Source organism: Streptomyces sp. NPDC031670 (assembly GCF_055580545.1).
The window spans coordinates 172,026-228,070 of record NZ_JBVILC010000005.1; the positions used below are offsets into that span (position 1 = coordinate 172,026).

Consider the following 56,045-nt stretch of genomic DNA (forward strand, 5'->3'; position numbering starts at 1 on the left):
GCCTCACCGACGAGACCGAGCTCCAGCGAGCGCTCGACGACCTGACGCATCAGGCCGAGACCGCCCTCCACATCGCCCGCGTCGACCATCAGGCCTCCAAGGGTGAGCCGGGCGTTGAGCTCGGTCTCCTCGGCGTCGACCAGCCTGGCGTACTCCACGGCCCGTTCGGCGGCGGCGAGCGACTCGGGGCCGGGGCGGTGCAGCATGCCCCAGCCCGCGGCGGTGGCCAGGACCGCCGCGTGCACGGCGGACGGCGGCAGCCCGCGCACCAGCTCCTGGGCGGTGGCGATCTCGTCCCAGCCGTCGCCGCGCCCGAGGCTCTGCACCAGCTTGGACAGCTCGGTCCAGAACCAGGCGGCGCGCAGCGGGTCGCCGTGGGGGGTGCCGGGCGGGGCGTCCGCCTCCTCGGCCTCGATGATCCGCAGCGCGCGCTTGGCGATCTTCACGGCGCGTTCGCGGTCGCCGCTGAAGCGGGCCGCGACGGCGGCCTCGGCGAGCAGGTCGAGGTAGCCGAGCGGGGTGGTGGCGGGGTCGCAGGTACGGCACGAGGGGTAGGCGCCGGCGTAGTCCAGCGGGCGCAGCTCGGCGCGGACGTCGGCGGGGACCGAGTCCCACAGCTCCATCCCGCGCTCGAGCAGCCGCAGTTGCTCGGAGTAGGCGTGCCGCTTGCGGGCTTCGACGGCGGCGCGCAGCACCATGGGCAGCGCCTTGGCGGCGTCGTGCGCGGAGTACCAGTAGGTGGCCAGCCGGGTGGCGTGCTCGTCGGCGCGGACCAGCGTGGGGTCGGCCTCCAGGGCCTCGGCGTACCGGCGGTTGAGGCGGGAGCGCTCGCCGGGCAGCAGGTCGTCGCTGACGGCCTCGCGGACCAGCGAGTGCCGGAACCGGTAGCCGTCGCCGTCCTCGGTCGGCAGCAGGATGTTGGCGCCGACGGCCGCGCGCAGCGCCGCGTCGAGGGTGTCGTCGGGGAGCCGGCAGACGGCGGCGAGCAGGGGGTGCTCCACGGTGGAGCCGCCCTCGGCGAGGATGCGGACGACCAGCTGGGCGTTTTCGGAGAGCGTCTCGACCCGTACGAGCAGCAGGTCGCGCAGGGACTCGCTGAGGCCGCCGGGGGCGCAGCCCGACTCGTGGCAGACGGTCAGCTCCTCCACGAAGAAGGCGTTGCCGTCGGAGCGGGCGAAGATGTCGTCCACCAGGGCCTGGTCGGGCTCGGCGGCGAGGATCCCGGCGAGCTGGCGGCCCACCTCGCCGCGGCTGAAGCGGGACAGCTCGATGCGGCGGACCGTGCGCAGCCGGTCGAGTTCGGCGAGCAGGGGGCGCAGCGGGTGGCGGCGGTGGATGTCGTCGGCGCGGTAGGTGGCGACGACCACGAGCCGGCCGCGCCGCAGGGTGCGCAGCAGGTAGGCGAGCAGATGACGGGTGGAGGCGTCGGCCCAGTGCAGGTCCTCCAGGACCAGGACGACCGTGCGGTCGGCGGCGGTCCGCTCCAGCAGCCGTACGGTGAGCTCGAAGAGGCGGGCGGTGCCGTCCTCGCCGCTCTCCCGGCTGGCCTCGCCGAGCTCGGGCAGCAGCCGGGCCAGCTCCTCCTCCTGGCCCTCGGCCGCCGCGGCGAGCTCGTCGGGCAGCCGGCGGCGCAGGGCGCGCAGGGCGGTGGAGAAGGGGGCGAAGGGCAGTCCGTCGGCGCCGATCTCGACGCAGCCGCCGACCGCGACCACAGCGCCGGCGTCACAGGCGGCCCGGGTGAACTCCTCGATGAGCCGGGTCTTGCCGACCCCGGCCTCCCCGCCCACCAGCAACGCCTGCGGCTCGCCCGCGGTGGCGCGGGCGAGCGCATCGGTCAAGGCGGTCAGTTCTCCGGCGCGGCCGACGAACACGGGGCTGAAGGACCTGGTCTCCACAGCGCCGAGCATCGCACAGCCGTACGGTCCCGCGGCACCCGTGGTGACGATCAAGGTCATCGCTTTTCTCGCGCGGCGATCAGGCGGCGTGCGCGAAACGGTCGCGCAGATCGCGCAACTGGCCCACCCGGCCCTCCCCTTCGCGCTCCGCGTGCCGCCGGTCGCGGCGGGCCAGACGGGCCTGGCGGACCAGCCGCCGGGCGGCGGCCTCGCGGAGCAGCTCGGCCTCGTTCACCTTGTGCATCTGGTACTCGAACATCTTCGGCTCCCTGGTGCCCCTCGGAGGGGCTCTGGTTGGTGGTTCATCGCTTCTTGCGATGCCCCAACTCTCGTCTCCCAGGGGGCTTCGGGACATCGGGAGAGTGACGCATCCCGGCGGGGCGGGGGCCTTAGATCCGCGGCGGCCCACCGGCCCCGGCGAACGGGCCTAAGGCAGCGGGCTTAGAAGCGCGGTGGACGCCTTACGGATGTCCCGGGAGGCGCGCCGGTGGAAGAGTGGGCCGCACCCAGCGACCCAGGGAGCAGACATGACCCAGCCGTCCCCGCACCTGCCCTACGGCACCCCCGAGACGCCCCGGATCGCGGTCCGGGGCGAGGCCTTGCTCGAAGTCGACCCGGAGATCGCCGGGCTCTCGGTGACGGTCACCGCGCGCGGCACCGACCGGCGCACCGCCCTGGAGGACCTCACCCGCCGCAACGCGGCCGTCCTCGACCTCGTGAAGTCGTACGGGGAGGCGGTCGAGCAGGTGGAGACGGGTTCGTTCTCGGTCGGCCCCGAACTGGGCAGGCACGGCCGGGGCGAGCGCGTGCGCGCGTACCGCGGGCAGGTGCGGGTGACGGTGGAGCTCGGCGACTTCACGGCGCTCGGCGAACTGGCCGCGCGGCTGGCCGCCCTGGAGCTGACGCAGGTCGTCGGCCCCTGGTGGGCCCTGCGCCCGGCCTCCGAGGCGTACGGCAGGGCCCGCCGCCGGGCCGTCGAGCAGGCGGTGGAACGCGCCCGCGAGTACGCAGCGGCGCTCGGCAGCGAGCTGGTGGCGCTGCTGGAACTGGCCGACGAGGACGCCGAGGACGCACAGCCGTACGCGATGGCGGCCCCCGGGAGGATGCGCGCGGGCGGATACGGCGGCGGCGCCCCGGAGAGCGTCCCCGAGCTCGATCTGGCGCCTCAGCGCCAGACCGTGACCGCCACCGTGCTGGCCCGCTTCACGATGGCGCCCCCGGCGCTCTGAGGCTCAGGAGCCGGTCGAGGGCAGCGTGGCGAACAGGTCGAAGTACATGCCGACGGAGAGCAGCAGGCCGATCGCGCCGAGGACGAGACCGCCGAGCGCGACCGCCCGGACCCAGACCGGCCGCGGCTGGGCTTCGGGGGCGCCGAACGCCGGGCGGGCCAGGACGAAGGCGCCGACCAGCAGGGCGAGCAGCGCGAAGCCGCCGTTGACGGCGGCGGTGGTGTGCCAGGAGTCGCCGTAGATCTCGTGGATCTGCGCGGAGGCCGAACCGCCCTGGGCGGTCTTGATCTGGCCGAGCAGGGTCTCGCGCTCGGAGAGGACCTTGCCCGTCCAGGTGCCGGTGAGCGAGGCGAGGCCGAGCGCCGCGGAGACGACGGCGGCGGCGCCGGCCCCGATGCCCGTACGCGGGGGCGCGGCGGGCGGCGCCCCGTCGCCGGGCTCGCCGCCGTCCTCGTCCTCGGCCCCGGCGTGCCCGTCCGGGGCCCCGGACGCCTCCACGGGGGTGTCGGCAGTGGTCTCGGCGGGGGTGGTCGCGGGCTGTGCGGCAGCCGTCGCCTCGGCGTCGGCCTCGTGGTCGGTGTCGGTGGTGGTGGTGGCGGGGGTGACAGTCATGCCGGCGACGGTAGGCGGCCTTTCTGAGAGGCGTCTGAACACCGCGCCGGGTCCGCCCGGACACCCGTGCCTCAGGTCGCGGCGCGCGCCCGCCACTCGTGGGCCAGGAGCGACCACACCTCGGTGTCCTGGCGCTCGCCCCGGTAGGGGTAGTTCTCCCGCAGCACCCCGTCCCGTGTCATCCCCAGCCGCTTGGCCACGTTGACGCTGGCGGTGTTGCCGGAGGCGGCGAGCCACTCCACGCGGTGGATCCCGCGCTCGTGGACGGCCCAGTCGATCAGCACCCGGACCGCCCGGGTGACCAGCCCGCGCCCGACCGCCGACTCCTCCAGCCAGCAGCCGGCCTCGGCGGTGCCGAGCCGGGCGTCGAAGGTACGGAAGAGGACGCCGCCGACCAACGTCCCGTCCGCCCAGATGCCGTAGAGCCGCCCGGTGTCGGCCGCGGCCTTGTCGGCGTACGACTGGAGGAAGGCGCGCGCCGCGTCGAGGTCCTGGCACACCTCGGCGAGCATGATGAACCGGCCGATGAAGTCACGCCCCCGGTCGATGTGGGCGAGGTACTCCTCGGCGTGGTACGGCTCCAGGGGCCGCAGCTCGGCGCCGTCGTCCCCCAGCGATATCGCGAACATCCCGCTCCTTCACGTCTGTCGTCTCGTCACCGCGCGCGCCTAAGGCCGGCCGGCGAGTTCGTCGGCCCGCTCGGGGGCGTGCCGCGCCGAAATCGTCGCACGGCGGCACTCGGGCGGTTCGATGCTGATCCGGGGAAGCCACCGCTCCAGCCGGCCGGGCAGCCACCAGTTGGCGCCACCGAGCAGGTGCATCAGGGCCGGCACCAGCAGGGTGCGCAGGACGAACGCGTCGAGGGCGACGGCCGCCGCGAGGGCGATGCCGAACATGGCGATCACCCGGTCACCGCTGAGCACGAAGGCCAGGAAGACCGAAATCATGATCACGGCGGCCGAGTTGATCACCCGGCTGGTCTCGGCGAGGCCGACCCGGACCGCCCGCCGGTTGTCGCCGGTCTCCAGCCACTCCTCGTACATCCGGCTGACCAGGAAGACCTGGTAGTCCATGGAGAGTCCGAAGAGCACCGAGACCATGATCACGGGCAGGAAGGGCTCGATCGGGCCGGACCGGCCCAGGCCCAGGAGCTCGCTGCCCCACCCCCACTGGAAGACGGCGACGACGATGCCGAACGCGGAGGCCACCGCCATCACGTTCATCGCGGCGGCCTTGAGCGGTATGCCCAGGGAGCGGAAGGCGAGGAGCAGCAGGACGCAGCCGAGGGCGATCACCACGCCGACGAAGAGCGGCAGCTTCCCGACGATCACCCCCGCGAAGTCGTCGTAGCTCGCGGTCACCCCGCCCACCCGGACGTCGAGCGAGGTGCCCTTCCCGGCGGCCGGCAGCACCTTCTCCCGCAGCCGGTCGACGAGGGCGCTGGTGTCCTCGGACTGCGGCGCCGAGTCGGGCACCACGGTGAGCACGGCCGTGTCACCGCCGGCGTTGTACGTCACCGGGCTCACCGAGGCGACACCCTGGGCTGCCCTCAGCACGGCGGACAGCCGGTCCATGGCGAGCCGGTCGTCGGCGCCGTCGAGCTTCGCGGCGAGGGTGAGCGGCCCGTTGACGCCGGGGCCGAATCCGTCGGCGAGCAGGTCGTAGGCGGTGCGGGTGGTCGACTTCGCGGGGTTGTTGCCCTGGTCGGAGGTGCCCAGGTGGAGCGAGAGGGTGGGCAGCGCGAGCAGCAGCATCACCGCGGCGGCGACCGCGCCGAGCAGCCTGGGGCGGCGCTCGACGAACGCGGACCAGCGGGCCGCGAAGCCGGTGGGCAGCTCCGGCCGGGGCCCGTGCTCGGCGAGCCGGCGGCGCTCGCGGCGGCTGAGCGCCCGCGTCCCGATGAGGGAGAGCAGCGCGGGCAGCAGTGTCACGGACGCGGCGACGGTGAGCACGACGGTCAGCGAGGCGGCGACGGCCACCCCGTTGAGGAAGCCGAGGCGCAGGGTGAGCATGCCGAGCAGGGCGATGCAGACGGTCGCCCCCGCGAAGACCACGGCCCGCCCGGTGGTCGCCGCGGCCCGGGTCGCGGCCTCGTCGACGCGGAGCCCCCGGCGCAGGCCGCGGCGGTGCCGGGTGACGATGAACAGGGCGTAGTCGATGCCGACACCGAGCCCGATGAGCAGGCCGAGCATGGGCGCGAAGTCGGCGACGGCCATGGCGTGGCCGAGCAGCCCGATGCCCGCGTAGGCGGTCCCGACGGAGACCACGGCGGTCACGAGGGGCAGGACGCTGGCGGCGAGCGAGCCGAAGGCGAGGAAGAGCACGACGGCCGCGACGGCCACGCCGACGAGTTCGCTCAGGTGGCCGGAGCCGGACTCGGTGAGTGCGGCGGCGCTGCCGCCGACGGCGACGCGCAGGCCCTCGGCGGAGGCCGCGCGGGCGGTGTCGACGACGGCTCGGGCCTGGGACCTGGGAAGCGCGTCGGCGGTGTGGTCGAAGGTCACCAGGGCGTACGCGGTGCGCCCGTCGGCGCTGATCCGCGCGCCGCCGTCGCGGCCGTACGGGCCGGTCACGGAGGCCACCCCGGGAAGCTCGGCGACCGCGCGGAGGGTCCGGGACATGCGCTGCTGTACGTCGGGGGCGCGCACCGAGCCGGTGGCGGTGTGCCAGACGACGGTGTCGGTGTCGCCGCCACGGCCGCCGTGGAACCCCGCGTCGAGCAGGGCGGTGGCGCGGCCGGACTCGGTGCCGGGGACCTCGTAGTCGTTGGAGTACGCGGTACCGGCGACGGCCGTGGCGGCGGTGGCTCCGCCGAGGGCCAGGAGCCAGAGCAGGACGGTGAGTAGGCGGTGCCTGACACACCACCGTGCTATGGCTGCCACCGCGTGTGCTCCCTGGATGGTTCGTGGATCTGTGCCCGGGAAGCCGGTACGACTGCCTCTGCGCGGTGTCACTCTGGCAGCGAATAGTGATCGTTTGCCCGTTTCGTGGGCTTACTCACAGGGATATGAGGGATTACGTATGGGGCGGCGCGGGCAGAGGCGGTGGCGTCTCGCGTCTCACCGGGCGCCCGCGTGCGCGCCCTTCGCGCCCCGCCCGTGTCTCACTTGCGTCTCACTTGCGGCGGGTGCAGGTGACGAGCAGGTCCTCGGCCCCCTCACCGCGGAAGGCGAGGGTCAGGACGCCCCTGCGGTACCCCGCCTCGACGGCGGTGCCGATGCTCGACCAGCCGCCGGAGAGGGTGAGGAGCTCGGAGAACGACCGGGAGACCTTCTCCGGCATGCTGGTCAGCGTGAACGCCTCCTGGTCCTCGGACTCCGCGTCGCCGGCGGGCGCGTCGGTGCTCACCGAGAGGACGGCGCCGTCCAGCATCCACTGACCGGACATTCCACCCCATTGAGTGACAGACCAGTGCCCATCGGGATTGACCGTCAGGACGCCCTGGTGGCTCCGGTTCGAGCGGTAGGCCCACTCGCCCTTCACGAACGCCTTCAGCGCCTGTCTGCGGGGCCCCTCGGCCGCCCCCGCGCCGGTGCAGGCCGCCACCGCGCTGGCCGCCGTCCCCAGCGCCAGATAACGCAGCGCCGTACGCCGCCCCAGCACTCTTACCGCTTCTCGCCCGTCCACGCTCGGCACCCTATAGACGTTCCGGGGCCGAGGTCACCCGGCGGGAAGGTTTGGTTCCGCGTCGCGGCGGAACATGCCTCGGCCCCCGTACCACCTGGATACGGGGGCCGAGCCGGTCACGTCCTACGGACGCGGGAGAACGCGCGGGGACTCGGGGTCAGCCCTCGACGCCCAGCTTCTCCAGGATGAGCTCCTTGACGCGGGCCGCGTCCGCCTGGCCGCGCGTGGTCTTCATGACCGCGCCGACCAGTGCGCCGACGGCCTGCACCTTGCCGCCGCGGATCTTGTCCGCGATGGCCGCGTTGCCCGCGATGGCCTCGTCCACGGCCGCGCCGAGCGCGCCCTCGTCCGAGACGACCTTCAGACCGCGCTTCTCGACGACCGTGTCCGGGTCGCCCTCGCCCGCGAGGACGCCCTCGATGACCTGGCGCGCCAGCTTGTCGTTGAGGTCGCCGGAGGCCACCAGCGCCGCCACCCGGGCCACCTGGGCCGGGGTCACGGGCAGCTCGTCCAGGGCGACGCCCTGCTCGTTGGCGTTACGGGCCAGCTCGCCCATCCACCACTTGCGGGCCGCCGCGGCGTCCGCGCCCGCCTCGATCGTGGCGACGATCGGGTCGACCGCGCCCGCGTTGAGGATGGACTGCATGTCGTGCTCGGTGACGCCCCACTCCTCGCGCAGCCGGTTGCGGCGCACGCGCGGCAGCTCGGGCAGCCCCTTGCGCAGCTCCTCGACCCACTCACGGGCCGGGGCGACGGGCACGAGGTCCGGCTCCGGGAAGTACCGGTAGTCCTCGGCGTTGTCCTTGATGCGGCCCGAGGTGGTGGAGCCGTCGTCCTCGTGGAAGTGACGGGTCTCCTGCACGATGGTGCCGCCGGAGGACAGCACCGCGGCGTGGCGCTGGATCTCGAAGCGGGCCGCGCGCTCGACCGAACGCAGCGAGTTGACGTTCTTCGTCTCGCTGCGGGTGCCGAACGTCGTCGTCCCGTTCGGGCGCAGCGACAGGTTCACGTCGCAGCGCATCTGGCCCTTGTCCATCCGGGCCTCGGAGACGCCGAGCGCCCTGATGAGCTCGCGCAGCTCGGCGACGTACGCCTTGGCGACCTCGGGGGCCCGCTCGCCCGCGCCCTCGATCGGCTTGGTGACGATCTCGATGAGCGGGATGCCGGCCCGGTTGTAGTCGAGCAGCGAGTGCGAGGCGCCGTGGATGCGGCCGGTGGCACCGCCGACGTGGGTCGACTTGCCGGTGTCCTCCTCCATGTGGGCGCGCTCGATCTCCACACGGAAGATCTCGCCGTCCTCCAGCTGGACGTCCAGATAGCCGTTGAAGGCGATCGGCTCGTCGTACTGCGAGGTCTGGAAGTTCTTCGGCATGTCCGGATAGAAGTAGTTCTTCCGGGCGAAACGGCACCACTCGGCGATCTCGCAGTTGAGCGCGAGGCCGATCTTGACGGCCGACTCGACGCCGATCGCGTTGACGACCGGGAGCGAGCCGGGCAGGCCGAGGCAGGTGGGGCAGGTCTGCGAGTTGGGCTCGGCGCCCAGCTCGGTAGAACAGCCGCAGAACATCTTGGTCTTCGTACCGAGCTCGACATGGACCTCCAGGCCCATGACGGGGTCGTACGACGCGAGGGCGTCCTCGTACGAGACCAGATCAGTGACGGTCACGGTGAAAAACTTCCCTCTCAGCCCAGCAGGACGTCGTCGTCACCGATGCGCTTGAGCTCGCGCAGCAGGATGGCGACGCCGGTGGCGATGGCGGCGGCGGAGACGACGGCGTCGAGCAGCTTCAGCGTGTCGTTCTCGATGCGGGCCTTCTTGGCCTGCTTGACGACGCTGATCGCGCCGAAGGCGGTGGTGCCGATGGACAGGTACGTGCCGGCCTTGGACTTCTTGAATCCCTTGGCCTTGGTCAGTGCACTCACAGCGACGGAGCCTCCTCGAGCAGCGGGTGGCCCCACTTTTCCACGAAGGCGGCCTCGACGGCGGCACCCACCTTGTACAGGCGGTCGTCCTTCAGGGCGGGGGCGATGATCTGCAGCCCGACCGGCAGGCCGTCCTCCGGCGCGAGGCCGCAGGGCAGCGACATGGCGGCGTTGCCCGCCATGTTGGTCGGGATGGTGCACAGGTCGGCGAGGTACATCGCCATCGGGTCGTCGGCGCGCTCGCCGATCGGGAAGGCGGTGGTGGGCGTGGTCGGCGAGACGATCACGTCGACCTGCTCGAAGGCCTTCTCGAAGTCGCGCGTGATGAGCGTGCGGACCTTCTGGGCGCTGCCGTAGTACGCGTCGTAGTAGCCGGAGCTCAGCGCGTACGTACCGAGGATGACGCGGCGCTTGACCTCGTCGCCGAAGCCCGCCTCGCGGGTGAGCGCGGTGACGTCCTCGGCCGACCTCGTGCCGTCGTCGCCGACCCGCAGGCCGTAGCGCATGGCGTCGAAGCGGGCCAGGTTGGAGGAGCACTCGCTCGGCGCGATCAGGTAGTACGCGGAAAGCGCCAGGTCGAAGGAGGGGCAGTCCAGTTCGACGATCTCCGCGCCGAGCGACTTCAGCAGCTCGACCGACTCGTTGAACCGCTGGACGACACCGGCCTGGTAGTGCTCACCGGAGAACTGCTTGACGACGCCGACGCGCATCCCGGCCACCGAGCCGTTGCGGGCGGCCTCGACGACCGGCGGGACCGGCGCGTCGATGGAGGTCGAGTCGAGCGGGTCGTGCCCGGCGATGACCTCGTGCAGCAGCGCCGCGTCCAGGACCGTACGGGCGCAGGGCCCGCCCTGGTCGAGGGAGGACGAGAACGCCACCATGCCGTAGCGGGAGACCGCGCCGTAGGTCGGCTTGACGCCGACGGTGCCGGTGACGGCGGCGGGCTGGCGGATCGAGCCGCCGGTGTCCGTGCCGATGGCGAGCGGGGCCTCGTAGGAGGCGAGGGCGGCGGAGGAGCCGCCGCCGGAGCCGCCCGGGATACGGGTGAGGTCCCACGGGTTGCCGGTCGGCCCGTACGCGCTGTTCTCCGTCGACGACCCCATGGCGAACTCGTCCATGTTGGTCTTGCCGAGGATGACGACGTCGGCGGCCTTGAGGCGCTTGGTGAGCGTCGCGTCGTACGGCGGGATCCAGCCTTCGAGGATCTTGGAGCCGACCGTGGTCGGGATGCCCTCGGTGGTGAAGATGTCCTTCAGGGCGAGGGGCACGCCGGCCAGCGGGCCGAGCTTCTCGCCCCGGGCGCGCTTGTCGTCGACGGCGCGGGCCTGCGCGAGCGCGCCCTCGCGGTCGACGTGCAGGAAAGCGTGCACCTTCTCGTCGACGGCCTCGATCCGGGCCAGATGGGCCTCGGTGACCTCGACGGCCGTGAGCTCGCCGGACGCGATCCGCGCGGCGATCTCGGCGGCGGTGAGCTTGATGATGTCCGTCATGTGATTAGTCCTCCCCCAGGATCTGCGGCACCTTGAAACGCTGCTGCTCCTGGGCCGGGGCGCCGGAGAGCGCCTGCGCGGGGGTGAGCGACGGACGGACCTCGTCCGCGCGCATGACATTGGTCAGCGGCAGCGGGTGGGAGGTCGGGGGCACGTCTTGGTCGGCGACCTCGGAGACGCGGGCGACCGCGCCGATGATGTCGTCGAGCTGTCCGGCGAAGTGGTCGAGCTCTTCGCCCTTCAGCTCCAGACGCGCCAGCCGGGCGAGGTGGGCGACCTCCTCGCGCGTAATGCCAGGCATGCAGCGATCCTCAGGGGTGAGTGTGGGTGGTGTGGGGCCGGGGCCGGTGGTCCCGTGCCCGCCGGCCGCCCGGAGGGGGCGGGTCGCGCGGCGTCCGGTGCGTGCGATCGCAGGGCGCCGGAGCGTCCTCGTGACAGGGCCACGTGGACGATTCGGCGACGCGGCGAGCGTACGTGCCGGGCACCGCGCGACAGACGGGCACGGGGCCACCGGCCCCAATCCTATGGGGCCGGGTCGCCACACGACTAAACGGTTTGCGCGAGGGCCGCTGATCAGGGGCCGAGGGGGCGTGATCCCGCGGTGGGACGGGGCGGGCCGCCCGGTCCCGGGCCGCGGGGGCCGGGGTCCGCGGCGGCTTCCCGGGGCGGTCGGGGCCTCCGGCGGCGCGGCACTCCGGGCGGCCACGCTCGTCCGGGCGGCCCCGCCCGAAATGCCGTGCCCCGCACCGCCGTCGCGGCCTTACGGTGCCGTCGGGCGCGGCCGGACGGCCGGCCGCGTCACTGGACCGCGGTGCCGGACGGCTGTTCGGCCGCGGCGGCGAGCCTGGCCGCCGCCTCCAGGTCGGCGGGGCGCTGCCAGCCGTTGGAGCCCCTGGCGAGCAGCCACGCGGTGGCCTCGGCGGGCGGCATCGCGGGGGCGACCAGCCAGCCCTGGACCGCGTCGCACCCCAGGTCGCGCAGCCGCTCCCAGGTCTCGTCGTCCTCGACGCCCTCGGCGACGACGAGCAGACCCAGGGAGTGGGCGAGGTCGAGGGTGCAGCGGACGATCTCGGCGTCCTCGTTGTCCACGGCGAGCCGGGCCACGAAGGACCGGTCGATCTTGAGCTCGCTGACGGGCAGCCGGCGCAGGTGCACCAGCGACGAGTACCCCGTGCCGAAGTCGTCGAGCGACATCTTCACGCCGTGCCCGGTGAGCCCCGCCAGGGTGTCGGCGGCGCGCTGCGGGTCCTCCAGCAGGACGTGCTCGGTTATCTCCAGCTGGAGGGCGCCCGCCGGGACGCCGTGCCGGGCCAGCCGGGCCGCGACCGCCCCCGCGAACCCCGGGGTGTGCACATCGCGCGGCGACACGTTCACGGCGACCGGGACCGTGAGCCCCTGCGCCCGCCACCGGGCGACCTGGGCGAGCGCCGTCTCCAGGACGTACTCGGTCAGGTGCGGCATCAGCCCCGAGGACTCCGCGATGGCGATGAACTCGTCGGGAGGGACCCGGCCGCGCTCCGGGTGCACCCAGCGCACCAGGGCCTCCAGCCCGGACACCTGGCCGTCGAAGCGGACCTTGGGCTGGTAGTGGAGCTCCACGTCGCCCGCGTCTAGCGCCCGCCGGAGATCGCCCAACAGACCGAGCCGATCGGGGGTGTTGGAGTCCCGCTTGGACTCGTACACCTCCACGCCCGTACGGTCCCGCTTGGCCTGGTACATCGCCACGTCCGCCCGGCGCAGCAGCCCCTCGGCGTCCAGCGCGTGGTCAGGGTAGACCGCGACGCCCGCGCTGGCCTCCAGGACCAGGGTGAGCCCGTCGAGGTCGAGCGGGGAGGAGAGCTCGGCGACCAGGCCGCGGGCTATCCGCATGGTGCTGGTGGCGGAGTCCGCCACGGGCAGCAGCACGGCGAACTCGTCTCCGCCCAGCCGGGCCGCCTCGGCGCCGCGCGGCAGGGCGAGCCGCAGCCGCTCGGCTATCTGCAGGAGCAGCCGGTCGCCGGCGAGGTGGCCCAGGGTGTCGTTGACCGAGCGGAAGCGGTCCATGTCGATCAGGACGAGGGCGGCCCGGTTGCCGGGGCCCTCGGCCTCCTCCAGGGCGGCCCAGGTGCGCTCCAGGAGCCACAGGCGGTTGGGCAGACCGGTGAGCGGGTCGCGCAGCTGCTCCTCGGCGCGGGCGCGGGCGATCCACAGGGTGGAGTCGAGGGCGATCAGCGGCACCGCGAACAGCGGCAGCAGGATCGGCAGGGCCATCGCGACCACGCAGATCAGCGGGGCGATGCCGAGCAGGGCGACGGCCACCAGGCCCTGGCGCAGCAGGGCCGTGCGGGCGACCGTGGGCAGACCGCCGCCGCGCGGCGCCAGCGCGTACCAGAGGAGTATCCGGGTGACCGCCAGGTATGTCGCGGCGGCGAGAACGACGACGGGGGCCGAGGAGACCGTCCACTCGGTGGGCCACCAGGGTGAACGGACGCTGGGGTGGTGGCCGAAGACGGCGAGCACCAGCGCCGCCGCGCCGATGCCGAGGACATCGACGGCGCCGTGCAGCACGCCATGGCGCCAGCGGTGCCGGCGGGCGGCCCCGACCAGCACCACGACCGCCATGGAGACGAGCCCGGCGGGCACCCAGCCGTACAGCAGCAGTACGGCGAGGGTGAGAGCGGCGCCGGAGCCGGTGCCGCCCCACCAGCGGTCGCGCCCGAGCGCGACCAGGTGGCCCACGATGATGCCGGTGAGCACGGCCAGCGCCCAGCCCCGGGTGGAGCCGGGGAAGAGGGCGTCGCCCGTGTCGAGGGCCCGGTAGAACCCCAGGGCCAGGGCGAGGGCGGCGGTCCCGAGGACGCCGACGGTCAGCCTGGAGGAGAATCCCGCGAACCCGCGCAGCCGTACGGCCGGGGCGGCGCTCTCGGTCGGTTTCATTCCCGTCCCTCTCACAGCCGGCGGTGCCGATGCCACGCGATGGCCCCGTTGTCATGCCACCACGACCGGGAGCTCCCCCAAGCTCCGTTTCAGCCGTGCACGACTGGCGCTCATCCCAACAGTAGGCCGCGGAGGGCTCCGACGGGCAGCGGTCTACATCTCTTGCCCGAATGCGAACTGACCACCAGGAGCCGTCTGCTATGAGCCGAACGGGTGATGGCGGGCCGTCCGGGAGGAGCCCTCCACTCCTGTTATTCCCCTTCCTGTGCGCTCGGCACAGCCGCTTCGCGAGCAGCCTCGGGACCCTGTTCCAGCAGCACAGCGAACCCGTCCTCGTCCAGAACCGGAACCTTCAGCTGCATCGCCTTGTCGTACTTCGAACCAGGGCTGTCGCCGACGACGACGAACGACGTCTTCTTGGAAACGGAACCCGTGACCTTCGCTCCGCGGCTCTGGAGCGCTTCTTTCGCGCCATCTCTGGTGTACTGCTCAAGCGTTCCGGTCACGACCACCGTGAGCCCCTCCAGGGGACGCGGTCCCTCGTCCTCGCCGGAGCGCTCGTCCTCCATCCGGACGCCCGCGGCCTTCCACTTGCGCAGGATCTCGCGGTGCCACTCCTCCTCGAACCACTGCTTGAGGGAGGCCGCGATGATCCCGCCGACGCCCTCGACCGCCGCCAGCTCCTCCTGGGTGGCCTGTTCGATGCGCTCGATGGAGCGGAACTCCCGGGCGAGCGCCTCGGCGGCCACCGGGCCGACATGACGGATCGACAGGCCGGTGAGGATCCGGGCCAGCGGGCGCTCCTTGGCGGCGGCGATGTTCTCCAGCATCGACACCGCGTTCTTGCGCGGCTCACCGTTCATGTTGGCGAAGACCAGGGCGGTCTTCTCCTCACCGGTTCTGGGATCGCGCTTGGGCAGCCCGCTGTCCTGGTCCAGGACGTACGCCCGGATGGGCAGCAGCCGCTCCATCGTCAGGTCGAAGAGGTCGCCCTCGTCGAGCAGCGGCGGCTCGGCCGGCTCCAGCGGCTTGGTGAGGGCCGTGGCGGCGACGTACCCGAAGTTCTCGATGTCCAGGCTCTTGCGGCCCGCCAGGTAGAACAGCCGCTCGCGCAACTGGGCGGGGCACGACCGCGCGTTGGGGCAGCGCAGGTCGATGTCGCCCTCCTTCATGGGGCGCAGCGCGGTGCCGCACTCCGGGCACTCGGCGGGCATCACGAACTCCCGCTCGGTGCCGTCCCGCAGGTCCGTGACGGGCCCCAGGATCTCCGGGATGACGTCACCGGCCTTGCGCAGCACCACCGTGTCCCCGATGAGGACGCCCTTGGCCTTGACCACGTCCTGGTTGTGCAGGGTGGCGAACTCGACCTCGGAGCCCGCCACCGTCACCGGCTCCACCTGCGCGTACGGCGTGACGCGGCCGGTGCGGCCGACACCGACGCGGATGTTGAGGAGCTTGGTGTTGACCTCCTCCGGCGCGTACTTCCAGGCGATCGCCCAGCGCGGGGCGCGCGCGGTGGAGCCCAGGCGGCCCTGGAGGGGGATCTCGTCGAGCTTGACGACCACGCCGTCGATCTCGTGCTCCACCGAGTGGCGGTTCTCCCCGAAGTACGCGATGAAGTCCCGCACCTCGTCCATGGAGCCGACCACCTTGTTGTGCTGGGCGGTGGGCAGGCCCCACTCGCGCAGCAGCTCGTACGCCTGCGAGAGGCGGTCGATGGTGAAGCCCTCGCGCGCGCCGATGCCGTGCACCACCATGTGGAGCGGGCGGGTGGCGGTGACCTTGGGGTCCTTCTGGCGCAGCGAACCGGCCGCCGCGTTGCGCGGGTTGGCGAACGGCTTGTCGCCCGCCTCCACCAGGCGTGCGTTCAGCCCCTCGAACGCCTCCATCGGGAAGTAGACCTCGCCCCGGATCTCCACCAGGTCCGGGACGCGGTCGCCCTTGAGGCGGTCGGGGATGTCCGCGATGGTGCGGACGTTGGGCGTGATGTCCTCGCCGGTGCGGCCGTCGCCTCGGGTGGCGGCGCGGGTCAGCCGCCCGTGCTCGTACGTCAGGTTGACCGCGAGGCCGTCGACCTTCAGCTCGCACAGGTAGTGGTAGCGGGCGGTGCCGACGTCCTTGGCGACGCGGTCGGCCCAGGCGGCCAGCTCCTCGTCGTCGAACGCGTTGTCCAGCGACAGCATCCGTTCGCGGTGCTCGACCGCGGTGAAGTCCGTCTCGTACGCCCCCGCCACCTTCTGGGTCGGGGAGTCCGGGGTGCGCAGCTCCGGGTACTCCTCCTCCAGGACCTCGAGACCGCGCAGCAGCTTGTCGAACTCGCCGTCACTGATGACCGGCTGGTCCTTCACGTAGTACCGGAACCGGTGCTCCTCGACCTGCTCGGCGAGGAGCGCGTGCTTCTCCCGTGCTTCCGCGGGCACCACGTCGTTCTGTTCGCCAGCCACTGTCATGTCCTCCCGTTTCCCGTCTTCCCCGTCACTCAGGGTTGTCCGCGAGCGATCTCGCCGCCCGGACGCAGTGGGCGAGCGCCGCGCGGGCATACGCCGGCGAGGCGCCCGCCAGCCCGCACGCCGGGGTGATCACGACGGACTCGGCGAGAGTCCCCGGATGCAGCCCCAGCCTGCGCCACAACGTCCTGACACCCATGACGCTACCGGCAGGGTCCGACAATGGGCCGTCGGTGCCGCCGACCACTCCGGCGAACAGCCGGGTGCCGCCCTCCACCGCCTCACCGATCACCTCGTCGTCACGCTCGGTGAGCAGGGAGAAATCGAACGAGACGGCTGCGGCACCGGCCCGGCGCAGCAGGGCGAACGGCACGTCGGGGGCACAGGAGTGGACCGCGACCGGGCCGTCGTGGACCGCGATCACCTCGCGCAGCGTCGACTCGACGACCTGCCGGTCGACGGCCCGGTGGGTGCGGTAGCCGCTGGCGGTCCTGATCTGCCCACGCAGGACGGCGGTGAGGGAGGGCTCGTCGAGCTGGAGCAGGATCCGCGCGCCCGGCACCCGGCGGCGCACGTCCGCCAGATGGCCGCGCAGGCCCTCCGCGAGCGACCCGGCCAGGTCGCGGCAGGCGCCGGGGTCGCCGAGCGCGGCCTCGCCGCCGCGCAGCTCCAGGGCGGCGGCGAGCGTCCACGGCCCGACCGCCTGGACCTTGAGCGGACCCTCGTACCCCTGGGTGAACTCCTCCAGGGCGTCCAGGTCCTCGCCCAGCCAGGAGTGGGCCCGGCGGGTGTCGCGGCCCGGCCGGTCGCCGAGCCGCCAGCCGCTGGGCTCCACGCGCGCGTACATCTCGACGAGCAGTCCGGCGGTGCGCCCGATCATGTCGGCGCCGGGGCCGCGGGCGGGGAGCTCCGGCAGGAACGGGAAGTCGCCCGCGGAGCCCTCGGCGCCGATGAGGGAGCCGGTGACGGTCTTGGCGGCCTCGCGCGCGTCGCCGCCGGGCAGGGAGCCGACGCCGGTGGCGGCGCCCCAGGGGAAGTCGCTGGCGGTGTCGCTCATCGGCCCGGCCGCACCGTCAGGTCGTTGACCTCGGCGTCGCGCGGCAGGTCGAGCGCCATCACGATCGTGGTCGCCACCGACTCGGGGTCGATGTACTTCGCCGGGTCGTACTCCCTGCCCTCCTGCGAGTGCACCTTGGCCTGCATGGGGCTGGCGGTGCGCCCCGGGTAGACGGAGGTGACGCGCACCCCGCCCGCGTGCTCCTCCTGGCGCAGCGAGTCGGCGAGCGCCTTGAGGCCGTGCTTGGAGGCGGCGTAAGCGCCCCACTCGGCGTGGGCGTTGAGCCCGGCGCCGGAGTTGACGAACAGGACGTGCCCGCGGGCCGCGCGCAGGTGCGGGAGGAAGAGACGGGTGAGCTCGGCGGGCGAGATCAGGTTCGCGTTGAGCTGCTGGTGCCAGGTCCTGGGGCGGAGCTCGGCGACCGGGCCGAGGTCGACGACGCCCGCGATGTGCAGGAGGGAGTCGAGGTGGTCCGGCATCGGCTGCATGCCGAGCGACTTGGAGATGCGGTCCGGGTCGGCGAGGTCGGCGACGAGCGTGCGGGCGCCGGGGAAGAGGGCCGCGAGTTCCTTGGCGCGTCCGGCGTCGCGGGCGAGCAGGACGAGTTCGTCGCCCCGGTCGTGCAGCCGTCGCGCGACCGCCGCGCCGATGCCGGAGCCTGCCCCAGTGATCAGGTGTGTAGCCATACCCGCCATGCTCGCACTACCGCACCCCTGCCGACTCCTCCAGGTAGGCGAGGGCCCCGACACCGTCCTCCGCGAAGAAGACCAGCTCAGTGAGGGGCATCGGCAGGAAGCCCTCGTCCTCCATGCGGCGGAACTGCTCCTTGAGGCCGTCGTAGAACCCCGCGGTGTTCAGCAGCACCACCGGCTTGGTGTGCTTGCCGTGCTTCTTCAGCTCCAGGATCTCGGTGGCCTCGTCGAGTGTCCCGGTGCCGCCGACCATGATCACGACGGCGTCGGCCTTCTCCAGCAGCAGCGCCTTGCGCTCGGCGAGGTCCCGGGCGAAGAGCATCTCGTCGGCGTTCTCGCGGGCCGAGACGGCGAGGAAGTCGACGGAGACCCCGACCAGCCGTCCGCCCGCCTCCTGCACGCCGTCCGCGACGACCTTCATCAGTCCGCGGTCCGAGCCGCCCCACACCAGTGTGTGGCCGCCCTTGCCGAGCAGCTCGGCGAAGTCGCGGGCGGGGCCAGTGTAGCGGTCGTCGAGGTCGGCGGCGGAGAGGAAGACGCAGATGTTCATGGCTCAACCGTACGTCGGGAGACCTCGGCCACTCGAACGGGTGAACAGTGACCCGAACGGCGAATCGGGGGAACAAGCGCCGGGCGACGGGCCGTTGAGCGGGCATGACGACGACGATGCACACGATTCTCGCCGAGCCCACCGGCGCCGCGACGCCCCCGCCGGGCCCGCCGCCGCCCTTCGACCCGGACCACCTCGTCACGGCCGAGGCCGCCGGGGAGGGCGCGCTGCGCGTCCGCGTGCTGTGGGACGGGCAGGTGCTCGCCGACAGCACCCGCCCGCTGCTGGTGCGCGAGGACGGTCTGCCCGTCCGCTACTACCTGCCGCCCGAGGACGTCCGGACGGACCTGCTGAGCCCGTCCCCCACCCGAACCACCTGTCCGTACAAGGGAGTCGCGGCCTACTGGTCGCTGCCGGACGCGCCGGACATAGCCTGGGCGTACCACGAGCCGCTGGCGGCGGTGGCGCTGATCAAGGACCATCTGTGCTTCATAGGCACGGTGACCGAAACGCCCCAGGACGCCCCGGCCTAGCCCCGGCGCGGCCCGTGCCGACCCGGCTCGGTTTCGTCCGTGCCGCCCCCGCCCGTGCCGTCCCCGCTCAGGCCGGTGCCCCGGCGCGGCGGGCGGTGGTGGCGATCGTCGCCGAGCCCACCACCCGCGTGCCGTCGTACAGCACGATCGCCTGGCCGGGTGCGACGCCGCGCACCGGCTCGGCGAAGCTCACCACCAGCTCGTCGCCCAGCAACTCGGCCGTCACCGGCGTCTCGCCGCCGTGGGCGCGCAGCTGCGCGGTGTACGTGCCGGGGCCGGCCGGGGCCCGGCCGCACCAGCGGGGCTTGATCGCGGTCAGACCGGTGACGTCCAGGGCCTCGACGGGGCCGACGGTGACGGTGTTGTTCACCGGGGAGATGTCCAGGACGTAGCGGGGCTTGCCGTCGGCGGCCGGGTGGCCGATGCGCAGACCCTTGCGCTGGCCGATGGTGAAGCCGTACGCACCCTCGTGGCTGCCGACCTTGGTGCCGGACTCGTCGACGATGTCGCCCTCGGCCCTGCCCAGCCGCTTGGCCAGGAAGCCCTGGGTGTCGCCGTCGGCGATGAAGCAGATGTCGTGGCTGTCCGGCTTCTTGGCGACGGCCAGGCCCCGGCGCTCGGCCTCGGCGCGGATCTCGTCCTTGGTGGTGAGGGTGTCCCCGAGCGGGAACATCGCGTGGGCGAGCTGCTTCTCGTCCAGGACGCCGAGGACGTAGGACTGGTCCTTGGCCATGTCGCTGGCGCGGTGCAGCTCGCGGCTGCCGTCCTCGTTGAGGACGACCGTGGCGTAGTGGCCGGTGCACACGGCGTCGAAGCCCAGGGCCAGGGCCTTGTCGAGCAGCGCGGCGAACTTGATCTTCTCGTTGCAGCGCAGACACGGATTGGGGGTGCGACCCGCCTCGTACTCGGCGACGAAGTCCTCGACCACGTCCTCGCGGAAACGCTCCGCGAGGTCCCAGACATAGAAGGGAATGCCGATGACATCAGCGGCGCGACGGGCGTCGCGGGAGTCCTCGATCGTGCAGCAGCCCCGCGCGCCGGTGCGGAAGGACTGCGGGTTCGCGGACAGGGCGAGGTGGACGCCGGTGACGTCGTGGCCCGCCTCGGCGGCCCGGGCGGCGGCGACGGCCGAGTCGACGCCTCCGGACATGGCGGCGAGCACACGGAGGGGGCGCGGGGGTGTCTTCGTCATAGCACCCACCAGGGTACGTGCCGCGTGGGGCGGACGGCTCGCGAGTATCCCGGCGCGGGGTCCGGGGCGGCCCGCGCCCCGCGCCCCCGGCCGGACGGCGGCCCGGCCGCCTCCGTCAGCTCAGCCCCGCCGACCTGGCCCGTTCCACCGCCGGACCGATGGCCGCCGCCACGGCCTGGACGTCGGCTTCGGTGGAGGTGTGGCCCAGGGAGAAGCGCAGGGTGCCCCGGGCCAGGTCGGGAGGTGTGCCCGTGGCGAGCAGGACATGACTGGGCTGGGCCACGCCCGCCGTGCAGGCCGAGCCGGTGGAGCACTCGATGCCCTGGGCGTCCAGGAGCAGCAGCAGGGAGTCGCCCTCGCAGCCGGGGAAGGTGAAGTGCGCGTTCGCGGGGAGACGGCCCCCGGGGGCCGGGTCGCCGCCGAGGATCGCCTGCGGGACCGCCTCGCGGACCGCTTCGACCAGCCGGTCGCGCAGCCCGCCGACCTCGCGCGCGAAGTCGGCGCGGCGCTCGGCGGCCAGCCGCCCCGCCACGGCGAACGCGGCGATGGCGGGGACGTCGAGCGTGCCGGAGCGGACATGGCGCTCCTGGCCGCCGCCGTGCAGTACGGGAACGGGGGTGTACTCACGGCCGAGGAGCAGCGCCCCGATGCCGTACGGGCCGCCGATCTTGTGGCCCGAGACGGTCATCGCGGCGAGGCCGGAGGCGGCGAAGTCGACGTCGAGCTGGCCCACCGCCTGGACCGCGTCGGCGTGCAGGGGCACGTCGAACTCCCGGGCCACGGCGGCGAGTTCGGCCACCGGCAGGACCGTGCCGATCTCGTTGTTGGCCCACATCACGGTGGCCAGGGCCACGTCGGAGGGGTTGCGCGCGATCGCGTCGCGCAGGGAGTCGGGGTGCACCCGCCCGTAGCGGTCGACGGGGAGGTACTCGACGGTCGCGCCCTCGTGCTCGGCGAGCCAGTGCACCGCGTCGAGCACGGCATGGTGCTCGACGGGGCTGGCCAGGACCCGGACCCTGCGCGGGTCTGCGTCGCGGCGGGCCCAGTACAGGCCCTTGACGGCGAGGTTGTCGGCCTCGGTGCCGCCGGCCGTGAAGACGACTTCGCTGGGCCGGGCGCCGAGTGCCTCGGCGAGCTCCTCTCGGGCCTCCTCGGCGGTACGGCGGGCCCGGCGGCCGGCGGCGTGCAGCGAGGACGCGTTGCCGGTGGCGGTGAGCTGGGCGGTCATCGCCTGGACCGCCTCCGGGAGCATCGGAGTGGTCGCGGCGTGGTCGAGGTAAGCCATGGTGGGCCCGATTCTACGAGCCACCGGGACGGGCCTCAGGCGCCGAGCCCCCAGGAGACGGTCCCGTCGGCCATGACCAGGGCCGCGAGCACCACGAGATCGGCGAGGCCGAGGGCGAGTCCGAGCCAGGCGCGGCCCCGCCGGACGGTGCCGTACCGCAGGGCGAGACCGGCGAGCACGACGGCCATCGGGCCGAGTACGACGTTCATGACCAGCAGTCCGAGCAGTCCGAGGACGAAGGAGGCGACGGCCATGCCGTCGGCGTCCTTGTCACGGACACGGCGGCGGTTCAGGACGAGATCCATGGTCAGGCCCTTCGGTGCGACGAGATGCGTTCACGTACGGCGAAGACGATCAGCCAGAGCCCGATGGCGCCGGCGACGGCCAGGGTGACCGGGAGCGGAAGGTGCGCCGCTGAGCCCAGCACGACCCCCAGCAGGAGGAGGGCTGCGACGAGGAAAAGCATGGGTGCCTCTCAAGTCGGTTTCGGAGTACGACTGTTAACTGACTACCCAGTCTAGCCTTTTCAAAATCAGCGAACGGTTGTTTACTGAGTGGAATGAGCCACACTCTCGGGATCCGCCAGGCCCAGAAGCAGAAGACGCGTCAGGCGCTCCTGGACGCCGCCCTCGTTCTGCTGGAGCACCAGAGCCTCAGCAGCCTGGGGCTTCGTGAGGTCACCCGGGCCGTGGGGGTCTCCCCCGCCGCCTTCTACCGGCACTTCAAGGACATGGCCGACCTCGGGGTGGCGCTGGTCGAGGGGGCGCTCGGGAGTCTGCACGAGACGATCCGGGCGGTGATGGTGACCACCGGGGAGAGCGAGGAGCGCATCGACCGCGCGGTGTCGCTGATCGCCGCGCATGTGCGGGCGCATCCGGCGCATGTCCGCTTCATCGCGCGCGAGCGGCACGGCGGGGTGGCGCCGGTGCGCGCGGCCATCGGCGTGCAGCTCCGGCGGTTCGGCGAGGAGGTGGCGGCGGCGCTGGGGACGGATCCGGAGTCGGCGGGGTGGAGCCGGGGGGATCTGCGGATGCTGGCCGGGGTGTACGTCGATCACATGGTGATGACGGCCTCCGCGATCCTGGAGGCGGGGGCGGGGGCCGCGTGCGACGGGGAGGAGGCGGTCACGCTCGCCGAGGAGGCGGTCATCGCGACCGCGCGGCGGCAGTTGCGGCTGGTGACGCTGGGGCGTCGGCACTGGCTGGACTGAGGTGGGCTGCGTCTACGTCTACGTCTGCGGGCCTGTGGGGGTCGCTCGCGCGGTTCCCCGCGCCCCCGAGGGAGTCCGGCCACAGCCGGAGAACCCGGCTCGGCCCCGGACCACCGGGGCGCGGGGAACTGCGCGACCAGCCATGGACAACCCGCACCCAAACCCCGCGCCCCAGCGGCGCGAGCTAGCGCTGGGCCCTCGCCAGTTGGCGGGACTGGGCCACCAGGCGGTCCGTGCTGTCCCAGACCTCGGCGTCCTCCTCCAGGAAGCCGCCCGCCAGGTTGCGTGTGGTGATGGAGACCCGCAGCGGGCCCGGGGCCGGGCGGCAGCGGATGTGGACGGTGAGCTCGACCGTGGGGGTCCAGCCCGTCAGGCCCATCTCGAACGCGGTGGGAGGCAGTGCGTCGACCGCGAGCAGCAGCGAGTACGGATCGGCGTCGCGGCCGTCGGCCAGGCCGAACCAGCCGCGCATCTCGCCCTTGCCGGAGGGAGCGCCGACCGCCCAGCCGAGCGTGGTCGGGTCCAGCTTCAGCATCAGCCGGTCGGTGATGGCCGAGCTGCCGGGGATCGGCGCGGGGCCGTCGGCCGGGCCGAGGCAGTGCTCGATCGGCGGGATCACCGGCGGCTTGGCGGTGGTGCGTACGTCGTCCGGGAGCGCGTCCAGGTCGCCGTACGAGGCGAGGACGCGGATGCGCTCGACCTCGGCGCCGTTCTCGTCGTACTGGAAGAGCGAGGCCTGGCCGGTGGAGAGCGTACGGCCGGTGCGCACGCGCTGGGTGCGCACGACGGCCGGGCCCGGGGCCGAGGGCGTGAGGTAGTGGGCCGTCACGCTGAACGGGTCCGCGTGCGGGAGCGCCTGACCGAGTGTGCGGCCGAGGAGGGCGAGGAGGTAGCCGCCGTTCACGGCGTGGATGATCGTCCATCCGGCCGAGAGATGGGCGTCGTAGACGCCGTCTTCGTCCGCGCGCGGGGTGACGGCGGTGTCCCGGTCGAACTCGCTGTCCCCGATCGTTGCCTGTGCCATGCGGACACGGTACACGGGTACGTTACTGAGCGGTAGCTTTTTTTCTCATCGGGCGGCCGCCGCGCCTCTCCTCTCCTACTCTTCCGCCGTCGCGCTCCTCCTGTTCCACGCCCTCGGTGCGCGCCAGTGGTAGTGCATCGCCGCCAGACGCAGCAGGAACGCGGCGACCACGGCGAAGCCGCTGGTCAGGGCGTTCAGGGTGTCGAAGCGGATGCACAGGGCCACGATCGTGGCGCCCACGATCGCCGGCACCGCGTAGAGATCGCGGTCCCAGCGGAGCAGCGAGGGGACCTCGTTGGCCAGGACATCGCGCAGCACACCGCCGCCGACCGCCGTGGCCAGGCCCAGGGCGGCGGAGGAGGTGAGGCCGAGCCCGTAGTCGTACGCCTTCGTCGTGCCCGTGACACAGAACAGCCCGAGGCCCGCCGCGTCGAAGACGTTGACGGCGCGCTGGGTGCGCTCGACCTGGGGGTGGAGGAAGAAGACCAGCACGGCGGCGAGCAGCGGGGTGATGAAGTAGCCGAGATCGCTGAATGCGGCGGGCGGCACCGCGCCGATGATCAGATCCCGGAACAGCCCTCCGCCCAGCGCGGTGACCTCGGCCAGGACCGCGATGCCGAACACGTCGAAGTTCTTGCGCACGGCGAGCAGCGCGCCGGAGATCGCGAAGACGAAGATCCCGACGAGGTCCAGGGAATGCTGGACGGAAGGGGTGAACAGTTCGTGGAGCACCCGACATTTTTACCCCGCCGCGTTTCACCGCCCGAACGTGCCGGGTGCTCCACTCGTCCACCGGGCCCGTTGGGCTACCGGGCCGGCTCGCCTACCAGGCCGGCTTGCCCGTCGTGTAGATCCACTTCTGGAAGAGGTCGTCCAGCTGCTGTCCGGAGATCTTCTCGGCCAGCGCGACGAACTGGGCGGTGTCCGCGTTGCCGTACCGGTGCAGCTTCGTCCAGGCCGGCAGCAGCTTGAAGAATGCCGTGTCGCCGATGCGCTCGCGCAGCGCCTGGAGCGTCAGCGCCCCGCGCCGGTAGACGGCCCCCGCGAACATCGTGTCGCGCTGCGGGTCCGCGACCTCCCGCTGCCAGAACGGGTCGGTGGCCGGCACCCGGTTGTAGTAGGCGCGGGCCAGGTCGTGGGCGGTGCCGCGCCCCTTGTGCTCCTCCCACAGCCACTGCGCGTAGCTGGCGAAGCCCTCGTTGAGCCAGATGTCCTTCCACTGCGCCACCGAGACCGAGTCCCCGAACCACTGGTGGGCGAGCTCGTGGACGATCGTGGTCTCGTTGCGCACCGCCGAGTACGCGGGCTTGGACTGCACTTCGAGCGAGAAGCCCGCCTGCGGCATGTCGTCGACGATCGCGCCCGTCTCCTCGAACGGGTACGGGCCGAAGACCTGGGACCAGTAGTCGGTGGCCTCGGCGGTGACGGCGTACACGTCGACCTGGTTCTGGCCCTTGAGGACGGGGTCGATGGCCACGTAGATCGGCGTCCCGGCCGGGGTCCTGCCGGTCGTCACGTCGAACTTGCCGATGGTCGCCGTGGCCAGGTAGGTCGCCATCGGCCGGTTCTCGCGCCAGTGGAAGTACGAGCGGTCGCCCCGGTCGTACGAGGAGAGCAGGCGGCCGTTGGAGACGCCGGTCAGGCCCTTGGGCGCGTCGATGCGGATGTCGTAGGTGGCCTTGTCGGAGGGGTGGTCGCTGGAGGGGAACCAGGTGGAGGCGGCGTTCGGCTCGCAGGCCACGAAGACGCCGTCCTTGGTCTTCATCCAGCCGTAGTCGGAGCCGAAGACGATGGGACCGTTGAGCGCGACGGGCACTCCGCCGTAGCCGACGGAGACCTCGAACTCGCTGCCTTTCCGCAGCTTGTGACGGGGCGTCACCACAATCTCGTCGCCGTCGCGGGTGAAGTCAGCCGGTCTGCCGTTCACCCGTATCGCGTCGACCGTGAGCTTCTGGAGGTCGAGGTGGAAGCTGGTGAGTGTCTGGGTGGCGCGGGCGGTGATCGTCGTATGCCCGTCGAGCCGGCCGGAATCCGGTTGGTAGCTGACACCGAGGTCGTAGTGGAGAGCGTCGAAGCCGCCGTTGCCGAGGTCGGGAAAGTAGGGGTCGCCGATCCCGGCGGCGCCGGGCGAGCCGCCGCCGGGTGCGGCGGCGATGGTGAAGGCCGAGGCCGCCGCGGTGGCCAGGGCGAGCAGCCGTGAGGTACGACGTGCCGAACGGGAGAGTGCCATGGGTCTGCCCTTCGAACGCGTTTCCGTGCGTACGGACAGGCAGACTCTGCACTCTCCCGTTTCGGCGTGAACATGACTTTACCGAACCGTCATGCGTTACTTGTCGGTTGACTCCTGAACGGGGGCATCCGGTCCGGCCGCGCCGCCGGGAGTCTCCGTGGACCCGGCGGTCTCGGCGGGCCCGGCAGCCTCGGTGGCCGACGCGGCCTCAGGGGTCGCGGTGGCCTTCGCGGTCGCCGCGGCCTCAGGGGTCGCGGTGGCCTTCGTGGTTGCCGGGGCCTCAGGGGTCGCCGCGGCTTCAGCCGCAGCCGGCTCAGTCGGCTCCGTCGCGGTCTGAGCGGCCTCGTCCTTCGTTCCCGACAGCTCGACCGACTCCCGTGCCTGCGGCAGCACCGCCTCGCCCGGGACCTGGTCCGGGGCGTTCTCCGGGTGGTGGCAGGCCACCTGGTGGCCGGTCTTGAGGGCGATCAGCGGCGGCTCCTGCGTCTTGCAGACCTCCGTCGCCTTCCAGCAGCGGGTGTGGAAGCGGCAGCCGCTCGGCGGCGAGATGGGCGAGGGCACATCTCCCTTGAGCAGGATGCGCTCGCTCTTGACGCCCTTGCGCTTGGGGTCCGGCACCGGCACCGCGGAGAGCAGCGCCTTGGTGTACGGGTGCATGGGGGCGGCGTACAGCGACTTGCGGTCGGCGAGCTCCACGATCTTGCCGAGGTACATCACCGCGATCCGGTCCGAGACGTGCCGGATGACCGACAGGTCGTGGGCGATGATCACGTACGTGAGGCCCAGCTCGCTCTGGAGGTCGTCCAGGAGGTTGACCACCTGTGCCTGGATCGACACGTCGAGCGCCGAGACCGGCTCGTCCGCCACGACCAGCTTCGGGTTGAGCGCGAGCGCGCGGGCGATGCCGATGCGCTGGCGCTGGCCGCCGGAGAACTCGTGCGGATAGCGGTTGTAGTGCTCGGGGTTGAGGCCCACCAGCGCCATCAGCCGCTGGACCTCCTTCTTCACCCCGCCCTCGGGCGTGACGCCCTGGAGCCGGAAGGGGGTGGAGACGATCCCGCCGATGGTGTGGCGCGGGTTCAGCGAGCCGTACGGGTCCTGGAAGATCATCTGCATGTCGCGCCGGAGCGGACGCATCTTCCCGGCCGACATGTGCGTGATGTCGTGGCCCTCGAACTCGACCTTGCCGCCGGTCGGTTCGAGCAGCCGGGTCACCAGCCGGCCCATCGTCGACTTGCCGCAGCCCGACTCGCCCACCACGCCGAGGGTCTCACCCGGCATGACGTCGAAGGAGACGCCGTCGACCGCCTTGACCGCGCCGGTCTGCCGCCCGAGCAGCCCCTTCTTGATGGGGAAGTGCTTGGTGAGCCCCTCCACCCGCAGGAGCGGCTCGGGCGAGGTGGCCGACTGCTCCGGGATCGCCTTCTCGGTGCCCTCGGTGCCCGGGGCGGGCTTCTTCTCGCTCTCGCTCACAGCTTCGGCGCAATCTCTTCGGTCCAGATACGGGTCCGCTCCTCCTGCGACATGTGGCAGGCCGAGAAGTGCCCTTCGGCGTCGTCCCACTGCTTGAGCTCGGGACGCACGGTGCGCGTGACGTTGTCCTTGGGGAGGTCCGCGTACGGGCAGCGCGGGTTGAAGGCGCAGCCGGACGGCACGTTGATCAGCGACGGCGGCGAGCCCTTGACGGGGATCAGCCGGTCGGTCTCCTCGCGGTCGATGCGGGGCATCGACCCCAGCAGACCCCAGGTGTAGGGGTGCTGGGGCTCGTAGAAGACCTTCTCGGCGGGGCCGCGCTCGATGCACCGGCCGCCGTACATCACCAGGAGGTCGTCCGCCATCTCGGCGACCACCCCGAGGTCGTGCGTGATCATGATGACCGCGGAGCCGAACTCCTTCTGCAGGTCCCGGATGAGGTCCAGGATCTGCGCCTGCACGGTGACGTCCAGGGCGGTGGTCGGCTCGTCCGCGATCAGCAGCTCCGGGTTGTTGACCAGCGCCATCGCGATCATCGCGCGCTGGCGCATACCGCCGGAGAACTCGTGCGGGTAGGAGTCCACGCGCTTGCCGGGCTCGGGGATGCCGACCCGGTCGAGCATCTCGATGGCGCGGGTCTTCGCGGCCTTCTTGGAGACCTCGTTGTGGACCCGGTAGGCCTCCACGATCTGCGCGCCGACCGTGTAGTACGGGTGCATCGCCGAGAGCGGGTCCTGGAAGATCATGGCCATCTTCCGGCCGCGCAGCCGCCGTACGTGGTCGGGGTCGGCGCCGATCAGCTCCTCGCCGTCCAGCCAGACCTCGCCGGAGATCTGGGCGTTGGCGCTGCGGTGCAGCCCCATCACGCCGAGCGAGGTCACCGACTTGCCGGAGCCGGACTCGCCCACGATGCCGAGGGTCTTGCCGGGCTTGATGTCGAAGCTGACCCCGTCGACGGACTTGACCAGGCCATCGTCGGTGTTGAAGTGGATGCGCAGGTCCCGTACGGAGAGGAAGGCCTCCCCGGCGTCGGCGGGGCGCTCGGCCACCGGCTCGCCGACGGCCGCGCCGGTCTTGTTCAGGTCGCTCACGAGAGCCTCACCCTGGGGTCGATCGCGGCGTACACCAGGTCCACCAGCAGATTGCAGAGAACGATGAAGAAGGCGGCGACCAGGGTCACGCCCATCACGACCGGGAGGTCGTTGTTGCGGACGCCGTCGACCGCGTAGAAGCCGAGGCCCGGGAAGGAGAAGACCTGCTCGGTGATGACCGCGCCGCCGATCAGCAGACCGAAGTCCATGCCGAAGATGGTGACGATCGGGGTGAGCGCGGCACGCAGGCCGTGCTTGCCGATGACGGTCCGCTCCCGCAGGCCCTTGGCACGGGCGGTGCGGATGTAGTCCTCCCCCATGGTCTCCAGCATTCCGGCCCGGGTGAGCCGGGCGTAGAGCGCGGAGTAGAGGAAGGCGAGGCTGCACCAGGGGATGAGCAGGTTCCAGGCCCACTCGGCCGGATTGTCCATGAACGGCACATAGTGCACGCCGGACCAGATGGGCCATTGGACCGTGAACAGTCCCTGGCCCAGCATCCCGGTGAAGAAGATCGGGAGGGACACGCCCGCGAGGGCGATGGCCATGAAGAAGCGGTCCATGAACGATCCCCGCTTGAGGGCGGAGACGACACCGACCGCCACACCGGAGGTCAGCCAGATGACGGCCGCACCGATGGCGAGCGAGAAGGTGACCGGGATGCGGTCGGTCAGCTGCGGCCAGACCTCGACGTGGTTCTTGAACGAGTAGCCGAAGCAGGGGGCGTTGCAGACCGAGGCGTCGGGACCGAACTGGTAGGTCGCGCCGACGAAGATCTGCTTGATGAAGTGCCAGTACTGCTCGTAGAGCGGTTGATCGAACCCGAGGTTCTTCTTCACCGCGGCGATCGCACCGGCATTGGCGTCCTTGCCCACGTACTGGGCGGCCAACTGGTCCATCGTCTGGCCGGCCAGCCGGGGCACCAGGAAGTAAATCGCGAAGGTGACCGCGCTGACGATCAGCAGCAGGACCACCGCGCCGAAAGCGCGTCGGATGATGTACGCAGCCACAGCTGTCCGGCAACCGGTGCCCGCCAGGCCGGGGGTCTTCCCGACCCGGCGGGCACCGGAGCCTTCACCTGCCTTTCAAAGAACTCGGGGGCTCAGCCGCTTTACTTGGAGGAACCCATCAGCAGGTAGTCGTACATACCGAGGTACGCCTGGGTGACCGTGACGTTCGTCGCGGACGTCGGGCGGAACAGCAGGTTCTTGCGGTAGATCAGCGGAACGGCGGAGGCGTTCTCGGCGACCATCTTGTCGATGTCGCCCCAGGCCTTCTCACGGGCGGTCTTGTCCGTGTTGGAGATGGCGTCGTTCAGCGCCTTGTTGATCGCCGGGTCGTTCAGTTCCTGGACGTTGTTGCCACCGGACGGCTTGATGGCCGAACCGTTGATGATCTGGTCCAGGAAGCCGAAGCCGGTCGGCCAGTCGGCACCCCACGCGGTCATGATCATGCCGAGCTTGTGGTCGTGCACGTACTGCGGGTTGCCGGCGAAGTTCTGGAAGTACTTGCCCGCGGGGAAGGACTTGATCTCCGCGTTGATGTTGAGCTTCTTCAGCGACGCCTGGACCGCGGTGGCCATGGCCATCTCGGACGGGCGGTCGGAGCGGGCCGTCAGGTTCGTGGAGAACCCGTTCGGCTGGTTGCACTGCTTGAGCTCGTCCTTGGCCTTGGCCTCGTCGCCCTTGTCACCAGGGGTCTCGTACAGGTTGAACTTGGCGTAGCCGTTGACCGACGGCGGCAGCAGCGTCGAGGCGACGTCACCCTTGGGCGCGCCACCCGCGGCGGCCTGGATCGACGCCTTGTCGATGCCCCACTGCACGGCCTTGCGGCAGTGGATGTTGTCGAACGGGGCGACGTTCACGTTCAGACCGATGTACGAGGTCGCGCCGGCGTACGAACCGTCCGTCTGCGACTTGTACTTCGGGCTGGTGAGGACCTTCGGCTGGGTCTGCGGGGAGACACCGGTGCCGGCCGCGTCGGCGGTCAGGTTGTCGGCGAGCAGGTCGTTGTCGACCGTGACCGCGTTGACCTTGAACCGGATGCTGATCTTGTCCGGCAGGGCCGGGCGGTTCGGGTCGGTCTTCGGGTCCCACTGCGGGTTGCGGACGAGGGTCGCGCCCTTGCCCTCCTCGTAGGACTCGAACTTGTACGGGCCGGAGGAGATGATGTGCTGGACGTAGGTCGCGCCCTTGTCCTTGTCCCTCGGCACCGGCGCCGTCTGCGAGAACGTCGCCAGGTAGTCGAAGTCCGCGAAGGCGTCCTTCAGCTTGAAGACGATGGTGGAGTCGTCCGGGGTCTCGATGGACGCGATGCCCTTGGGGTCCTTGTTCTTGTACGGACCCTCGTACTTGTCGCCACCCTCCAGGTGGGACTTGAAGTACGTCGGGCCGTTGGACAGGGCCTCGGGGGCGAAGTTCGAGCGCTCGACGGCGTACTTGACGTCCTTCGAGGTGATCGGCGTGCCGTCCTCGAACTTCAGGCCCTTCTTCAGGGTGTACGTCCAGGTCTTCGCGTCGGCGCTGGGCTTGCCGAGCGACTCCGCGAGGTCCGGGACCACGGTCAGGCCGTCCTTGCCGGCGGCCGGCTTGAACGTGGTGAGCGTACGGCCGTACAGGCGGGAGAAGTTCTGCACCCAGCCGTAGTACGTGTTGCCCGGGTCCATCGAGTCCGGGACGTCCGACATGGCGTAGGTGGCGGTGCCACCCTTCTTGTCGGACTTGTTCACGATCTGGCTGAGCGCGGCGTCGGTGACCGACTTACCGCCGCCGCTGCCCTTGTCGTCCTTGGAGTCGTTGCACGCGGTGGCCCCCAGTGTCAGCGCCACGGCGGTAGCGATCAGAACGGTCGCTTTTCTCGTCTTCACCTGAGGAATGCCCCCTCTATGGATGGTTGCGGCAGATGTGTCGTTGTGTGGCAGGTGCCGCGTGCTTACTTGCCTCGCGGGTCGAGGGCGTCTCGCAGCCCGTCGCCCAGCAGGTTGAACGCCAGGACCGTGATGAAGATGGCCAGGCCCGGCACGATCATGTACTGCGGGTCCGCCTCGTAGAGGTCGGTCGCGGTGGAGAGCATTCCGCCCCACGATGCCTGCGGCGGCGAGATGCCGACGCCGAGGAAGCTGAGTCCGGCCTCGAACAGGATGTTCGTGGGGATCAGGAGCGTGGCGTAGACCAGGATCGGAGCCACCAGGTTCGGCAGCAGCTCCCTGATCAGGATGAACGGACCGCGGGCGCCGAGGCTCTTGGCCGCCTCGACGAACTCGCGTTCGCGCAGGCTGAGCGTCTGGGCCCGGACGATACGGCCCATGTAGGGCCAGCTGAAGAAGCCGATCACGAAGATCAGCACGCTGATCCTCAGTGGCAGCCCGGTCAGTCCGAACGCCCCGTCCTGGAGCGACGCGGAGATCGAGATGGCGAAGAGCAGGAGCGGGAACGCCAGGAAGACGTCCATCGCACGGCTGATCAGGGTGTCCGCCCAGCCGCCGTAGAACCCTGCCGTGACGCCCATGATCACGCCGATGACGACCGAGAGCAGCGTGGCGCCGCCCGCGACGAGCAGCGACACCCAGGAGCCCTCGATGATGCGGGACAGGATGTCGCGCCCGTACTGCGGGTCGACACCCAGCGGGTGCTCCCAGCTCATGCCGCCCCAGGCTCCCTTGGGAGCCAGCAGGGCCGGGTCGATCAGGTCCTGGTGGAACTCGTTCGGGTCGAGCCCGAACGCCCACTGGATCGGCTTGGAGAGAACGGCGAGCAGGACGAGCAGGACGACGACGACGCCACCGGCGACCGCGAGTTTGTCGCGCTTGAAGCGCGTCCAGGCGATCTGTCCGAGTGAACGGCCCTCGATCTGGCTCTGCTTGGCCCCCGTGAGTACTGCCTCCGGCGGCACCTCGGCAGCCGATCCGGTGGTCTCGAGCGGTGCGGTCACAGTGCCTCTGACCCCTCCCGGCCGGCGGATGGCCGGCCCGTACCAGCCGCTGTGGCGGCTTGTTCCATCAGGTGGTGCGGTGATCTGCGACGGGCCGAACCGGCCCTTGTTAGCCGGGAGTCTTCAACGCGTTCGCGATCACCCGCCAGACCTGACGGTGAATGGTTGCCTAAACGTGATGCGGTCAGATGACTTCCGTTATGCGGACGGTGTGATCGTCTGAGCGGACCAGTCGTGTACTAACCGACCAGATCGGTCATGTCGCCCAACTGCCCTGATGAACTGGCGAATTGGGTGGACCAGTGGGCGGCAACCGGGACAGGCGCGACTGTTGGGTACGTGTGGGGCGTGTGCGGCTTGTGCGACTTGTGGGTGGCGTCAGTAGGCGCGCGGGGCGGCCGGCGGATAGCCGTACCCGCCGGCGGGGGCCGCCGGGGCGGAGTGCGCCTCGCGGTCGTAGAAGGCCCGGCCCCGGGCGCGCAGCCACATCCCGACCGGGTCGTACTCGTCGGAGAGGGCGACGGTGGAGACCGGCAGCCCCTCGGGGACGGCGGCGACCGACTGCTGCATCATCGCGCGCACCGCGTCGACGGACCGCGGCCCGGTGTCGTAGAGGTCGAGGCCGATGGCCAGGTACGGGGTGCCGAGCGCGGGCTGCACCCAGGCGCGGCGCAGCGCCCGCACGGCGGGGGTGCGGTGCGCGTGCTGTGCGAGCAGGGCGTAGAACTGCGGGATCTCCACGGCCGGTTCGGTGATCCGCAGCGGACCGGCCGGCATCCGGTCCAGGCCGGTGGCGATCCGGCGCAGATCCGGCCACGGGATGCCGACCCCGCCGCCCGGGGCGTGCGGGTTGAGCCAGATCCCGTACCGGTCGGGGTAGAGGGCGCGGGCGATGTCCCGGCCGGTGACCACCTCGTGGGCCCGGTTCCAGCCACTGGCGGAGAGCTCCTGGGCGGAGGTCACACAGGGGGCGTACGCGACCCCGTCGACCTCCATGTTCCCGTACTGCGCGTCGGGGGCGCCGGGGCCGCCGTGCCACAGCAGCATCCACAGCCGGCCGGAGGAGGGGTCGGCGAGGGCGTGCAGCAGCGCCTCGTACGCGTCGTAGCGTCCGGGGGCCACCTGGCGCAGCATGTGCTCGACCTGCCCGGCCGCCGCGGTGCCTGACGCACTCACCCTGGGTCCCGCCCCTCTTCGTTCCCCCGCGCCGCCGGCGCACAGGCGGGCGGCCGTGGGGGGTCTACGGATTATGGAACCAGCTTATGCGGGAGGACCGCGGAGCGGCCCGCGCGCGGGCGGACCGGTGCCGGGGTGCTAGGGCGTGGGCCGGGTGTAGAAGGGGCGCACCCGTTCCCGCATCCAGTCCCCCACCGGGTCCTGGGCGACGTCGAGCAGCACCAGGTTCACCGGCCAGCCGACCGGGACCCGGCCCAGCGCCCGGCCGAGCGCCTCCATGGGGGCGTTGCGCCCGGCTCCGTCCCAGGTGGCGAACTCCACGCCGATGAAGAGGGTCGGCTCGTCCCCCTCGATGGAGGCGAGCGCGCGGCGGGCGGTGCGCACCACGCCGATGGCCTCGAACTCGGCGGAGGCGGCGGTCAGGAAGTCCACCGGGTCCTCCTGCCAGTCGGGCTCGAAGAGCCGTACCCGGGCGCCGGAGGCGGGGCCGTCCAGGGCGGTGCGCCCGGTACGGCAGAGCTCGGCCACGGCGGGCGGCGGCAGCGGCACACCGACCGCGCCCTCCGGGTTCAGCGCGATGCCCAGCTGCGGCGGCAGCCCCCGGGCGAATTCGACGGCCGGCGCGATAGCGAACGACATGTGCGGGCCCACGCACTGGAGGAACTGCTGCTCGGAGCTGTAAACCGGGACGTACGGCGCGCCGTCGATCTCCATGGTGGGCAGATCGAGATCCCGGCTGTCCTGGCCGCCGCCGTTGGGCAGCGGCACCCAGACGGGGTTGCGGCCCATGACCTCTATCAGGCGCGGGCCCGCCGTCGGGTTGCCCAGGGCCGCCGCCAGAGCCTCCTCCAGCTCGTTGCCCGGCCAGCCGCCGCCGCCCTGCGGGAGCGGGTGCGGGAAGTTCATATGCCGTCCTTCGTCTTCGCGTGACTGCGGGTGTCAGTGGGGTCAGCGGGTGTTCGCGGGTGCCGTGCGGGCCGTACGGCGCCGGTCGCGCGGTCCCCGCGCCGAAACTCTAGTCCCGGCCGGGCGGCTCCCCGAAAGCGATCCGGTCCACCGCCCCGGCCGCGTCCCTGTCCAGCAGCACCGCCGACGCCACGCCCCTGGGGAGGTGGCCCGCCGCGACCGCCGCTATCAGGCGCGGCACCGCCCGGGAGTGCCGGGCGAAGGCGTACGCGGACACCTTGCGCCCGCGGGCCGCCTGCCCCGCCAGCGCCACCTCCGGGGGGACGTCGAGCAGCACCAGATGGAGGCGGCGCCCGCCCCGGGCCGCCCGGCGCGCCAGTGACCAGCGCACCCAGGCGTGGGTGCCGCAGTCGTGCACGACCAGGCCCTCTCCCGCGCGCAGCGCCCGGTGCGTCCGCAGGAAGTGGGCGACGCGGGCCACCGGGCGGTACAGCGCGTACGGCACCCCGGGCAGCCGGGCCTCCCAGGCCCTGCGGGTGTCCTGCGAGTCGATGCCGAGGCCGGGCGCGGCCTGGCGCAGCAGGGTGGTCTTGCCGCTGCCCGGCAGCCCGGAGACCACCACCACGTCCCCCGCGGCGAACCGAAGCGTGCGCGGGGTGCGTCCGGCGCGCCCGCGCAGGTCCCGCACCACGGGCGCCGCACCGGGCGCCGTGGCGCCGGGCGCCGTGGCGCGCTGCGCGGGCACCGCCGGGCCGGCCTTCGCCGCCGTGTGCCTGTGCACCGTCATCGGTCCTCCCCTGCCGGGTCGTGCGACCCTTCCCCAATGTGCGTAAAGAGATGGTAATGAGGCCTGAGCGATATGCCGTTCCGCGGAGCCGTGCAATGATGTGCCCGCCAACTGCATACCGGCCGCTTGAATCCACGCGGGAGAGTCCCCGGCAGTTCCCCCAAGGCCCCGGAAGGCCTGGTGGATCGCGGGGCGCCGAAGGAGCAAGTCCCTCCCTTGAATCTCTCAGGCCCCGTACCGCGTGGATGAGGCAGATCTGAAAAGCGGGCCGCGCGTCCCCGGACGGCGCGGCCCCACCCAAGGTGCAAGCCGGGTCTCCCGGCGAACCTCTCAGGTTCCGATGACAGATGGGGAGGATCGTCCTCGCCGTCATGCCCTGGGAGCCACACCCTCATGAGCAACCCCCGTCTCACCGCCCTTGACGCGACGCACCGTTCGCTGGGCGCGACCATGACCGACTTCGCCGGCTGGGACATGCCGCTGCGCTACGGCAGCGAGCGCGACGAGCACAACGCCGTCCGCACCAGGGCCGGTCTCTTCGACCTCTCCCACATGGGTGAGATCACCGTCACCGGCCCGGAGGCCGTCAAGGCCCTGGACTACGCGCTCGTCGGCAACATCGGCACCATCGGCGTGGGCCGCGCCCGCTACACGATGATCTGCCAGGAGGACGGCGGCATCGTCGACGACCTGATCGTCTACCGCCTCGGCGAGAGCGAGTACATGGTCGTCGCCAACGCGGGCAACGCCCAGGTCGTCCTGGACGCGGTCACCGAGCGCGCGGCCGGCTTCGACGCCGAGGTCCGCGACGACCGCGACAACTACGCGCTGCTCGCCGTCCAGGGCCCGAAGTCCCCCGGCATCCTGCAGTCGCTCACCGACGCCGACCTGGACGGCCTGAAGTACTACGCGGGCCTGCCCGGCACGGTGGCCGGCGTCCCGGCGCTGATCGCCCGTACGGGCTACACCGGTGAGGACGGCTTCGAGCTCTTCGTGGCCCCGGCCGACGCCGAGAAGCTGTGGCAGGCGCTCACCGAGGCGGGCGAGGACGCGGGCCTGGTGCCGTGCGGTCTGTCCTGCCGCGACACGCTGCGCCTGGAGGCGGGCATGCCGCTGTACGGGCACGAGCTGACCACCGCGCTGACCCCGTTCGACGCGGGGCTCGGCCGGGTCGTGAAGTTCGAGAAGGAGGGCGACTTCGTGGGGCGCGCGGCCCTGGAGGCCGCCGCCGAGCGCGCCGCCGCCAAGGCGCCGCGCAAGCTGGTGGGTCTGGTGGCCGAGGGCCGCCGGGTGCCGCGCGCCGGCTTCTCCGTGGTGGCCGGCGGCGAGACCGTCGGCGAGGTCACCTCGGGCGCCCCGTCGCCCACGCTGGGCAAGCCGATTGCCATGGCGTACGTGGACGCCGAGCACGCCGCACCGGGCACCTCCGGCGTCGGCGTGGACATTCGCGGTACGCATGAGCCGTACGAGGTCGTGGCGCTGCCGTTCTACAAGCGCCAGAAGTGACCCCTCGCACACGCACCGCATGACTTTTCCGTTCACCACCACTCCCCCTCGTACAGGAGAATTCTGGTCATGAGCAACCCCCAGCAGCTGCGCTACAGCAAGGAGCACGAGTGGCTGTCGGACGCCGAGGGCGGCGTCTCGACGGTCGGCATCACGGAGCACGCGGCCAACGCGCTCGGTGACGTGGTGTTCGTCCAGCTCCCGGCGGTCGGTGACACGGTGACCGCGGGCGAGACCTGCGGTGAGCTGGAGTCGACCAAGTCGGTCAGCGACCTCTACTCCCCCGTGACGGGCGAGGTCACCGAGGCCAACCAGGACGTCGTCGACGACCCGTCGCTGGTCAACACCGCCCCCTTCGAGGGCGGCTGGCTGTTCAAGGTGCGCGTCGCCGAGGAGCCGGGCGACCTGCTCTCCGCCGACGAGTACACCGCGTTCGCAGGCAGCTGACCACGGCGTAAGGACTGATCTTCCGATGTCGCTTCTGAACACCCCTCTTCACGAGCTCGACCCGGACGTCGCCGCGGCCGTCGACGCCGAGCTGAACCGTCAGCAGTCCACCCTCGAAATGATCGCCTCGGAGAACTTCGCTCCGGTCGCGGTCATGGAGGCCCAGGGCACGGTCCTCACCAACAAGTACGCCGAGGGCTACCCCGGACGCCGCTACTACGGCGGCTGCGAGCACGTGGACGTGACCGAGCAGATCGCGATCGACCGGGTCAAGGACCTGTTCGGCGCGGAGTACGCCAACGTCCAGCCGCACTCCGGTGCCTCCGCCAACCAGGCCGCCCTCTTCGCGATCGCCCAGCCCGGCGACACGATCCTCGGCCTGGACCTGGCGCACGGCGGCCACCTCACCCACGGCATGCGCCTGAACTTCTCCGGCAAGCAGTTCAACGTGGTCCCGTACCACGTCGACGAGGCCGGTCTTGTCGACATGGCCGAGGTCGAGCGGCTGGCCAAGGAGCACCGCCCCAAGGTGATCATCGCGGGCTGGTCGGCGTACCCGCGCCGGCTGGACTTCGCCGAGTTCCGCCGTATCGCGGACGAGGTCGAGGCCCTCCTGTGGGTCGACATGGCGCACTTCGCCGGCCTGGTCGCGGCCGGGCTGCACCCGAACCCGGTGCCGTTCGCGGACGTGGTCACCTCCACCACGCACAAGACGCTCGGCGGCCCGCGCGGCGGCATCATCCTGGCCCGGAACAAGGACTTCGCGAAGAAGCTGAACTCCGCGGTCTTCCCCGGCTTCCAGGGCGGCCCCCTGGAGCACGTGATCGCGGCCAAGGCGGTGTCCTTCAAGGTCGCGGCCTCCGAGGAGTTCAAGGAGCGCCAGCAGCGCACCCTGGACGGCGCCCGCATCCTGGCCGAGCGCCTGGTCCAGGACGACGTCACCGCGCACGGCGTCTCGGTCCTGTCCGGCGGCACGGACGTGCACCTGGTCCTGGTGGACCTGCGCAACTCCGAGCTCGACGGCCAGCAGGCCGAGGACCGCCTCCACGAGGTCGGCATCACGGTCAACCGCAACGCCATCCCGAACGACCCGCGCCCCCCGATGGTCACCTCGGGCCTGCGGATCGGCACGCCGGCGCTGGCGACCCGCGGCTTCGGCGCGGACGACTTCCGTGAGGTGGCCGACATCATCGCCGAGACCCTCAAGCCGGACTTCGACAAGGACGCGCTGGCCGCCCGGGTCTCCGCCCTGGCCGCGAAGCACCCCCTGTACCCCGGCCTGAAGTAGTTTCGTACCCTTTTGTTCGTACGAACCTTCGGGGCACCGCGCACACTGGACGCACACTGGACAGTGAGAGCGGTGCCCCGAACCCTTGCACCGCCCGTTCCACCTGCTCGCTCTGCACCACCCGGCAGACAACGGCGTCTACCCCACCAAGGAGTCCTTCCGTGGCCATCTCGGTCTTCGACCTGTTCTCGATCGGCATCGGCCCGTCCAGCTCCCACACGGTCGGCCCGATGCGCGCGGCCCGTATGTTCGCGCGCCGTCTGAAGAACGAGGGCCTGCTGGCCCACACCGCCTCGATACGGGCCGAGCTCTACGGCTCGCTGGGCGCCACCGGCCACGGCCACGGCACCCCTAAGGCGGTCCTGCTGGGCCTGGAGGGCAACTCGCCGCGCACGGTCGACGTGGAGCGCGCCGACGACGAGGTGGAGCGGATCAAGTCCAGCGGGCGGATCAACCTGCTCGGCGCCCACGAGATCCCCTTCGACTTCGACGAGGACCTGATCCTGCACCGCCGCAAGGCGCTGCCGTACCACGCCAACGGCATGACGGTCTTCGCCCACGACGGCGAGGGCGCCCTGCTCCTGGATAAGACGTACTACTCGGTCGGCGGCGGGTTCGTCGTCGACGAGGATGCCGTCGCGGGCGAGAACCCGATCGTCCCCGACGACACCGTCCTGAAGTACCCCTTCCGCACCGGCGACGAGCTGCTGCGCCTCGCGAACGAGACGGGTCTGTCGATCTCCGCCATGATGCTGGAGAACGAGAAGGCCTGGCGCACCGAGGACGAGATCCGCGCCGGGCTGCTGGAGATCTGGCGTGTGATGCAGGCGTGCGTCTCGCGCGGCATGTCCCGCGAGGGCATCCTGCCGGGCGGCCTCAAGGTCCGCCGCCGCGCCGCCACCACCGCCCGCCAGCTGCGCGCCGAGGGCAACCCGGACGCGCACGCGATGGAGTGGGCGACGCTGTACGCGATGGCGGTGAACGAGGAGAACGCGGCGGGCGGCCGGGTCGTCACCGCCCCCACCAACGGCGCCGCGGGCATCATCCCGGCCGTGCTGCACTACTACATGAACTTCGTGCCCGGCGCGGACGACGAGGGCGTGGTCCGCTTCCTGCTGGCCGCGGGCGCGATCGGCATGCTCTTCAAGGAGAACGCCTCGATCTCCGGCGCCGAGGTCGGCTGCCAGGGCGAGGTCGGCTCGGCCTGCTCGATGGCAGCGGGCGCCCTGGCCGAGGTCCTCGGCGGCACCCCCGAGCAGGTGGAGAACGCCGCGGAGATCGGCATGGAGCACAACCTGGGCCTGACCTGCGACCCGGTCGGCGGCCTGGTCCAGATCCCGTGCATCGAGCGCAACGGCATGGCGGCCGTGAAGGCCGTGACGGCGGCGAAGATGGCGATGCGCGGCGACGGCAGCCACAAGGTCTCCCTGGACAAGGTCATCAAGACCATGAAGGAGACGGGCGCCGACATGTCGGTGAAGTACAAGGAGACCGCGCGCGGCGGTCTGGCCGTCAACATCATCGAGTGCTGACGGCTGTGCCGGCCGGCCCGTGTGGAGACGGGCCGGCCGGCGGGCTCGGGGTCACTTGTCCAGGGACGCCCAGAACTCCTCGAAGGACAGCTTGCCGTCGCCGTTGGCGTCCTTGGCCCTGATGATGGCCTGGGCCACGGTCTCGGTGACGTGGAAGTCGCCCAGCTGGGCCATGACCTGCTTGTACTCGGTCGCCGTCACCTCGCCGTCGCCGTCGACGTCGAGCCGCGCGAACGCCTTGCGGGCCTCTTCGATGTCCGCCACTGGGTCCACCCCTATCTTGGTGCGTTTTTGACGGGGGTCAGACTAACGGGCCCACCGCCCCTCCCCGTACGGCGGTGGCCGCCGCCGGATCGTCACGGGGCCGCGGAGAAGGCAGGGACATGAGACAGGAACTGGGCGGCATACTGGCCGCCGCCGCGCGCGGGCACTTCCCGCCCGCCGACGGGACGACGACCGTCGTTCCCCAGCCGAACCCGCGGGACGCGGGCGTGCTGGCGTTCACCGCGCACTCGGTGGTCTTCCTGGACGAGGACCCGCAGTGGGTGCGGGACACGCTCGCGGCCACCGACGCCATCCGCTCGGCGCCTCGATGAACCCGGGCTTCCTGGCCGCCCTGATGGCCCGTACCGGCCGCCGGATGAACTGCGTCGACCTCCTCACCTGCGCCCCCGCCCTGCCCGGTGAGCCGCCGCTCGCGCTGACCGAGCTGCACGACCCGGACCACCCCCGGGTGGCGCGGGCCCACAAGTTCCGCGACGAGGTCCGGGTGTGGGCGGCGGACGGCGGGGTGCTGGTGCTCGGGCGGGGCGTGGCCGGGCGCTGGGAGGCGGCGATCGAGGTGGACGAGGGCGCCCGGGGGCGCGGGCTGGGCGTACGGCTCGCGCTGGCGGCCCGGCATCTGGCTCCCGAGCCGGTCCTCTGGGCCCAGCAGTCCCCGGGCAACGCCCGCAGCGTACGGACCTTCCAGGCGGCGGGGTACCGGCCCGTCGGCTCGGAGGCGCTGCTGGTGGCGCACTGAACCCCGGGCCGGGAGCAGCGGGCGTCGGGCAGCGGGCAGCGGGCAGCGGGCGCGCCAAACCTCGCGCACGGCATGTCGAGGCATCGAGATCCGGCCAAAAGCCCGGGACCCTCTTCCCTACGCTCCGCCACCGGGCGATAACTTCGTGCTGTCGCCGCCACACCGGGAGCACAGGGCTCCCAGGGACTCGCGGCGCTGGGGCGATTCAGGAGTGACTGCCACCACTGAAGCAACCACCACCTTCACCTTCCAGCCGTTCACCCGGAGCTGCCGGCTCATCTGGGACGAGGGCGACCACGTCCTCATCGGGGTGAGCCCGGGAAACAGCTATTTCAGCGCCGAGCGCATCGCCGGTCTCCTCCGCTGGGCCCGTGCCCGCTTCGACCGGGTCGACCTCGTCTACGCCGACCGCCATGTGGACCGGATGTTCACGACGCTCGGCTACGACGACGAGCACGCGCGCCGACGGGCCGCCAAGGAGCTGAAGGCGGTCCGCAGAAGGATCGTGCGGGGCGTCGAGGAGGCCGGCCCCGGCGGGCTCCCGGTCGGCGTCCACGCCCTCTCGGAGTTCGAGGGGAACCCGGTGTACGACCTGCTCCACCGCCGGGTGCGGCACTTCCTCGCGACCGACCACGAGTTCCGCACCGGCTGCGAGGAGATGGCCGCCGCTTTCCTGGCCGGCAAGGCGGGCGGCCGGGTGAGCCAGGCGCGGACCGCCGCCTGTCTCGACTACATCGCCGCCGAGCTCCCGTTCTTCCTCGACACCCCGGGCATCCTCCAGGTCCCCTCCTCGGTGTCCTGCTACCACGCGCCGATCCCCCTCACCGAACTCCTCTACGCCAGGGGCGGCGGTCTGCGCGCCTCCCGCAACCAGGCGTACGCGGTCGTGCGCCCGCGGCCCTCGGGCCCGGAAGGAGCCGCCGCGTGAGCGCCACCGGCACGGAGACCACCACCCGTCCGCTGCCGGGCTTCCCGTTCGGCCGGCGCGGCGATGTGCTCCCCGAGGAGTGCGCCGCCCTGCGCGCCGAGGCGCCGGTGGCCCGGGTGCGCACCCTGACCGGGGACACCGCCTGGCTGGTGAGCAGCCACGCGCTGGCCAGAAGCGTCCTGGAGGACGACCGGTTCAGCCTCAAGGACACCGCGTCCCCGGGCGCCCCCCGCCAGTACGCGCTGACGATCCCGCCGGAGGTCGTCAACAACATGGGGAACATCACCAGTGCGGGGCTGCGCGGCGCCGTGCTGAAGGCGCTCAACCCGCGCGCCGACGGTCTGCGCCGGTGGCTGCGCGAGCGGGCGGACGAGTTCGTCGACGGCCTGCTCGCCGAGGGGCCGCCCGCGGACTTCCGGGCGGGGTTCGCCGACCCCTTCTCGGCGGCCCTGCACTGCAGGGTGATCGGGGTGCCGTTCGCGGACTGGCGGCGGCTGATGAGCGGTCTGGACATCGCGTTCATGACCAGCCCGCACCCCTTCGAGGGCTCCCGCCTCAACTGGTACAAGGACCTCGGCTACATGGTCGACCGGCTCAACGCGCCCGAGGACCGGCGCGCGGGGCTGCTGGGCCGTCTCGCCGAGCTGCGGACGGAGGAGGAGTCGGCGCACCTCACCGACGAGATGCTGGCGACGGTCGCGGTCTCGCTCTTCGGCGCGGGCGCGGTCTCCACCTCCGCGTTCCTGGTCCTGGCGGTGCTCGCGCTGCTCCAGCACCCGGAGCTGATCGCGTATCTGCGGGCGCGCCCGGACCGGATGGGCCGGGCGGTGGAGGAGCTGCTGCGCTGGAACCTGTCCATCGGCGACGGGCTGCCGCGGCTGGCCACCGAGGACGTCCGGGTCGGTGACGTCCTGGTCAGGAAGGGTGAGCTGGTGCTCGTCCTGGTCGAGGGCGCCAACTTCGACCCGGCGGTCTTCACCGACCCCGAACGGCTCGACCTGGACCGCGAGGTCAACCCGCACCTCTCCTTCGGCGCGGGCCGCCACTTCTGCCCGGCCACGGGGCTGGGCCGGGCCCACGCGGAGATCGCGCTCGGTGTGCTGGTGGAACGGCTGCCGGGGCTGCGCCTCGCGGTTCCGGCCGAGCAGTTGGTGTGGCGGACCGGTTTCATCAAGCGCCTGCCGGAACGGCTCCCGGTGCTCTGGTGAGACACGGCCGCCCCCGGGATCACCTCCCGGGGGCGGCCGTCGGTCCGTGCGGAACGCACCGGCTCAGCGGAAGATGCCGGTGTGGCCGAGCGAGTACCGGCCCGGCTGCGGGTAGACCGCGAGGCCGTGCGGGCCCGAGCCGACCGGGATACGGGCGATCTCCCGCCCGGTGGTGGTGTCGATGGCGTACACCTCGGCGTCGTAACGGCCCGACAGCCACAGGACCTTGCCGTCCGCCGAGACCCCGCCCATGTCGGGGCTGCCGCCCTCGGGCAGACGCCACTTCTTCGTCAGCCTGTTCTGCGCGAAGTCGAAGATGGAGATCGTGCCCTCCCCCCGGTTGGAGATGTACATCTCCTTGGAGTCGCGGCTGACGTAGAGGCCGTGGCAGCCCTTGCCGGTGGGCAGCAGCGTCGGTGTGCTGAACCGGTCGCCGTCCATGACCCACATGCCGTGCGCCATCATGTCGGCGACGTAGAAGGTCTTCCCGTCCGGGGACATCTTCACGTCCTGCGGCATCGCCCCCTCGAACGGCAGCTTCTGGTGCGCGATGACCTGCATCTTCTCCGTGTCGACCTTGAGCAGTTCGCCGGAGAACTCACAGGAGACGATGAAGTAGCGCCCGTCCATGGAGAAGTCGGCGTGGTTGACGCCCGCGCAGTGGACCGGGACGGTCTTGACCCGGTTCATGTTCACCGGTTCGCGGAACACCAGCTCGCGGTCCATCGACGCCATCACGACCGCGTACTTGCCGTTGGGCGTGAAGTAGAGGTTGTACGGGTCGGAGACCTGGACCGTGCGGCCCGCCTTGCCGGTCGCCGGGTCGATGGCGGTGAGGCTGTCCCCCAGGTCGTTGTTGACCCACAGGGTCTTCATGTCCCAGGAGGGCACCACGTGCTGGGGCTGGTGCCCGACCGGGATGGTCTCGATCACCTTGTACGTCTTGGGGTCGATCACCGAGACCGTGTTGGAGTTGGTGTTGGGCACGTAGACGCGTTCGAGGAAGTTCTTCACGGCCGGCTGGAGGGCGTTCGGGCGGTCCGCGGCGTAGGCGTCCTTGGGGTCCAGGACCGGCGGCATCCCGGGCAGGCCCTGGGGGACGGCCCGCTTCGGCACGGGCTGAGCGGCGCCCTTGGTGCCCAGGGCCTCGTTCCCGCCCTTGTCCGCGGACGAGGAGCAGCCGGCGAGCGCGGCGAGCAGGAGGCCGCACAGCAGCGCGGCGGTCCTCTTGGTGGGGGTCGGCATCAGGTCAGCAACTCCGTGGTGGTCACCGCGCGCAGTCCGCGGCGGTCGAGGTCGGCGAGGAGGACCGGCAGCGCGGCGACCGTGTCCGCGTAGCCGAAGTGCAGGCTCACCACGGATCCGTTGCGGATCCGCGCGGTGACGTTCCGCGTCACGGCCGCGGCGCCGGGCGAGGTGAAGTCGAGCGAGTCGACGTCGTAACTGAGCACGTGCGGGTATCCCGCGCGCCGGGCCAGTCTCTGAACGAGCGGCGTCGCGTACTGGGTACGGGAGGGCCGGAACCAGGTCCCGATGGAGCCGGTGAGCCGGCGCAGCCGGTCCGCGCAGCCGGTGATCTCGGCGTACGCCTCCGGCTCCGCCAGCGCGGAGATGTCGATGTGGCGCTGGGTGTGGTTGCCGAGGTCGTGGCCGCCGTCGAGGATGCGGCGGGCCATTCGGGGGTGCTCGTCGAGCCAGCTGCCGACGGCCAGGACGGTGACCTTGGCGCCGGCCCGTTCGGCCTCGGTGAGCACGGCGGTGGCCTGTCCGGGGTCGCCCTGGCCGTGGAAGGTGAGCGCGACCTTCGGCCGGTCGCGCGGGCCGTGGGTGACCTCGGCGGGCTGGGCAGGGAAGGCGCGGGGGGCCGGGGCCGCGCGGACGGTGCCGGGGCGGGCGGAGGCGGGGGACGCGGGGGGCGTCGCGGCGGCGGGCGGCCCGGCGCCGCCCTCGTCGTGCGTACAGCCGGCCGCGAAGGCCCCCGCGGCGGCGGCCCCCGCCCCGGCTCGCAGTGCGCTGCGGCGGTCGACCCCGCGGGGAGATGGATTGAGCACATCGACATTTAAGTACGCCGAAGGGCGGAAGGTAATGATTGACCCATTTCAGGGCCTTTACGGGTCGCTGTAGACACGCCACTCACTGAGCGGGCGAGTTCGATGAATCACTCAGCGATCCCCATACTTATTCAGCATTTGGAAGGTGAGTGCTCTAGCTCACCTACGATTCATAGCTAAACTGTCAGAGTATGGGGAAGTTTGTCCGAGTAGGGACTTTTGGCGTGAAGGCCCCCCGTCTGCCATAGTCGAAGACACGACCCCTCATTGACCCGAGTTCGGTCGTCCAGTCGCCGTGGATCACACCCCCTCCGGTCCGCGGCGGCGCTCCGCAGAAGCCCCCGCAGGCAGGCCGTATCCGGCAGGCACGGGGGCTTCGGCGCGTTCGGGGACACCTGACGGGCGGGCGTCAGCGGTCGGCGACCCGCATCTCGAACCAGGTGGTCTTGCCGCGCGGCAGCAGATCCACGCCCCAGCGGTCGGAGAGCTTGTCGACGAGGAAGAGGCCGCGCCCGCTGGTGTCCATCTCGTGGACCGGCATCAGACAGGGCAGCCCGCGCGAGGGGTCGCGCACCTCGATCCTGATCCAGCCCCGGCGCCGCAGCATCCGCAGCCCGAAGGCGCGGGCACCGGTGTGGCGCACGGCGTTGCCGACCAGTTCGGAGACGAGCAGGATCGCGTGCTCGGCGAGGGCCGGGGAGAGCGCCCACTGACGCAGTATCACGCACTGGGTGAGCCGGCGCGCGGTCGCCGCGGACTCGGGCCGGGACGGCAGCCGCACTTCCTCGTCCGTCGGGTTGCCGAACAACTCCAGTGCCTTGAGCGCCTGTTCGTCCTCGACGGCAGGCGACCACCGAGCCGCGGTCGCGCCGCCGCGCTGCCGCGGTTGTTCCACACCCTCCAGCCCCGCCATCCCCCCATCATGGCCGCCCGAAGCCGCCTCCGGGGCCGTTCCTGGGGAAAACGGCTCCCGGAACCAGAGGTTCCGGGAAGCTCGTTCAGCATCCGCCGACGGCGTCGGATCGCTCCCGTACCGCCCGCGAGCTGCGATGACGGGCCGCGATCGAATGATCACCAAGCGTTCGGCGACTGGCGTACTTAAGGCTGTCTTAAGGCCAGACTAATCCACCCGGAGGGTGTACGGCGGGCCGGCCGACCCGGGAGACGGTCAGAGGAACTTGGCCTTGCCGGGGCCCTCCTCGACGAAGCTGCGCATCCCGCGCTCACGGTCCTCGGTCGCGAACAGCCCGGCGAACCAGTTGCGTTCGACGGTGAGGCCGGTCTCGATGTCCGTCTCCAGACCCGCGTCGACACACTCCTTGGCGGCGCGCAGCGCGAGCGCCGGGCCCTGAGCCAGCTTCGCCGCCCAGGCGTGCGCCTCCTCGTACACCCGGTCCGCGGCGACCACCCGGTCCACCAGGCCCAGCGCCAGGGCCTCGTCCGCCTTGACCATCCGGCCGGTGAAGATGAGGTCCTTGGCCCGGGAGGGGCCGATCAGCCGGGACAGCCGCTGGGTGCCGCCCGCGCCCGGGATCAGCCCGAGCAGGATCTCGGGCTGGCCCAGCTTGGCGTTGTCGGCGGCGATACGCAGGTCGGCGCAGAGCGCCAGCTCGCAGCCGCCGCCGAGCGCGTACCCGGTGACGGCGGCGACGACGGGCTTGGGGATGCGCGCGACGGCCGTGAACGACTCCTGGAGGGCGCGGGAGCGGACCACCATGGCGGCGTGGTCCATCGCCTGCATCTCCTTGATGTCCGCGCCCGCCGCGAACACCTTCTCGCCGCCGTAGATCACCACGGCGCGTACGTCGTCGCGGCGGCCCGCCTCCTCGGCGAGCTCGCGCAGCCGGTCCTGGATCGCGATGTCCAGGGCGTTCATCGGGGGGCGGTCCAGGCGGAGGGTGCCGACGCCTTCGGAGACTTCGAGGGTCACAGTCATGGCAGCAGGTTAGTGGCCGTTAACGGCGACGGACCCGGTGCCGTTGGTCACAGCACCGGGTCCGTCGTGGTGGAGCGAGGGGGGATTACTTCGTCCACTCCGCCCAGGACATGTTCCAGCCGTTGAGGCCGTTGTCCGGCTGGATCTGCTTGTCCTTGGAGTTCTTCACGATGACCACGTCACCGATGAGCGAGCGGTCGTAGAACCAGGCCGCCGGGGTGGAGGAGTCGCCCGCGCCGCGCGCGTCGCGCAGACCCACGCAGCCGTGGCTGGTGTTGGTGTTGCCGAACACCGACGGGTCGCCCCAGTAGTTGCCGTGGATGAAGGTGCCCGAGCTGGACAGGCGCATCGCGTGCGGCACGTCCTTGATGTCGTACTCGCCGCCGAAGCCCACGGTGGCGCCGTTCATCCGGGTCACCTGGTACTTCTCACTGATCACCATCTGGCCGTTGTACGTGGTGTTCGCCGGGGAGCCCGCGCTGATCGGGATGGTGCGCAGGACCTTGTCGTCGCGCACGACCGTCATGGTGTGGGCGGCGGCGTCCACCGTGGAGACCTGCGAGCGGCCGACGGTGAACTTCACCGTACGGGTCTGCTTGCCGTAGACGCCGGGGCGGCCCTCGACGCCGTCGAGGTTGAACTTGACGGTGACCTTGGTGCCCGCCGCCCAGTACTTCTCGGGGCGGAAGTCCAGGCGGTCGTTGCCGAACCAGTGGCCCTCGACCGGCACCGACGGCTCGGCCGTCACCTTGATGGCCTTCTCGACGGCCTGCGGGTTGGTGATGCCGCGGCTGAAGTTGATGGACACCGGCATGCCGACGCCGACGGTGTCGCCGTCCTCGGGGGCGTAGGTGCCGATGAAGGTGTTCTTGGGGACGAGCGTGGTGAACGTGGTGTCCTTGGCGGACTCGCGGCCGTCCTCGTCCTTGGCGACGGCGTGCACCTTGTACTTGGTGGCGGAGGCGAGGTGCTGGTCCGGGGTCCAGGCGCTGCCGTCGGCGGAGATCTTCCCGGCGACCGCGTTGCCCTTGGTGTCCGCGACCGCCACGGCGGTCAGCTTGCCCTGGGAGGCGGAGACCTTCAGCGCGCCGCTGGTCGCCACGTCGGCGGAGCCGTCCTTGGGCGCCACGGTCACGACCGCGGCCGAGGCCTTGGTGTCCTCGGCGGCCTTGCCGGCACCGGCCTTGCCCTTGTTGTCCCCGCCGCCGGAGTCGTCGCCACCGCACGCCGAGACCAGCAGGAGCAGCGCCCCCAGCAGCAGAGCCAGCAGACCGGGCGTGCCGCGCCGCCGTGCCGCCCCTCTGGTCGGAGCCCCCGATATGTGCTGCCCGTTCACGCCAGTTCTCTCCCCTCGCACGGCCGGGATCACGCCACGGCCCGTACTGAAAAACACCCCCGCGCGCGTCCTCGCGCGCACACGATTGCCTAGGTAATCACACCGGACGCACACGCGACGCCACGCGTATGTCACCGTTCAGTCCCAATGGTCCTGTGCGTTCGCTGTGGCGACATCTCGACGTCACCGGGGGTGTGTACGGGCCGGAGCCGGCCGGCGGGAGAGGGGCCGGGGCGCCGGGCCGGCCGGGCACGGAGGGTCAGAGCGCCGAGCCCGCCCTCCACTTCGTCCAGCCCAGGTTCCAGCCACCGAGGCCGTTGTCGGGCGCGACCGTCCGGTCCCGGGAGTTGACGACCTCCACCACGTCCCCGATGAGCGTGCGGTCGAAGAACCAGCCCGCCGGGGTGTCGGGACTGCCGCCCTTCACATCGCGCAGGCCCACACAGCCGTGGCTGGTGTTGCTGGAGCCGAAGGTGCCGGAGGGGGCCCAGTAGTTGCCGTGCAGGAAGGTGCCGGAGGCGGTCAGCCGGATGGCGTGCGGCACGTCCGGGATGTCGTACTCCCCGCCGAAGCCGACCGTACGGCTGTTCATCCGCGTCACGTCGAACATGTCGGTGACCACCATCTTGCCGTTGTACGTGGGGTTCTTGGGCGACCCGGCCGAGACCGGGACCGTGCTGACCAACTCGCCGCCGCGGCGCACCTCCATGGTGTGCGTCTCGGCGTCCACCAGGGACTCCTGGTCGCGCCCGATGGTGAAGCCGATCCGCTTCTCCTGGACGCCGTACACCCCCGGGGCGCCGGGGACGTCGCGCAGCCGCATGTCCACGGTGACCCTGGTGCCCGGCCTCCAGTACTCCCGGGGCCGGAAGTCCAGCCGCTCCCTGCCGAACCAGTGGCCCACCACCTGCACCGGCGGGCGGGCGGTGACCCTGATGGCCCGTTCCACGGCCGCCCGGTCCGCGATCGGCTGGTTGAAGGTGAACGAGACGATCATGCCGACCCCGACCGTGGAGCGATTCTCCGGTTTGAAGTAGCCGATGAACCGGTGCTCGGGCACCAGCGTGGTGAAGCTGGTGTGCCGTGCCTGGCGGCGGCCGTGGCCGTCCAGCGCCACCGCGTCCACGGTGTACTTGGCGGCCAGCTCCAGCCGGCCCGCCGCCTGTCCGGTCGGCGCCCAGGAGAGCCCGTCGTCGCTGATACGGCCCGGCACCTCCTCGGGCTGCGCGTCCTCGGCCTTCATCACCCGGACCCGTTCCAGGCGCCCGCCGGGCACCCGCACCTCGATCCTCCCGTCCGCCTTGACGCCCTTGGCCCCGTCGTCCGGGGTCACCCGGATCACGTCGCGGGGCGAGGGCGCCTTGCCCGCCACGACGTCCTTGACCCCGTCGACGCCGCCGATATCGAGGTGGTCGCCGCTGCACCCGGCCGCCCCGGCCACCAGCGCGACTGCCAGTCCCACCCATGCCAGGGCGGTCGCGGTGCTCGCCCCTGCCCGCTTCAGTACGAATCTCACGACCGGTCAACGATCGCGCCCGCCCCGGGGAAACGTGAGTACGAGCCGGGTAACGGGAAGAACACCTGCGAGAACACGCGTGGAGGGCCGCGGCCGGGACGCCGCGCCCCTCCGGGCGCCGAGCCGCGGGAGGCCGAGGGGTGTCGAGCGCAGCCGAGCAGGAGGCGGAGCGGGGGGTGGGGCGACCGGCTCCGCACGACGAAGGGCACCGGGAAGCGAACGGGTACCGCGAGCGCCGGCCGGCCCCGACCGGTCCGCCGCCACCGGTCTGGCCCGGCACGCCGACCCCGCTGGGGGCCCGGTTCCGGGTGGGGCCGGACGGGGTGGCGGGCACCAACTTCGCGCTCTGGGCGGGCGGGGCGGAGGCGGTGGAGCTGTGTCTGTTCGACGCGGCGGGCACCGAGACCCGGCTCCCCCTGACCGAGCTCACCCATGAGATCTGGCACGGCTTCGTACCGGGCGTGCGGCCGGGCCGGCGGTACGGCTACCGGGTGCACGGCCGCTGGGACCCCTGGACCGGGGCCCGCTGGAACCCCTCGAAGCTGCTGCTCGACCCGTACGCGCGCGCGGTCGACGCGGCGGAGGGCAACGACTACGGCGCGCTGCCGCCACAGGTGTACGGGCACGTGCGGGACTGGCCGCAGCAGCAGGTGGCCGACACGGTCCGCGACGAACGGGACTCGGCGCCGTACGTCCCCAAGGGCGTCGTCGTCCATGACGACGACGACTGGGCCGACGACCGGCGCCCGAAGACGCCGTGGGCGGACTCCGTCATCTACGAGCTGCACGTGCGCGGCTTCACCCAGCGGCACCCGGGCGTCCCCGAGGAGCTGCGCGGGACGTACGCGGGTCTGGCGCACCCGGCGGCGCTCGACCACCTCACCGGCCTCGGGGTGACGGCGGTGGAGCTGCTGCCGGTGCACCAGTTCGCCCACGAGGACCATCTGCTGCGCCGCGGCCTGCGCAACTACTGGGGCTACAACTCGATCGGCTACTTCGCGCCGCACGCCGCCTACTCGGCGTCCGGCACGGCCGGCCAGCAGGTCGGCGAGTTCAAGCGGATGGTGCGGGCGCTGCACGCGGCGGGCATCGAGGTCATCCTCGACGTCGTCTACAACCACACCGCCGAGGCGGGCGAGCGCGGGCCGACCCTGTCGCTGCGCGGGATCGACAACAGGGGCTACTACCGCCTCCAGTCGGACGCGCGCCGGTACGCGGACTACACGGGCTGCGGCAACACCCTGCACGTGGTGCAGCCCCAGGTGCTGCGGCTGATCACGGACTCGCTGCGGTACTGGGTGACGGAGATGGGGGTGGACGGCTTCCGCTTCGACCTCGCGGCGGCGCTCGCCCGTTCGATGCACGACGTCGACATGCTCTCCCCGTTCCTGGCCGTCATCGCCCAGGACCCGGTGCTGCGCCGGGTGAAGCTGATCGCGGAGCCGTGGGACGTGGGGCGCGGCGGGTACCAGGTCGGGTCCTTCCCGCCGCTGTGGGCGGAGTGGAACGACCGCTACCGGGACGCGGTGCGGGACTTCTGGCGGGGCGCGCTGCCGGACGTACGCGATCTGGGCTACCGCCTGTCGGGGTCGAGCGACCTGTACGCCTGGGGCGGTCGCCGCCCGTACGCCTCGGTCAACTTCGTCACGGCGCACGACGGTTTCACCCTGCGCGACCTGGTGTCGTACGAGCGCAAGCACAACGAGGCGAACGGGGAGGGCAACCGGGACGGCACCGACGACAACCGGTCCTGGAACTGCGGGGTGGAGGGCGAGACGGACGACCCGGCGGTCAACGCGCTGCGCCGCCGCCAGCTCCGCAACCTCCTGACGACCCTGCTGGTCTCCACGGGGGTGCCGATGCTGGTGGCCGGGGACGAGATGGGGCGGACGCAGGGGGGCAACAACAACGCGTACTGCCAGGACGGGGAGGTGGGGTGGGTCGACTGGTCGCTGCTGGAGGAGCCGGGCCCACGCGGTCTGCTCGCCCTGGCCCGCCGCCTCCTCGCGCTGCGCCACCGCCACCCCGTGCTGCGCCGGCGCGCGTTCTTCTCGGGCCGGGCGCAGCGCGCGGACGGGCTGCGGGACCTGGCGTGGTTCACCGCGGGCGGGAAGGAGATGACGGAGCGGGACTGGTACGCGCCGACGGCCACGCTCGGGCTGTATCTGTCGGGCCGCGACATCCCCGGCCGCGACGCCCGGGGCGCGCCGGTGGTGGACGACAGCTTCCTGATCGTCCTGCACGCGGGCAGCCGCCCGACGGGGTTCGTGGTGCCGGGTCCCCCGTGGGGCGAGGGGTACGAGGTCCTGGTGGACACCGCGGCGGAGGAGCAGGCGCGGACGCCGGGGCGGGCGCACCGGGGCGGGGCGGAGGTGGTGGTGGGGGCGCGGTCGGTGCAGGTGCTGCGCGTGACGAGCTGAGGGTGTCCGCCCCGGCGGGCCGGGGGAGGCGGCTCAGCCCAGGATGCCGCGGTCGTAGCCGACGGCCACCGCCGCCGCCCGGTCCTTGACGTCGAGCTTGGCGTACACATGCGTCAGATGGGTCTTGACCGTCGCCTCGCTGATGAACAGCACCCGGGCGATCTCCCGGTTGGAGGTGCCCTGCGCCACCAGCCGCAGGACCTCGCGTTCGCGGGCGGACAGCGCCTCGTCGGGGCGCGCGGGGGTGCGGACCCGGGAGACCAGGCGGGACGCGACCGCCGGGGACAGGACCGTGCGGCCCGCCGCCGCGGCCCGTACCGCCGTGAACAGCTCCTCACGCGGCGCGTCCTTCAGCAGATAGCCCGTCGCGCCCGCCTCGATCGCGGGGAGCGTGTCCGAGTCCGTGTCGTAGGTGGTGAGGACGAGGACCTTGGCCCGCAGCCCGCGCCGCGTCAGCTCCGCGATCGCCGCCACTCCCCCGCCGCCCGGCATCCGCAGGTCCATCAGGACCACGTCCGGGTCCAGGCGCTCCGCCAGCTCCACCCCCCGGACGCCGTCGGGTGCCTCGCCGAGGACCTCGAAGCCCGGCGCGGAGGCGAACATGCCGCGCAGACCGTCCCGTACCACGGGATGGTCGTCGCAGATCAGCAGCGTGATCGGGGTCTCTTCAGCCATGGCGGACCAACGGTACGCCCGCCGACACCGCGGTGCCATGGCCGGGCTCGCTCTCCACCGTCACCGTGCCCGCGATCCGCTCGGCGCGGGTCCGCATCCCGTCGAGGCCGAAGCCGCCCGTGCCGGAGCGCGGCGGCAGGGCCGCGGGGTCGAAGCCGCGGCCGTCGTCGCGTACGTCGAGGGACACCTCGTCGCCCATGTAGGAGAGCGTCACGCCCACCCGGCCCGCCCGCGCGTGCCGCCCCGCGTTCGCCAGCGCCTCCTGGGCGATCCTCAGCAGGGTCGCCTCGATCTCCTCGTGCAGTGGCTCGGCCGTGCCGGTGACCGTGAACTCGGCCCGTACGCCCTGGCGTTCACCCCACTCCACCACCGTCTTCTTCAGCGCCTCGGGCAGTCCGTCGTGCTCCAGGGCCACGGGGCTGAGGTTCTGCACCGAGCGGCGCGCCTCGCCGAGGCTGGCGCGGGCGAGGGCCTGCGCGCTGGCCAGGTGTTCCCGTACCGCCGCCGGGTCCTGAGTGGCCGTCACCACCTGGAGCTGGGCGATGATCCCGGTCAGTCCCTGGGCGATGGTGTCGTGGATCTCGGCGGCCAGCCGGCGCCGCTCGTCGGCCACGCCCGCCTCGCGGGCCTGGACGAGGAGCTGGGCGTGGAGCGCCGCGTTCTCGTCGAGCGCCTGCTGGAGGCGGGAGTTGGCCCGCTCCAGCTCGGCGATGGTGACGGCCTGGACCCGGGCCCGCTCGTCCTCCTGGGCGGCCAGATGGTTGAAGACCGTGAACAGGACGACGTTGACGGCGAACAGCGCCGCGAAGACCACCCAGCCGGTGCCGCCGCGCGGCGGCAGGCCGCCGGCCTGCGAGCCCGCCATGGTGACGGCGGTGGCGCACAGGCCGACCCGCACCCAGCGGCGCGGCAGCAGCAGATCGGCCCCGAAGTAGCCGACGACCGCGTAGAAGGCGAAGAACGGGTTGAGCCAGGTGAGCGCGAAGCAGATCCCCCAGCGCACGAGGTAGTGGCAGGCGCTCGCGGCGGACGGGGCGGGGTGGCGCGGCCGGGCCCGGTCCCAGCCGATCTGGAGGACCAGGGCCACGCCGACCAGCACGGCCGCGGCCCATCGCTCCCGGGGACTCATGATCGAGCCGGCGGTGGCGGTCGAGGCCAGCGTGGCGAAGCCGAGCAGCCCGAACGGGCCCCAGCGGTGGAACAGCGCCCACCGCTCGTCGACCCGGGCCCGTACCGCGCTGCTCGCCATCGTCTCCGCCTCCCCGTCGTCCGTCGGCCCAGTGTCGTACACCCGCGGCTGTTCGGCCCGGGCCGCGCTCCGGCCCTCGCACCCGTCCACGGCGCCGTCGCTCCCGCCCTCGCTCCCGCCCTCACTCCCAGCGGAACCAGCGGACCGCGGCTCCGCAGAGCACCGCCGTCCACAGGGTGAGGACGCCCAGCTGCGTCCAGCCCGGCCAGTCGCCCGCCCCCGCCCGCGTCAGCGCCTGGGCCGCCGCCCCGAAGGGGAGGCTCTCCACGACGCGGGCAAGCACGTCCGGCATGGCCCGTACCGGCAGCCACAGCCCGGCGGTGAACATCATCGGGAAGAACAGCGCGGCACCGGCGGAGTTGGCCGCCTTCGCGGTCCGGGACAGCGCCGAGACCAGGGCGCCCAGGGAGAGCGCCGCCACCACCGACAGGGCGAGCGCGAGCAGGTATCCGAAGGCCTGGCGCGGCAGCGGTACGCCGAAGGCGAGCCGGCCCACCGCGAGCGAGAGCAGTACCGAGACCAGCGCGGCGGCGCCGTGCAGCGCCATCTGGCCGGCGAGCAGGGCGGCGGGCCGGACGGGTGTGGTGGACATCCGGCGCAGGATCCCGCGCTCGCGGTAGCCGGTGAGCACCGGCGGCATCGCCTGGAGTCCGGCCATCACCATCGCGAGGAGCACGCTGACCGGTACGTAGACGTCCACGGTCCGCAGCCCGCCCAGCGAGTCGGAGGGTTCGCGGAAGGAGGGGATGGAGCCGAGCGCGGTGAGGAGCAGGGTGGGGAACGCCATGATCCAGAAGATGCCGGCGGGTTCGCGGCGGAAGAGGCGCAGTTCGGCCCGCAGGACGGCGGCGGCCGGGGAGGGGGAGGCGGTCACGGCGGCGGGTGTGGTGATCGACATGGGTCACATGGCCTTTCCGTGCGGGGCGTCGGCGTTCTCGGTGCTCGTGGTCAGGCCCAGGAACGCGTCGTCCAGCGTCGCCTCGGTGATCCGGAGCTGGTGGGCGGTGATCCGGTGGCGGGCCAGCAGGGTCAGTACCGCGTTGACCGTGTCGTCGCTGCCGTGGACGGTGATCCGCGCGCCCTGCCGCTCCACCCCGCGGACCGGGGGCAGCGCGCGGAGCAGGTCCTCGTCGAGCGGGGCGGAGGGGGTGAACGAGACGGCCGTGGCGCCGCCCGCCCGGCCGATCAGCCCGGACGGGGTGTCCAGGGCGACCACCCGGCCCCGGTCGATGACCGCGATCCGGTCGCAGAGGCGCTGGGCCTCCTCCATGAAGTGGGTGACCAGCAGGACGGTGACCCCGCCGCGGCGGATGTCCTCGATGAGCTCCCAGGTGTCGCGGCGGGCGCGCGGGTCGAGGCCCGTGGTCAGCTCGTCCAGTACGACCACCCGGGGTCTGCCGATGAGCGCGAGCGCGATGAACAGGCGCTGCTTCTGGCCACCGGAGAGCTTGGCGAACCGCACCCCCAACCGGTCGCCGAGGCCCAGGCGTTCGGCCAGCGGGCGCCAGTCGGCCGGTGCCGGGTAGAACGCGGCGTACAGGTCGAGCGCCTCGCGGACGGTGAGCTTGGGCTGGAGCTCGCTCTCCTGGAGCTGGGCGCCGAGAATGCGGGTGACCTCGGCGTGGTCGGCGACGGGGTCGAACCCGGCGACCCGGACCGT

51 protein-coding genes, 1 pseudogene and 1 riboswitch (2 of these 53 cut by a window edge) are annotated in these 56,045 nt (G+C 72.0%); of the genes and pseudogenes, 11 read left to right on the plus strand and 41 right to left on the minus strand.

Annotation, left to right across the window (positions count from 1 at the left end; genetic code table 11):
• Both ACZ5ID_RS12320 and ACZ5ID_RS12325 read right to left on the minus strand, forming a co-directional pair.
• A protein-coding gene (locus ACZ5ID_RS12320) for a helix-turn-helix transcriptional regulator (protein ID WP_468896522.1) crosses the window boundary here: on the minus strand, positions 1–1,955 show its 5' portion. Its footprint begins 1,153 nt before the window's first position; only the first 1,955 of its 3,108 coding nucleotides appear in the window; the start codon lies at positions 1,953–1,955; its stop codon lies beyond the left edge, outside the window.
• A 19-nt stretch (positions 1,956–1,974) separates the two neighbouring features.
• Positions 1,975–2,154 carry a hypothetical protein gene (locus ACZ5ID_RS12325; RefSeq protein ID WP_468896525.1) on the minus strand — a complete coding sequence of 60 codons (180 nt, stop codon included), beginning with the start codon at positions 2,152–2,154 and terminating at the stop codon, positions 1,975–1,977.
• 268 nt (positions 2,155–2,422) lie between these two features.
• Here ACZ5ID_RS12325 and ACZ5ID_RS12330 point away from each other — a divergent pair, with 268 nt between their 5' ends.
• On the plus strand, positions 2,423–3,124 hold the full coding sequence (locus ACZ5ID_RS12330; protein WP_468896528.1) for an SIMPL domain-containing protein: 702 nt from the start codon (positions 2,423–2,425) through the stop codon (positions 3,122–3,124).
• A 3-nt stretch (positions 3,125–3,127) separates the two neighbouring features.
• Here ACZ5ID_RS12330 and ACZ5ID_RS12335 read toward each other — a convergent pair whose 3' ends face one another.
• The 13 genes from ACZ5ID_RS12335 to ACZ5ID_RS12395 form a co-directional block, all read right to left on the minus strand.
• Positions 3,128–3,736 carry a hypothetical protein gene (locus ACZ5ID_RS12335; protein WP_468896531.1) on the minus strand — a complete coding sequence of 203 codons (609 nt, stop codon included), beginning with the start codon at positions 3,734–3,736 and terminating at the stop codon, positions 3,128–3,130.
• Positions 3,737–3,807: 71 nt separating this feature from the next.
• Complete coding sequence (locus ACZ5ID_RS12340; protein WP_468896534.1) at positions 3,808–4,365, minus strand: GNAT family N-acetyltransferase; 558 nt, start codon at positions 4,363–4,365, stop codon at positions 3,808–3,810.
• A gap of 39 nt (positions 4,366–4,404) precedes the next feature.
• Positions 4,405–6,618, minus strand: coding sequence for an MMPL family transporter (locus ACZ5ID_RS12345; RefSeq protein WP_468896537.1), 2,214 nt, complete (start codon positions 6,616–6,618; stop codon positions 4,405–4,407).
• 232 nt (positions 6,619–6,850) lie between these two features.
• Positions 6,851–7,363: a hypothetical protein gene (locus ACZ5ID_RS12350; protein WP_468896540.1), complete on the minus strand. Its 513-nt coding sequence runs from the start codon at positions 7,361–7,363 to the stop codon at positions 6,851–6,853.
• A gap of 157 nt (positions 7,364–7,520) precedes the next feature.
• On the minus strand, positions 7,521–9,029 hold the full coding sequence (gene gatB / locus ACZ5ID_RS12355; protein ID WP_468896543.1) for an Asp-tRNA(Asn)/Glu-tRNA(Gln) amidotransferase subunit GatB: 1,509 nt from the start codon (positions 9,027–9,029) through the stop codon (positions 7,521–7,523).
• 17 nt (positions 9,030–9,046) lie between these two features.
• A complete protein-coding gene (locus tag ACZ5ID_RS12360; RefSeq protein ID WP_468896545.1) occupies positions 9,047–9,286 on the minus strand; it encodes a hypothetical protein in 240 nt (79 codons plus the stop codon).
• Positions 9,283–10,776 carry an Asp-tRNA(Asn)/Glu-tRNA(Gln) amidotransferase subunit GatA gene (gene gatA / locus ACZ5ID_RS12365; RefSeq protein WP_468896548.1) on the minus strand — a complete coding sequence of 498 codons (1,494 nt, stop codon included), beginning with the start codon at positions 10,774–10,776 and terminating at the stop codon, positions 9,283–9,285. Before gatA ends, ACZ5ID_RS12360 begins: the two co-directional genes overlap by 4 nt.
• Before the next feature lie 4 nt (positions 10,777–10,780).
• Positions 10,781–11,077: an Asp-tRNA(Asn)/Glu-tRNA(Gln) amidotransferase subunit GatC gene (gene gatC, locus ACZ5ID_RS12370; protein ID WP_003966094.1), complete on the minus strand. Its 297-nt coding sequence runs from the start codon at positions 11,075–11,077 to the stop codon at positions 10,781–10,783.
• Positions 11,078–11,574: 497 nt separating this feature from the next.
• Positions 11,575–13,692 carry a putative bifunctional diguanylate cyclase/phosphodiesterase gene (locus ACZ5ID_RS12375; protein ID WP_468896552.1) on the minus strand — a complete coding sequence of 706 codons (2,118 nt, stop codon included), beginning with the start codon at positions 13,690–13,692 and terminating at the stop codon, positions 11,575–11,577.
• Positions 13,693–13,943: 251 nt separating this feature from the next.
• Positions 13,944–16,142, minus strand: coding sequence for an NAD-dependent DNA ligase LigA (gene ligA, locus ACZ5ID_RS12380; protein ID WP_468896555.1), 2,199 nt, complete (start codon positions 16,140–16,142; stop codon positions 13,944–13,946).
• 25 nt (positions 16,143–16,167) lie between these two features.
• On the minus strand, positions 16,168–17,196 hold the full coding sequence (locus ACZ5ID_RS12385; RefSeq protein WP_468896558.1) for a methionine synthase: 1,029 nt from the start codon (positions 17,194–17,196) through the stop codon (positions 16,168–16,170).
• Positions 17,193–17,882: an SDR family oxidoreductase gene (locus ACZ5ID_RS12390; RefSeq protein WP_468896561.1), complete on the minus strand. Its 690-nt coding sequence runs from the start codon at positions 17,880–17,882 to the stop codon at positions 17,193–17,195. Before ACZ5ID_RS12390 ends, ACZ5ID_RS12385 begins: the two co-directional genes overlap by 4 nt.
• A 16-nt stretch (positions 17,883–17,898) precedes the next feature.
• Positions 17,899–18,438: an LOG family protein gene (locus tag ACZ5ID_RS12395; protein ID WP_468896564.1), complete on the minus strand. Its 540-nt coding sequence runs from the start codon at positions 18,436–18,438 to the stop codon at positions 17,899–17,901.
• Between the two features lie 104 nt (positions 18,439–18,542).
• On the opposite strand from ACZ5ID_RS12395, the gene ACZ5ID_RS12400 reads away from it, so the two are divergent.
• Positions 18,543–18,971, plus strand: a complete 429-nt coding sequence (locus tag ACZ5ID_RS12400; protein ID WP_468896567.1) for a DUF427 domain-containing protein — start codon at positions 18,543–18,545, stop codon at positions 18,969–18,971.
• Between the two features lie 67 nt (positions 18,972–19,038).
• Here the strand turns inward: ACZ5ID_RS12400 and mnmA are convergent, their stop codons facing one another.
• The 4 genes from mnmA to ACZ5ID_RS12420 all read right to left on the minus strand — a co-directional run bounded on the left by mnmA (position 19,039) and on the right by ACZ5ID_RS12420 (position 21,914).
• Complete coding sequence (mnmA, locus tag ACZ5ID_RS12405; protein WP_468896570.1) at positions 19,039–20,163, minus strand: tRNA 2-thiouridine(34) synthase MnmA; 1,125 nt, start codon at positions 20,161–20,163, stop codon at positions 19,039–19,041.
• A 115-nt stretch (positions 20,164–20,278) separates the two neighbouring features.
• Positions 20,279–21,448, minus strand: a complete 1,170-nt coding sequence (locus ACZ5ID_RS12410; protein WP_468896572.1) for a cysteine desulfurase family protein — start codon at positions 21,446–21,448, stop codon at positions 20,279–20,281.
• Positions 21,449–21,483: 35 nt separating this feature from the next.
• Entirely contained in the window at positions 21,484–21,753 is a 270-nt protein-coding gene (locus ACZ5ID_RS12415; protein WP_468896575.1) for a DUF4190 domain-containing protein, read from the minus strand.
• A 2-nt stretch (positions 21,754–21,755) separates the two neighbouring features.
• Positions 21,756–21,914: a hypothetical protein gene (locus ACZ5ID_RS12420; protein ID WP_329401865.1), complete on the minus strand. Its 159-nt coding sequence runs from the start codon at positions 21,912–21,914 to the stop codon at positions 21,756–21,758.
• 93 nt (positions 21,915–22,007) lie between these two features.
• Between ACZ5ID_RS12420 and ACZ5ID_RS12425 the strand changes: the two genes are divergently transcribed.
• The gene (locus ACZ5ID_RS12425) at positions 22,008–22,658 is read left to right on the plus strand and encodes a TetR family transcriptional regulator (RefSeq protein ID WP_406551282.1); all 651 of its coding nucleotides are present in this window, start codon (positions 22,008–22,010) and stop codon (positions 22,656–22,658) included.
• A 184-nt stretch (positions 22,659–22,842) separates the two neighbouring features.
• Here ACZ5ID_RS12425 and ACZ5ID_RS12430 read toward each other — a convergent pair whose 3' ends face one another.
• The 11 genes from ACZ5ID_RS12430 to ACZ5ID_RS12480 form a co-directional block, all read right to left on the minus strand.
• Positions 22,843–23,682 (minus strand): thioesterase family protein, encoded by an 840-nt coding sequence (locus ACZ5ID_RS12430; RefSeq protein WP_468896579.1) that lies wholly within the window; start codon positions 23,680–23,682, stop codon positions 22,843–22,845.
• Positions 23,683–23,757: 75 nt separating this feature from the next.
• Entirely contained in the window at positions 23,758–24,414 is a 657-nt protein-coding gene (locus ACZ5ID_RS12435) for a trimeric intracellular cation channel family protein (protein ID WP_468896581.1), read from the minus strand.
• 91 nt (positions 24,415–24,505) lie between these two features.
• Entirely contained in the window at positions 24,506–25,912 is a 1,407-nt protein-coding gene (locus ACZ5ID_RS12440; RefSeq protein ID WP_468896584.1) for a M1 family metallopeptidase, read from the minus strand.
• A 96-nt stretch (positions 25,913–26,008) separates the two neighbouring features.
• The gene (locus ACZ5ID_RS12445) at positions 26,009–27,385 is read right to left on the minus strand and encodes an ABC transporter ATP-binding protein (protein WP_468896587.1); all 1,377 of its coding nucleotides are present in this window, start codon (positions 27,383–27,385) and stop codon (positions 26,009–26,011) included.
• Entirely contained in the window at positions 27,382–28,476 is a 1,095-nt protein-coding gene (locus tag ACZ5ID_RS12450; protein WP_468896590.1) for an ABC transporter ATP-binding protein, read from the minus strand. The genes ACZ5ID_RS12445 and ACZ5ID_RS12450 overlap by 4 nt, the downstream gene beginning before the upstream one ends.
• Complete coding sequence (locus ACZ5ID_RS12455; RefSeq protein WP_468896593.1) at positions 28,473–29,483, minus strand: ABC transporter permease; 1,011 nt, start codon at positions 29,481–29,483, stop codon at positions 28,473–28,475. The genes ACZ5ID_RS12450 and ACZ5ID_RS12455 overlap by 4 nt, the downstream gene beginning before the upstream one ends.
• A 101-nt stretch (positions 29,484–29,584) precedes the next feature.
• Positions 29,585–31,339, minus strand: coding sequence for an ABC transporter substrate-binding protein (locus ACZ5ID_RS12460; RefSeq protein ID WP_468896596.1), 1,755 nt, complete (start codon positions 31,337–31,339; stop codon positions 29,585–29,587).
• 65 nt (positions 31,340–31,404) lie between these two features.
• Positions 31,405–32,403: an ABC transporter permease gene (locus ACZ5ID_RS12465; RefSeq protein WP_468896599.1), complete on the minus strand. Its 999-nt coding sequence runs from the start codon at positions 32,401–32,403 to the stop codon at positions 31,405–31,407.
• 378 nt (positions 32,404–32,781) lie between these two features.
• Positions 32,782–33,579: an enhanced serine sensitivity protein SseB C-terminal domain-containing protein gene (locus ACZ5ID_RS12470; protein ID WP_468896602.1), complete on the minus strand. Its 798-nt coding sequence runs from the start codon at positions 33,577–33,579 to the stop codon at positions 32,782–32,784.
• A gap of 138 nt (positions 33,580–33,717) precedes the next feature.
• A complete protein-coding gene (locus ACZ5ID_RS12475) occupies positions 33,718–34,485 on the minus strand; it encodes an enhanced serine sensitivity protein SseB (protein WP_468896605.1) in 768 nt (255 codons plus the stop codon).
• Between the two features lie 109 nt (positions 34,486–34,594).
• Complete coding sequence (locus ACZ5ID_RS12480) at positions 34,595–35,272, minus strand: AAA family ATPase (RefSeq protein ID WP_468896607.1); 678 nt, start codon at positions 35,270–35,272, stop codon at positions 34,595–34,597.
• 127 nt (positions 35,273–35,399) lie between these two features.
• Positions 35,400–35,522: riboswitch (glycine riboswitch) on the plus strand.
• A 143-nt stretch (positions 35,523–35,665) separates the two neighbouring features.
• Here ACZ5ID_RS12480 and gcvT point away from each other — a divergent pair.
• The 4 genes from gcvT (at position 35,666) to ACZ5ID_RS12500 (ending at position 40,045) form a co-directional block, all read left to right on the plus strand.
• Complete coding sequence (gcvT, locus tag ACZ5ID_RS12485; protein WP_468896610.1) at positions 35,666–36,778, plus strand: glycine cleavage system aminomethyltransferase GcvT; 1,113 nt, start codon at positions 35,666–35,668, stop codon at positions 36,776–36,778.
• Positions 36,779–36,847: 69 nt separating this feature from the next.
• Positions 36,848–37,225 carry a glycine cleavage system protein GcvH gene (gcvH, locus tag ACZ5ID_RS12490; RefSeq protein WP_468896613.1) on the plus strand — a complete coding sequence of 126 codons (378 nt, stop codon included), beginning with the start codon at positions 36,848–36,850 and terminating at the stop codon, positions 37,223–37,225.
• Between the two features lie 25 nt (positions 37,226–37,250).
• A complete protein-coding gene (gene glyA / locus ACZ5ID_RS12495; protein ID WP_365100703.1) occupies positions 37,251–38,513 on the plus strand; it encodes a serine hydroxymethyltransferase in 1,263 nt (420 codons plus the stop codon).
• A 161-nt stretch (positions 38,514–38,674) separates the two neighbouring features.
• Positions 38,675–40,045 carry an L-serine ammonia-lyase gene (locus ACZ5ID_RS12500; protein ID WP_468896617.1) on the plus strand — a complete coding sequence of 457 codons (1,371 nt, stop codon included), beginning with the start codon at positions 38,675–38,677 and terminating at the stop codon, positions 40,043–40,045.
• A 51-nt stretch (positions 40,046–40,096) separates the two neighbouring features.
• On the opposite strand, the gene ACZ5ID_RS12505 is transcribed toward ACZ5ID_RS12500, so the two are convergent.
• On the minus strand, positions 40,097–40,309 hold the full coding sequence (locus tag ACZ5ID_RS12505) for an EF-hand domain-containing protein (RefSeq protein WP_468896620.1): 213 nt from the start codon (positions 40,307–40,309) through the stop codon (positions 40,097–40,099).
• A gap of 119 nt (positions 40,310–40,428) precedes the next feature.
• Here ACZ5ID_RS12505 and ACZ5ID_RS12510 point away from each other — a divergent pair.
• The 3 genes and pseudogenes from ACZ5ID_RS12510 to ACZ5ID_RS12520 all read left to right on the plus strand — a co-directional run bounded on the left by ACZ5ID_RS12510 (position 40,429) and on the right by ACZ5ID_RS12520 (position 43,202).
• A pseudogene (locus ACZ5ID_RS12510) lies at positions 40,429–41,066 on the plus strand (GNAT family N-acetyltransferase).
• Between the two features lie 211 nt (positions 41,067–41,277).
• A complete protein-coding gene (locus ACZ5ID_RS12515) occupies positions 41,278–41,994 on the plus strand; it encodes a tRNA-dependent cyclodipeptide synthase (protein ID WP_468896622.1) in 717 nt (238 codons plus the stop codon).
• Positions 41,991–43,202, plus strand: a complete 1,212-nt coding sequence (locus tag ACZ5ID_RS12520) for a cytochrome P450 (protein ID WP_468896625.1) — start codon at positions 41,991–41,993, stop codon at positions 43,200–43,202. The genes ACZ5ID_RS12515 and ACZ5ID_RS12520 overlap by 4 nt, the downstream gene beginning before the upstream one ends.
• Positions 43,203–43,265: 63 nt before the next feature.
• Here the strand turns inward: ACZ5ID_RS12520 and ACZ5ID_RS12525 are convergent, their stop codons facing one another.
• The 6 genes from ACZ5ID_RS12525 to ACZ5ID_RS12550 all read right to left on the minus strand — a co-directional run bounded on the left by ACZ5ID_RS12525 (position 43,266) and on the right by ACZ5ID_RS12550 (position 50,041).
• Entirely contained in the window at positions 43,266–44,447 is a 1,182-nt protein-coding gene (locus ACZ5ID_RS12525; protein WP_468896628.1) for a YncE family protein, read from the minus strand.
• Positions 44,447–45,253: a polysaccharide deacetylase family protein gene (locus tag ACZ5ID_RS12530; protein WP_468896631.1), complete on the minus strand. Its 807-nt coding sequence runs from the start codon at positions 45,251–45,253 to the stop codon at positions 44,447–44,449. The genes ACZ5ID_RS12525 and ACZ5ID_RS12530 overlap by 1 nt, the downstream gene beginning before the upstream one ends.
• Positions 45,254–45,662: 409 nt before the next feature.
• Positions 45,663–46,166 (minus strand): ATP-binding protein, encoded by a 504-nt coding sequence (locus ACZ5ID_RS12535; protein WP_468896633.1) that lies wholly within the window; start codon positions 46,164–46,166, stop codon positions 45,663–45,665.
• A 255-nt stretch (positions 46,167–46,421) separates the two neighbouring features.
• Positions 46,422–47,189 (minus strand): enoyl-CoA hydratase/isomerase family protein, encoded by a 768-nt coding sequence (locus ACZ5ID_RS12540; protein ID WP_468896635.1) that lies wholly within the window; start codon positions 47,187–47,189, stop codon positions 46,422–46,424.
• Positions 47,190–47,274: 85 nt separating this feature from the next.
• A complete protein-coding gene (locus ACZ5ID_RS12545) occupies positions 47,275–48,525 on the minus strand; it encodes a L,D-transpeptidase (protein ID WP_468896637.1) in 1,251 nt (416 codons plus the stop codon).
• A gap of 259 nt (positions 48,526–48,784) precedes the next feature.
• Positions 48,785–50,041, minus strand: coding sequence for a L,D-transpeptidase (locus ACZ5ID_RS12550; protein ID WP_468896640.1), 1,257 nt, complete (start codon positions 50,039–50,041; stop codon positions 48,785–48,787).
• 140 nt (positions 50,042–50,181) lie between these two features.
• Here ACZ5ID_RS12550 and glgX point away from each other — a divergent pair, with 140 nt between their 5' ends.
• Positions 50,182–52,461: a glycogen debranching protein GlgX gene (glgX, locus tag ACZ5ID_RS12555; RefSeq protein ID WP_468896642.1), complete on the plus strand. Its 2,280-nt coding sequence runs from the start codon at positions 50,182–50,184 to the stop codon at positions 52,459–52,461.
• Positions 52,462–52,494: 33 nt separating this feature from the next.
• Here the strand turns inward: glgX and ACZ5ID_RS12560 are convergent, their stop codons facing one another.
• The 4 genes from ACZ5ID_RS12560 to ACZ5ID_RS12575 form a co-directional block, all read right to left on the minus strand.
• Positions 52,495–53,136 (minus strand): response regulator, encoded by a 642-nt coding sequence (locus tag ACZ5ID_RS12560; protein ID WP_406556528.1) that lies wholly within the window; start codon positions 53,134–53,136, stop codon positions 52,495–52,497.
• On the minus strand, positions 53,129–54,385 hold the full coding sequence (locus tag ACZ5ID_RS12565) for a sensor histidine kinase (RefSeq protein ID WP_468896934.1): 1,257 nt from the start codon (positions 54,383–54,385) through the stop codon (positions 53,129–53,131). Before ACZ5ID_RS12565 ends, ACZ5ID_RS12560 begins: the two co-directional genes overlap by 8 nt.
• 121 nt (positions 54,386–54,506) lie before the next feature.
• Positions 54,507–55,283 carry an ABC transporter permease gene (locus ACZ5ID_RS12570; protein WP_468896645.1) on the minus strand — a complete coding sequence of 259 codons (777 nt, stop codon included), beginning with the start codon at positions 55,281–55,283 and terminating at the stop codon, positions 54,507–54,509.
• 3 nt (positions 55,284–55,286) lie between these two features.
• Positions 55,287–56,045: the 3' portion of an ABC transporter ATP-binding protein gene (locus ACZ5ID_RS12575; RefSeq protein ID WP_468896648.1), read on the minus strand. Its footprint extends 174 nt past the window's final position; only the last 759 of its 933 coding nucleotides appear in the window; its start codon lies beyond the right edge, outside the window; it ends in the stop codon at positions 55,287–55,289.

What these genes read in the sequence shown, in the direction of transcription:
- ACZ5ID_RS12325 (WP_468896525.1), bottom strand. Translation starts at nt 2,154, where the DNA reads ATGTTCGAGTACCAGATGCACAAGGTGAACGAGGCCGAGCTGCTCCGC.
- ACZ5ID_RS12330 (WP_468896528.1), top strand. Translation starts at nt 2,423, where the DNA reads ATGACCCAGCCGTCCCCGCACCTGCCCTACGGCACCCCCGAGACGCCC.
- ACZ5ID_RS12335 (WP_468896531.1), bottom strand. Translation starts at nt 3,736, where the DNA reads ATGACTGTCACCCCCGCCACCACCACCACCGACACCGACCACGAGGCC.
- ACZ5ID_RS12340 (WP_468896534.1), bottom strand. Translation starts at nt 4,365, where the DNA reads ATGTTCGCGATATCGCTGGGGGACGACGGCGCCGAGCTGCGGCCCCTG.
- gatA (WP_468896548.1), bottom strand. Translation starts at nt 10,776, where the DNA reads ATGACGGACATCATCAAGCTCACCGCCGCCGAGATCGCCGCGCGGATC.
- gatC (WP_003966094.1), bottom strand. Translation starts at nt 11,077, where the DNA reads ATGCCTGGCATTACGCGCGAGGAGGTCGCCCACCTCGCCCGGCTGGCG.
- ACZ5ID_RS12375 (WP_468896552.1), bottom strand. Translation starts at nt 13,692, where the DNA reads ATGAAACCGACCGAGAGCGCCGCCCCGGCCGTACGGCTGCGCGGGTTC.
- ligA (WP_468896555.1), bottom strand. Translation starts at nt 16,142, where the DNA reads ATGACAGTGGCTGGCGAACAGAACGACGTGGTGCCCGCGGAAGCACGG.
- ACZ5ID_RS12385 (WP_468896558.1), bottom strand. Translation starts at nt 17,196, where the DNA reads ATGAGCGACACCGCCAGCGACTTCCCCTGGGGCGCCGCCACCGGCGTC.
- ACZ5ID_RS12390 (WP_468896561.1), bottom strand. Translation starts at nt 17,882, where the DNA reads ATGGCTACACACCTGATCACTGGGGCAGGCTCCGGCATCGGCGCGGCG.
- ACZ5ID_RS12395 (WP_468896564.1), bottom strand. Translation starts at nt 18,438, where the DNA reads ATGAACATCTGCGTCTTCCTCTCCGCCGCCGACCTCGACGACCGCTAC.
- ACZ5ID_RS12400 (WP_468896567.1), top strand. Translation starts at nt 18,543, where the DNA reads ATGACGACGACGATGCACACGATTCTCGCCGAGCCCACCGGCGCCGCG.
- mnmA (WP_468896570.1), bottom strand. Translation starts at nt 20,163, where the DNA reads ATGACGAAGACACCCCCGCGCCCCCTCCGTGTGCTCGCCGCCATGTCC.
- ACZ5ID_RS12410 (WP_468896572.1), bottom strand. Translation starts at nt 21,448, where the DNA reads ATGGCTTACCTCGACCACGCCGCGACCACTCCGATGCTCCCGGAGGCG.
- ACZ5ID_RS12415 (WP_468896575.1), bottom strand. Translation starts at nt 21,753, where the DNA reads ATGGATCTCGTCCTGAACCGCCGCCGTGTCCGTGACAAGGACGCCGAC.
- ACZ5ID_RS12420 (WP_329401865.1), bottom strand. Translation starts at nt 21,914, where the DNA reads ATGCTTTTCCTCGTCGCAGCCCTCCTCCTGCTGGGGGTCGTGCTGGGC.
- ACZ5ID_RS12425 (WP_406551282.1), top strand. Translation starts at nt 22,008, where the DNA reads ATGAGCCACACTCTCGGGATCCGCCAGGCCCAGAAGCAGAAGACGCGT.
- ACZ5ID_RS12430 (WP_468896579.1), bottom strand. Translation starts at nt 23,682, where the DNA reads ATGGCACAGGCAACGATCGGGGACAGCGAGTTCGACCGGGACACCGCC.
- ACZ5ID_RS12440 (WP_468896584.1), bottom strand. Translation starts at nt 25,912, where the DNA reads ATGGCACTCTCCCGTTCGGCACGTCGTACCTCACGGCTGCTCGCCCTG.
- ACZ5ID_RS12475 (WP_468896605.1), bottom strand. Translation starts at nt 34,485, where the DNA reads ATGAACTTCCCGCACCCGCTCCCGCAGGGCGGCGGCGGCTGGCCGGGC.
- ACZ5ID_RS12480 (WP_468896607.1), bottom strand. Translation starts at nt 35,272, where the DNA reads ATGACGGTGCACAGGCACACGGCGGCGAAGGCCGGCCCGGCGGTGCCC.
- gcvT (WP_468896610.1), top strand. Translation starts at nt 35,666, where the DNA reads ATGAGCAACCCCCGTCTCACCGCCCTTGACGCGACGCACCGTTCGCTG.
- gcvH (WP_468896613.1), top strand. Translation starts at nt 36,848, where the DNA reads ATGAGCAACCCCCAGCAGCTGCGCTACAGCAAGGAGCACGAGTGGCTG.
- glyA (WP_365100703.1), top strand. Translation starts at nt 37,251, where the DNA reads ATGTCGCTTCTGAACACCCCTCTTCACGAGCTCGACCCGGACGTCGCC.
- ACZ5ID_RS12525 (WP_468896628.1), bottom strand. Translation starts at nt 44,447, where the DNA reads ATGCCGACCCCCACCAAGAGGACCGCCGCGCTGCTGTGCGGCCTCCTG.
- ACZ5ID_RS12535 (WP_468896633.1), bottom strand. Translation starts at nt 46,166, where the DNA reads ATGGCGGGGCTGGAGGGTGTGGAACAACCGCGGCAGCGCGGCGGCGCG.
- ACZ5ID_RS12540 (WP_468896635.1), bottom strand. Translation starts at nt 47,189, where the DNA reads ATGACTGTGACCCTCGAAGTCTCCGAAGGCGTCGGCACCCTCCGCCTG.
- ACZ5ID_RS12560 (WP_406556528.1), bottom strand. Translation starts at nt 53,136, where the DNA reads ATGGCTGAAGAGACCCCGATCACGCTGCTGATCTGCGACGACCATCCC.
- ACZ5ID_RS12565 (WP_468896934.1), bottom strand. Translation starts at nt 54,385, where the DNA reads ATGGCGAGCAGCGCGGTACGGGCCCGGGTCGACGAGCGGTGGGCGCTG.
- ACZ5ID_RS12570 (WP_468896645.1), bottom strand. Translation starts at nt 55,283, where the DNA reads ATGTCGATCACCACACCCGCCGCCGTGACCGCCTCCCCCTCCCCGGCC.